The sequence below is a fragment of the Maricaulis salignorans genome, from assembly GCF_900103475.1.
Taxonomy (GTDB): Bacteria; Pseudomonadota; Alphaproteobacteria; order Caulobacterales; family Maricaulaceae; genus Maricaulis; species Maricaulis salignorans.
Map to the genome: position 1 here is coordinate 1 of NZ_FNHG01000018.1, position 57,671 is coordinate 57,671.

The window sequence follows — 57,671 nt, forward strand, 5'->3', positions numbered from 1 at the left end:
TTGTTCGCCCTGCGGGCTTCGGGTGGCAAGCCACCCGCAGCGCGCACCTGGGGCGAAGAGGTGCCCTCCGAAGCCTTGGCGAAGGAGGGCTGCGCCCCGCGTTTCATCAAGCCGTTTGTGACGCCTTGCCGCCAACGGCTGGGCAAGCCACCCGCAGCGCGCCAGGATTCGCGAAGCCGGCCCGTTATCACACTTCATCGCTTGCCTCCCCGGCGCCACGCGCTAGCCTGCCTGCGACACTCATTGTTTCGGGGGAGCCGCTCATGTCCGTTTTCAGATCAATCCTTGCGCTGCTTGTACTTGGCCTGGCCTCGCCGGTGCTGGCAGAGCCGATCGGATTTTTCCAGCTGTCGGACACGCGCTATAATCCTTCCGTGCCGGCGCCGGAGGACCGGTTTGGCTTCGGGGTCGGGGAGCGCCCGGTTCGCCATGACCAGATGGTCAGCTATCTCACCGAGATCGCGCAAGGCTCGGACCGCATCACGGTCGAGACCATCGGATATACCCATGAGCATCGCCCGATCCTGTTCTTCGTCGTCACCTCGCCGGAAAACCAGTCCCGGATCGAGGATATCCGCGCCGCCCATCTGGCCCAGCTCGACCCTGCCGCTGCTGCGGGCAATGGACCGGCGATTGTCTGGCTGAATTACGGCGTCCATGGCGCCGAACCGTCCGGCATGGACGCGGCGATTCCCATGCTCTACCATCTCGCGGCCGCCGAGGGCGCCGAGATCGAGCAGACCTTGCGCGACAGCGTTGTGCTGATCACTGCCGTCTTCAATCCGGACGGTCATAACCGGCGCGCCAGCCTGGTTGAAATGTTTGGTTCCGACATTGCCGTCACCGATCCGGCCCATGCCCAGCACAATTGGCCCAGCGCCCGCACCAATCATTACTGGTTTGACCTCAATCGCCAATGGCTGTTGCAGACCCAGCCGGAATCGCAAGCCTGGCTGACCCAGTGGCATCACTGGAAGCCCCAGGTCTCGGCCGATTTCCACGAGATGGGGACGGATGCGACCTTCTATTTCCACCCTGGTGAACCGCGCCGTCTCAACCCGCTGATACCGGGACGGGCGCGTGAACTGACCCGCAATATCGCCCAGCACCATATCGGTTTTCTCGACCAGGAGGCGCGCCTCTATACGACCGAGGAAGGGTTTGACAATTTCTATGTCGGCAAGGGCTCGACCTATCCCCAGGTCAATGGCTCGCTCGGTATCCTGTTCGAGATTGGCTCGGCCCGCGGTGGTCTGATCGAAAGCAATCATGGCCTTGTCAGCCATGGTGATAATGTCCGCACCCAGTTCCGCACTGGTCTGACAACGATTGCCGGTGCCCTGGCGCAGCGCCGCGAGATTGCGGCCTATCAGCGGCAATTCTTCGCCGATGCGGCCGCCAGTGCCGGGCGTGACCGCACTCGCGGCTATGTCTTTTCGGCCGAGGGGGATCCGGCCCGGCTCAACCTCTTCCTTGATCTGCTCGACCGGCATGATGTCACGGTCCACGCGCTGGCCCGTGACCTGCGCGCCGACGGTCGCACCTATCGCGCTGGCGAGGCCTACATCGTGCCGATGCAACAGCGGCAATATGTGATGATCCGCGCCCTGTTCGACCGGGTCACCAGTTTCGAGGAGAATGTCTTCTATGACGTCTCCGGCTGGACCCTGCCGCTCGCCTATGACCTGGAATACTCGGCCCTGACCGGCAATCTGTCGGCCCAATCGCTCGGTGAGGTGGCTCGTCCTGGCAATATCGCATTCAGCGCACCGCCGGTCTCGAGCTATGGTTATGTGCTGCGCTGGTCCGACTATTACGCCCCGCGGGCGCTCTATCGCCTGCTTGATGCGGATATCCGTGTCCGCATTGCGACCGAGACGGCAATGATCATGACCCATGAGGGCCTGATCGAATTTGGCCCCGGCACGGCTTTCATCCCGCTGGTCGGGCAGGATGTCAGCGCCGCTGACATCCATGATCTCGCCGGCCGGATCGCGGCCGAGGACGGTGTGCCTGTCTACTCGGCCACGACCGGCTCCACCCCGGGCGACACGCCGGATCTGGGTGACCGCAATGGTTTCCGTCCGGTCGAGCGTCCGGAGATTCTGCTTCTGTTCGATGACGGCATCTCGCTCTATGACGCCGGCGAAGTCTGGCACCAGCTCGACCACCGCATGCAGATCCCCGTCACCCTGCGCCGCAAGAGTGAGCTCGCTGGCCTCGACTGGTCGCGCTACACGCATCTGGTCGTTGTCGGCGGCAATAATACCGGTTTCGCCGGCGCCGATCTGGAGCGTATCCGCGACTGGATCCGCGATGATGGCGGCGTGTTGATCGCCTCACGGCAGGCTGCGCAGATGGCTCAGCGGGCCTTTTTCGACCTGGATGAGGATGCGGATGATGCGGCGGCGGAAACCGGTGAGCCGGTACGGCGCGATTATGCCGCCATGCCGGTGGATGATGCCGAGCATGTGATTGGCGGTGCGATCTTTGCCGGCGATCTCGATACCAGCCACCCGATCGGCTTTGGCTATTCGGATCGCTTCATCGCTGTGCACCGCAATACGGAGTTCGTGCTGGACCGGCCTGAAGATGATCCGTTTGCGGTTGTCGTCGAGTATGCCGCTGATCCACTCCTGTCCGGCTATGCCTCGCAGCGCCGCCGCGACGAGATCGCCGGAACGCCGGCGGTGATTGCCCAGCGGCTGGGACGGGGGTCGGTGGTGATGTTCGCCGACAATCCCAATTTCCGCGCCACATTCCGCGGTCCCGAGAAAATGTTCCTCAATGCGGTCTTCTTCGGCGGCCTGATCAATCGGCCACGCGGCGATTACTAGCGCCATGTGCCCGGCCCGGGCGGGCCAGGGCGTATGCCCGGGTCAACGAGCGTCCAGGATATCAATCAGACTGGCCGGATTGGCGGCATCGAAGAGGCGCACATCCGCGCGCGGGGCATGACGCGCAATCGTGTTGGCCGTCTCGGCGGCGCTGACCGGGCCGGGCGACATTTCATTGATGATCACCGTGCAGCGCCCATCGAGCGCTCGCAGGGCTGTCAGCGTGTGAGAGATCGTGCCCAGATAATTGCCGGCCACCAGGACGGGCCGCGCATCGAGTTCGCGGATCAGGTCGAGATTGAGCCCGTCCTCGGCAATCGGTGACATGACGCCACCCGCGCCCTCGACCAGGGTCGGACCGGCCGGGTCGAGATGGTCGAGGCACCAGTTGACCAGCGGTGCCAGCCGGAGATCGCGCTGTTCCAGCCGCGCTGCCATGTCCGGCGAGATCGCAGCCCTGAAGCGCCAGGGCGTCATCGCCTGCACGGCCTGGGCATTGAGCGCCTGGCCATTGGCGCGCAGCAGGCGGATCGTGTCCGTGGCTGACAGGGCATCGGGATCGAAACCGGAAGCGACCGGTTTGAGCACGCGTGCGGGCTGCCCCGCCGCGCGCAGGGCGGACAACAGCGCGCACAGAATATGGGTTTTGCCGATATCGGTGCCGGTTCCGGTGAAGAAATAGGGCCTTCGCATCATTCCACCGCCTCATCTTGCGGCGCCCAGGCTGCGACCAGCCGGGCGAGACGGTCAATATCGGCCTCCTTATGGGCGGCCGAGAAGGTGATCCGCAGGCGCGCCGTGCCGCGCGGGACCGTCGGGGGCCGGATCGCCGTCACGAGAAAGCCTTCGGCTCGCAGCTGCGCCGAGGCGTCGAGGGCGGCGGTGGCGCTGCCCAGGATCACCGGCACGATCGGCGAGGCGGGCTCGGGCAGGCCGGCGGCGGCGCAGAAACGGCGCGCCAGCCCGGTCGGCCGCTCGCACAGCGCCGGTTCGCTCTCGATCAGGTCGAGCGCCTTGAGGGCAGCGGCGATACTGGCCGGAGCCGGAGCCGTCGTGAAGACGAGCGGCCGGGCGCGGGTGCGCAACAACTCGCACACGGCGCGCGAGGCGCACAGATAGCCGCCATAACTGCCGAGCGCTTTCGACAAAGTCCCCATTTGCAGTGGCGCCTGGACCGCCGGGGTGAATGCATGCGCCGAACCGCGGCCGCCAGCGACAACCCCGACACCATGGGCGTCATCAACCAGCAGCCAGGCATTATGGCGGTCAGCCAGGGCCTGCAGGCCGGGCAGGGGCGCCAGATCGCCATCCATCGAGAAAACGCCATCGGTCAGGATCATGGCGCGGCGGGCGTCCGGGCGCAGTTCGGCCAGCTTGGCCGAAAGCCCGGCGAGATCATTATGCGGGAAGGTTTCGACCCGGGCGCGTGATAATTGCGCGCCGGCAAACAGGCAGGCATGGGCCAGTTCATCTATCAGGATCAGATCGCCGGAACTGAGCAGGGCGGGGGCAATCGCCAGATTGGCCAGATAGCCCGAGCCGAACAGGATGCAGTCCTCACTCCCCTTGAAGCGCGCCAGGCGCGCTTCAAGTTCAAACAGGAGCGGATGACCACCGGTCACCAGGCGCGATGCCCCCGAGCCGGTGCCATAGCGGGCCGTTGCGGCCTGGGCGGCGGCAATGACCTCCCGATGGCGGCTGAGGCCGAGATAATCATTGGAGCAGAAATTGAGCAGGGATTGACCGGTCTGCTCGACCCTGACCGCATCGAGACCATCGGTTTCGACAATATGGCGGCGCAGCTGACTGCGCTCCAGGCCGGCCAGCTTGCCGCTGGCATAGGCGTCAAGCGTTGCAGACGCGGGCAGGGCGCTGGATGTTGGCTCGGGGCTGGCTTCGGTCGATCTCATCTCTGCCCTGTCGCACAGAATTCAGGCCTGCTAAAGCCCTGACATGAAAACATCGTCCCCCGATCCGGCCCGCCAGCATCTCTGGCGGCCCTATACCCAGATGAAGACCACCCCGGCCGCCCTGCCGGTCGTTTCGGCCGAGGGGGTTCGCCTTCGCCTTGCCGACGGCCGTGAGCTGATTGATGGCATATCCTCCTGGTGGACGGTCTGTCATGGCTATCGCCACCCCCACATCATCGAAGCCGTGAAGGATCAGCTTGATCGCGTGCCGCATGTCATGCTGGGCGGGCTCACCCATGACCCTGCCGAACGCCTCGCTGCGCGGCTGGCGGCGCTGGCACCGGGCGATCTCAATCACGTCTTCTTCTGCGAGTCCGGATCGGTTTCGGTCGAGATCGCGATGAAAATGGCGATTCAGTACTGGATCAACCAGGGCATTCATGGGCGCACACGCTTCGTCGCCTTTCGGGGCGGCTATCATGGCGACACCATCGCCACCATGTCAGTCTGTGACCCCGATGAAGGCATGCATTCGCTGTTTGCCGGCTCGCTGCCACGCCAGATCATTGCCGATCTCCCGGTCGATGCCGATTCGCGGGCCCGATTCGAGGCGCTGCTGGATGCGCAGGCCGGCGAGATTGCCGGTGTGATGACCGAGCCGCTCGTCCAGGGGGCGGGGGGGATGAAATTCCATACGCCGGAAACGCTGCAGGCCATGCGTGAGGCCTGTGATGCCCGCGGCCTGCCCCTGATCTTCGACGAGATCATGACCGGCTTTGGCCGCCTCGGCACCCTGTTTGCGGCCGAAAAAGCCGGCGTGACGCCCGATATCATGACAGTCTCCAAGGCGCTCACCGGCGGCACCCTGCCGCTGGCCGCGGCCATGGCCTCAAAGACGATATTCAACGCTTTCTGGAGCGATGAGGCCTCGGCCGCGCTGATGCACGGGCCGACCTATATGGGTAACCCGGCCGCCTGTGCTGCGGCCAATGCGTCGCTGGACCTGTTCGAACGTGAGCCACGCCTGCAGCAGGTCGCTGCCATTGAGCGCGCCTTCGCCCGTCTTCTGCCGCCAGCCCGCGATATCCCGGGCGTGGTCGATGTGCGCTGGCAGGGCGCGATCGGTGTGATCGAGATGTCTGGCCTGCCGGCGGTCGAATCGCTCAAGGCTGATTTTGTCGAAGCCGGGATCTGGGTGCGCCCCTTCAACAATATCATTTATCTCATGCCGCCCTTCGTGATCTGCGATAGCGATCTGGAAACGCTGATAAACACCTGTCTGGCTGTGACGCGCCGCTGGGCCGGACAGCATTTTGCGGGCGTCTGAGGGGGCCGCTGCTTTCATGCTGTTCACCCCTGCCCAAAGTCGCTTGACCGGGCGGCAGTGAAACCTTAGACAAACGCCTCTCGCTGAGGCGGGAACACCAAGCGGGTGTAGCTCAGTTGGTTAGAGCGCCGGCCTGTCACGCCGGAGGTCGCGGGTTCGAGTCCCGTCACTCGCGCCATTTTCCTGTCCCGAAGGTTTCGGGAGCGAAAATGGTCCTGGATACGAAGACGGCCGTCCCCCGGGGCGGCCGTTTCGCGTTGCGGCGCGACATTCAGCTTTGTAGGACCGAGCTGGAATGATCCGAAATCAAACAGGAAGCTTTGGTTGTGCGTGAATTTGACGTTGTCGCGATGCCGCTGGTTGCGGCCCTGCCCATCGCCGGCCGACGCGGTCAGTCCCAGTTTTCGCGCTCGGCATCGGCGATATCCGCGAGCTGATCAACACCGGCTGCGGCGATGCGGGCCCGGCGGATGCCCTGCCGGGCGCGGTTGTTCAGCGACGGATCGAGTTCCATCACCCGGTAATAATAATTCTCCGCCGCACTGGTATCGCTGACCAGTTCCGAACAAATGCCCAGATTCAAAAGCAGGCCGGCGCTATTGGGCTCCAGCGCTTCAAGCGCGCCCCATTCCTGGCAGGCTTCATAGACAGAATCATTCTGGGCCAGGTCGGTGGCGTATTCGAAGGCGGGGCGGCTGGTTTCGCTGACAGTGTCGGAATTGGTGAAGAAGGACGCCGTAAACTGCTGATTATGCGGCGCGACGTCGAGCAGGACAGCGCTGGCAATCCCCTGGGCGGCCTGGAATTCGAGCTGGCCATAAGTGCGCGATGCCGTCTGGCCGGGACACCAGCTGTCCTGCGCGCGATTGCGGTAATCCTGGGAATAGACGATGCGGCCGGTGCGGGCGTCGATCAGGTCGATCTGCGCGGCCAGGTCGATATAATAGCGTGTGCAGGTCACTTCGCGATTGACGCGGGTGGCGCAGCGATCATCGCCGGAACGGACGCAGACCGATTGCGTGGTCTGGTAATATTCTTCCTGCCGGCGATCATTGATCATGCGGCCGCCATAATGGCCATCGGCGCGCCGTTGATCGCGGACCACTGTGAAGAAATTCTGTCCGTCCAGCGTGTGACGGCCCAGCGCGGTCTCCAGCGCGTCGCGCACGGCATGGCCGCCGCGGCCCCGCAGGTTGTCGACGTAAATGACACGCAGCAGCGAGGCGTCGGGATAGCGGGCCGGTGCGACGACCGAGACCGGAACCGTGGTCGCGCAGGCGCTCAGCACGAGTGCCAGGGTGAGCGCGCAGGCGCGTTGGATCGCATTGGATGGCATGGTCATTCCCCCGAAAGCTTCAAGCTGGGCTGTCATGGCAAAAAGGTTAACGGGAAATGGTGGCAATGCAACGCCTGATGGGCCGCGATCGCCGCTGTGTCGAGTGCGCCAAGGGTTGCCGGGACAGGCCGTGCGGGCGAGGTGCCGGTCTTGCGAAATGACTTGCTGTCACAGCCCATTCATGGGAGAGGGCAGGCAACACACCGTGCGTAGATGATGTCGATCTCATCGACGGTGTGCGTTGGCGAGATTAACTGCGTATCGATCCCAGCCAAACCAGACGTGCCGCGTGCGGCACACCGACATGGCGGCTGTTCTACGCAAGCTTCCTCGATGCAAAACCGGCATCGCACGCGATGGGCTATGGCTCACGCGGCGGATGCCTATTATGAAAGCGTGCCCCTCCTTGACCAAATTTACCGAACTCGGCCTTGCCGAACCTATTCTTCGCGCCCTGACGTCGGAGGGCTATGAAAGCCCGACCCCGATCCAGGCCGAATTCATCCCCGACATGCTGGCCGGCCGCGACCTCGTCGGTATCGCCCAGACCGGGACCGGCAAGACCGCCGCTTTCCTCCTGCCAATCCTCAACGGGCTGGCCGATGCTGGCGGACCGGTTGAGCCGAAATGCTGCCGTGCCCTGATCCTGACGCCGACGCGCGAGCTGGCGGCGCAGATTGAACAGGCCATCCGCACCTATGGCCGGCATGTGCGCTATTCCGTGGCGCTGGTGGTCGGCGGGGCCAAGCCATTCCCGCAAATCCGCGCCCTGTCGCGCGGGGTCGACATCGTCGTCGCCACGCCGGGCCGGCTCGTCGACCATATGGAATCCGGGGCGATCAAGCTCAACCAGACCCGCACCCTGGTGCTCGACGAGGCCGACCAGATGCTCGATCTCGGCTTTCTGCCGGCGGTGCGCGATATTTCAGCCAAGCTCAATTTCAACCGTCAGACCGTGCTGACCTCGGCGACCATGCCGAAACAGATCCGCGCCCTGATCAAGGACCTGCTGAAAGACCCGAAACACATCTCGGTCGCCGGCCAGTCGCAGCCGATCGAACTGATCGATCAGCGCGTCATCCTGTGCAATCGCGAGTCGAAGCGTTCGCTCCTGCTCGACATCCTGTCGACCCAGGACATGACGCGCGGCATCGTGTTTACCCGCACCAAGCGCGGCGCCGACCGGGTGCATGAGCATCTGATCAAATACGGTCTCAACGCCAAGGCGATCCATGGCGACAAGACCCAGGGCGACCGGACCCGTGCGCTGGACGGTTTCCGCCGCGGCAAGATCAAGATCCTTGTCGCCACCGATGTCGCCGCACGCGGCATTGATGTCGATGACGTCTCCCATGTGGTCAATTACGAGATGCCCAATGTGCCGGAGGCCTATGTCCACCGGATCGGCCGCACCGCGCGGGCCGGCAAGACCGGTATTGCGATCTCGCTCGTCGACAATAGCGAGAAGCATTATCTGCGTGAGATCGAACATCTGATCGGCACCGATATTCCCAAGCGCGGCGCCGGCCATGTTGTCGAGCTTGAGGGTGATGAGGCCGATGCCGCCGTGCCGAGCAAGCCGCGCGCCAAACCGGTCAAGCGCGCCTTCAAGGCGCAAACGGGCGGACGTGACGGCGACGCGCCCAAACGCACTGGCGAACGTGCGGCGCCGCGGGGCAAGCCCGCTGGTGCGCCGCGCACCGGTGATGATTTCAAACGTCGCGAAGGACGCCCGGCGCCGGCGGCCTATGCCGGCCGTGACGGGGCGGCACGCGGCAAGACCTCAACGGGTGCGGCGCGTGATGGCGATGATTTCAAGCGCCGCGATCCGCGCCCGGCCAAGGCCGGTCATCCCGGCCGCGATGGTGAAAAACGCGGCGATGCCCGACCGGCCGCACGCGGCAAACCGGGCAAGGGACCCCGCGATGGCGAGAAGCGCGGCGAGGGCCGCCCGGCCGCCCATGGCAAATCCACCGGGCCCGCACGGGACGGCGGCAAGCCGAAATTCAAGGGCGGGGAACGCTCGAAGGGTACGGCCTCAAAAGGCGGTGAAGGCAAGATCTTCAAACCGCGCCGTCCGGGCAGCCGTCCATCCTGATCGGCCAATCGCCAGATCGACCTCCCGATATCCAAACGGCCGCCTTTCGGGGCGGCCGTTTTTCTTCCTGCCGGAGCCTGGCGCCATGGGCCGGCTAGAAGGGGCGCCCGACGAAGACATAGAGTGACTGGCGGTCGGCATCGGACCGGCCATAGGCCAGATAGACCGGACCCATCACCGTATCGGCGGCGAGAAAGACGCTGCCGGCCAGGGTGATGTCGGAGGCGCTGGCCAGGTCCGGATCGGCCCAGACATTGCCGGCCTCAAGCGAGGCCCCGGCATAGAGCGGGACGCCGAAGGCCTGGCTGTTATCGCGGTTCAGCCGGCGCCGATAGACCAGCCGGCCCAGGGCGTAGGTTTCACCGACCAGCTCTTCTTCCTTATAGCCGGACAGGCTGAACAGGCCGCCGACCCGGTAGAGGGATTCGATCGGCATCGTGCCCGACAGGCTCGAAGCGGCGTCGAGCTGGGCGATCAGGGTATCGGAGCCGCGCGACCAGGCCTGCATGACGTGCGCTTCAAGTGTCTCGAAATCAGCGCTGGCACCGATCGATTCGCGGGCGATTGACCAGCGCGATGACAGGCGTACGCCCCGGGTCGGGAAGAAGGCGCTGTCGAGCGTGTCGAGCCCGGCGGAAAGATTGAACTGGCCGATATCGACCGCAATGGTTTCAGGTGTCGCAAACCCGTCATGCAGACGCGCCTCGCCCGTGCCGCGCTGATAGCCGAAACGGATTTCCGCCGGGATGTCGAACTGCCAGCCGGCATCGAGCTGGATCTCGGCGAAATTGGCGCGGTAGGAGCCGGTGCGGAAACCGTCCTCGCGATAGCGCGGGACATTGCGCATGACGAAATTGGCGCGCGGCGCGACGAAGAGATGTTGTGAGGTGTCGAACAGTTTGAACACTTCCGCGGTCAGGCCGAACCGGTCGCCAAATACGGCATCCACCCGGACCTCCGAGCCGAAACGGTCAATTGGCGGCGAGCGGTATTCCAGCGAAATCAGGTATTCGCCATTACCGTCGAAATCATTCTCCAGCGTCATGCCGGCCCGGATATGGGCGACATCATCGGCGCGCGCGACGGCATCAATCACCAGCGCGGTATTTTCGCCGTTCTCGCGCAATTCATAGGTCACCCATTCGAAGGCACCCAGACCGTAAATCCCGGCGAGATCGTCGGACAGGCTCTCGACATCCAGCGCTTCGCCCGGTGCCTGGTGGACATGGGAGAGCAGGACGGAATCGTCGAGCCGGGACGTGTTTTCGATCAGGACTTCATCAATCCGGGGCAGGGGGCGCGATACCAGGCGGGTGTGGTCGGTTGCGAGGGCCTGTAATTGTGGGAAATAGGCATCGGCGGCGAGCGTGCCGGCTTCGATCAGCTCGACCCCGCGGGAGAAATCGCCGGTCGTCAGCGTGCCCTGGTCGACCTGGATCAGAATGTCCTGCGGTCCGAGCAGGGCCAGCTGGGCGGTCTCGTTGGAGCGTACAAGCAGGGTCATCGACTGGGCCATCAGATCGACCCCGGTGCGCAATTCCTCAGCCGTCAGAAGCCGGCCCTGCATCGCCACGACGATGATGATATCGGCGCCCATCGCCTGGGCGACATCGACCGGGATATTCTTGCTCAGCCCGCCATCGACCAGCAGCCGTCCATCGATCTCCGCCGGCGGCAGCACGCCGGGCACGGCCATGGAGGCACGCATGGCCATCGCCAGGTCGCCATCCTCCAGGCTGACCGGCTCACCGGTGACGATATCGGTGGCGACGGCGCGGAAGGGAATCGGCATGTCGTCGAACGAGCCGCGGCCCGGATTGAGAACCATATTGCGCAGGGAGAGATTGAGGTTCTGGTCATTGATGAAGGCGCGCGGCAGGCGCAGCCCGTCGCGATCGACGCTGAAACTCAGCTCGGCCGGGAAGTTCTCCTCCTCGCGCCGGCGACGGTAGGAGAGCGAGCGGCGCGGCGAATCTGCGCTGAAAATGCGTTGCCAGTCCATCGCGAGCACGGCCTGCTCGAGCTGGTCAGCCGAATAGCCGGTGGCATAGAGGCCGCCGACCACGGCGCCCATGGAGGTGCCGACGATCAGGTCAGGCTGGACGCCAGCCCGCTCGAGCGTGCGTATGGCCCCGATATGGGCAATGCCCAGCGCGCCGCCGCCGGAGAGGACGAGGGCGATGCGTGGATGATTGCACGGCGCCGGCGCGGGATTGCAGCGCGTCCAGCGATCCGGCTCGGTGACCGGCGGTGGCAGCGTCATCAGCCCGTCGGCATAGCCGGTGCCCTGGGCCTGCGGGATCTCGCCGGGCTGAGCCAGGCCAGGCGCCGCGGCGGTCACACCGAGAGCGGCGCAGACCAGCAGCCGGAAACAGTGTCTGAAACGAGATGCCATGCCGATTTCCATATCCTGATACGCGCGGCAGAGCGGCCGCTATCACCTTGGTTGAGGAGCGAGAGGTCAAGGTCAAGGCTTCGATCGCGCAATCGCGTCTTGCCCTTGACCGGTAATCACCGCACTTTCTGGCGAAGTTGTGGCTTGGGGGATGAAATGCGCATTATTCTATCAGCGATTTTGGGCTTGGGACTCGCCGCTTGTGGCCAATCGGGCCAACCGCCCGCGCAGCCCGTATCAGACCCCGCGACCATTCGCGTGCTCGACCAGGGCGAGGTCATTGGATCCCGCACCGCCCGCGGCGCAGAGGCCTGGCGCGGCCTGGCCTTTGCCGCACCGCCGGTCGGGGATTTGCGCTGGCGCGCGCCACGCCCGGTGCTGGCGCATGAGGGTGTGTTTGAGGCGCTGGAATCGCCGGATCGCTGCGCCCAGATCACCAATGGCTTCGACTCCGACCTGGAACCGGATCAACTGATCGGCGGCGAGGATTGCCTTTATCTCGATATCTACGCGCCGCCGGGGGCCAGTGACCGCGATCTTCCGGTCATGGTCTTCATCCATGGTGGCGCCAATACATGGGGCTATGCAGGCCAGTATGATGGCTCGCAGCTGGCGCTTGACCAGGATGTCATTGTGGCGGTCATCCAGTACCGGCTGGGCCCGCTCGGCTGGTTCGCGATCCCGGCTCTGCGCGCCGATGCGCAAATGCCCGAGGACGCGGCGGCGAATTTCGCCTTGCTGGACCAGATCGCGGCCCTGGCCTGGGTGCGCGACAATATCTCGGTCTTTGGCGGTGATCCGCAGCGGGTCACGATTTTCGGCGAGAGCGCCGGCGCCCAGAATGTGTTGGCCCTGATGGCCTCGCCGCTGGCGGATGGCCTCTTCCATCGGGCCATCGCCCAAAGCGGCACCATGCGCAGCGTCTCGCTGGCGCGCGCCGAAGGCACCCAGCCTCTGCCGGCCAGTGCGCTGGACGAGATCGCCGGTCTGGAGGCCGGTGCACGTTTTGCCGGTGCCAATGCGCCGGCCAGCGCCTTGAGGGCGGCCTCGCTCGAGGACATTTTCGCCGCCTATGGCGAGGCTGATATGCCGCGGGTGATCGAAGATGGTGTGACCTTGCCGGTGGGCGGAATGCGCGCCGCCTTCGCAGACCCGCAGCGCCGGTTCGTGCCTCTGATTACCGGCAGTAATCGCGATGAGAGCCGGCTTTATCTCGCCTTCGACCCGGAATTCACCAAGACGACATTCGGAGTGATCCGCAATCGGCGTGATCCTGCGCGCTATGTCGCCAATGGCGATTATGGTGCCCGGCTCTGGCGGCTGGACGGCGTCGATGATGCGGCCGACCGCCTTGTCGCCGCCGGGCATGACCGGGTCTGGGCCTATCGTTTTGACTGGGATGAGGGCGGTTCATTGCTCTTCACCGACACCGGCGCCTTGCTCGGTGCGGCGCACAGCATGGAATTGCCCTTCGTGTTCAACGATTTTTCGATCCTTTACGGCGATATCGGCAAAGTCCTTTTCACCAACGCCAATGCCGAGGGCCGGCAGGCTGTGGCGAACGCGATGGGCGCTTATTGGGGCGCCTTTGCCCGTGCCGGTGATCCCAATGCGGGCGAGGGGGAGTGGCTGAACTGGCCGGTCTGGCAGGCCGGCGGACGCCTGCTGCGGTTCGACACGCCAGCCGACGGTGGTGTGGACGTCCTCACCGGCAATGATGACTGGGCCCGCCTGACCGCCGAGATCATCGCCAATCAGGACGTCACTGCGGCTGATCGCTGCGCGATAGCCGGTATCGCCGCCATGCGCGACGTCGCCGCCGGTGAGGCGATGCATGAGGCGTTCGGCTGTGAGCCCGCCGGCGCCGGTGACGACTAGGGACAAGTGTATGAGGTGTATGCGGCCCGGCGCGGTGGATACGGATTGATCATGGGTGCTCGCAATGCTTGAACGCGGTGGTTCTCCTTGAGGGCCATAGCTGGAAAGCCGCGCATGACTGTGCCTGAATACCGAGACTATCGACTGAGCGATGGCGTGTTGTCGGCCCGGGTCTGGTCCAATCCCGGCGCGCCCGTGCTGGTGTTTGCCCATGCCAATGGGTTTTGCGCCCGCGCCTATGACCAGATGCTGACGCCGCTGGCCGACCGTTTCGAGATTGTCGCGCCGGATCTGCGCGGGCATGGACGTTCGCGCCTGCCAGCCGATCCGGACACTCATCGCAGCTGGGATGTCTATGCCGCTGACTTGCGGCAGCTCTACGACCAATTGCCGCAGGCTCCGGCCATTCTGTCGGGGCATTCAATGGGGGCCGCCAGTAGCTTGCTCGCCGCGGCCCGTTTGCCAACCAGACCGGTGCTGGCGCTGGTCGAACCGGTCATCCTGCCCCTCAGTGTCAATCTGGTGGGGCGCTGGCCCACGCACAACCTGTTCAAGGGCCGTTTCGGCATCGCCAATCAGGCCCGGCGCCGCGCCAATGGCTGGGCCGATCGCGCAGCTGTTGCCCGGCGTTACGGGCGTCACAAGACGTTTTCCAGCTGGGGCCCCGGCGTGCTTGAGGATTATCTCGCCGACGGTCTGGTCGAAGACGAAACCGGTGTGCATCTGGCCTGTGACCCGCATTGGGAAGCGGCCAATTATGAGGCCCAGGGGCATGATTGCATGCGCGCGGCACGGATGGTTGGCGACCGCGCCCATGTGCTCAAGGCCCCCCGCGGTTCGACCGTCGTCAATCAGGCGGGGTTACGGCGTCGCGGCGTCAGCATCGAGCGAATTGACGCGGTCAGCCATCTGGCGCCGATGGAAGCACCGGACCGTGTTGGCGCCTGGATCGCGGGCATTGCGCGACGCGCACTGCGTTGAGCCGCTGCGCCACGAGCCGGTGATTGCGGGCGTTGTCGGATCCGGCTTTCCACACCGATCTTTGCGACCCGCTCGCAACTGCCCTGCCTGACGGGCCCATCCTGCCGCAATCACTGAAATAACGCCGCCTTTTGCCCTTGCCCCAGAGGCCGGTGCGATCTAGCTTCCGCGCCAAATCGGGCAGGGGGCTGTTGCGGTGTTTTGATTCGTCCTGTGGCGTTTCACGACAGGCACCCCGGCGGATACCAGCCCGGTATCGGACGCAATCTGGCGAGGCCCGGCAATGGACGCGTTGCTTCTCGATTACCTGCCTATCTTGATTTTCTTTGGCATCGCGGCAGCTCTGGGTGTCGGCTTCATGGCCGCGGCCTTTGTGATCGCGCCCTCGAATCCTGACCCGGAAAAAGTCTCGACCTACGAATGCGGCTTTGAAGCCTTTGACGATGCGCGGATGAAATTCGACATCCGCTTCTACCTCGTCGCCATCCTGTTCATCATTTTCGACCTTGAAGTGGCCTTTCTCTTCCCGTGGGCGGTAACGCTGCGCGAGAGCCTCGGGGCATTCGAATTCTGGTCGATGATGGTCTTTCTCACCGTGCTCACGATCGGCTTTATCTATGAGCTGAAAAAGGGCGCGCTGGATTGGGAATGAAGCCATGACCTCAGACCTCACACCACCTGCTGGAATGGCCGGCCGCGCTGCGGTTCCCGGATATGATCCGAAGGCGCATGATCCCTTCTTCGACGGCGTCTCCGATGCGCTCGCCGACAAGGGTTTCGTCGTTGCCGCTGCCGATGATCTCGTCACCTGGGCCCGTACCGGCTCCCTGATGTGGATGACATTCGGTCTGGCGTGCTGCGCCGTGGAAATGATGCAGGCTGCGATGCCGCGCTATGATCTGGAGCGGTTCGGCTTTGCCCCGCGCGCCAGCCCGCGCCAGTCTGACGTGATGATCGTTGCCGGCACCTTGACCAACAAGATGGCGCCCGCCTTGCGCAAGGTCTACGACCAGATGCCCGAGCCGCGCTATGTCATCTCGATGGGTAGCTGCGCCAATGGCGGCGGGTATTATCACTACTCATACGCTGTCGTGCGTGGCTGTGACCGCATCGTGCCGGTCGACATCTATGTGCCCGGTTGCCCGCCCACCGCTGAAGCCCTCGTGTACGGAATTCTGCAATTGCAGAAGAAGATCCGCCGCGAAGGCTCGATCGAGCGCTAGGAGAGGACGAGATGAGCGAAGCCCTCACGACGCTAGGCGAGCATATCGCAGCGGCCCAGGATTCAGCCGTCAAGAGCTGGGATATCAGCTTTGGCGATCTGACGATCCACATCCACCGCGACCGCATCACCGATGTGCTGCGCTATCTGCGCGATGATCCGGCCTGCCGTTTCACGACGCTGATCGATCTGTGCGGCGTGGATTATCCGCAGCGCAGCGAGCGCTTCGATGTCGTCTATCACCTGCTCTCCATGCACCAGAACCAGCGCATTCGCGTCAAGCTGGCCACCGATGCCGAGACCTCGGTTGCCAGTGTGGCCGAGCTCTTCCCGGTCGCCGACTGGTATGAGCGTGAAGCCTTTGACATGTATGGCATCTCGTTCTCCGATCACCCGGATCTGCGCCGCATCCTCACCGATTACGGTTTTGAGGGGCATCCGCTGCGCAAGGATTTCCCGCTCTCGGGCTATGTCGAAGTGCGCTGGGATGACGAGCAGAAACGCGTCGTCTACGAGCCGGTCGAACTGGTCCAGGCCTATCGCGATTTCGATTTCATGAGCCCGTGGGAGGGTGCCAAATACATCCTTCCCGGCGACGAGAAGGCGGAGGGCTAGGTCATGGCTGACGACGCAACCAAATCCGCCCCACGCAATTTCACGATCAATTTCGGACCGCAGCATCCGGCCGCGCACGGTGTGTTGCGCCTGGTGCTCGAGCTCGACGGCGAAGTCGTCGAACGGGTCGATCCGCATATCGGTCTTCTGCATCGCGGCACCGAGAAGCTCTTGGAACACAAGACCTATCTCCAGGGCATCGGCTATTTCGACCGGCTCGACTATGTCGCGCCGATGAATCAGGAACACGCCTTCTGCATGGCGGCGGAGAAGCTGGCTGGCATCACCGTGCCCAAGCGCGGCGAGTATGTCCGCGTTCTGTATTGCGAGATCGGCCGCGTTCTCAATCACTTGCTGAATGTCACGACGCAGGCGCTGGATGTCGGCGCGCTGACCCCGCCGCTCTGGGGTTTTGAAGAGCGTGAAAAGCTCATGATCTTCTATGAGCGCGCATCGGGCAGCCGCATGCACGCGCATTACTTCCGTCCTGGCGGCGTGCATCAGGACCTGCCGCCGCAGCTGATCGCTGATATCCGCGCCTGGTGCCATCAATTCCCGGCCAAGCTCGACGATATCGATACGCTGCTGACCGAGAACCGCATTTTCAAACAGCGCAATGTCGATATCGGCGTTGTCACCAAGGAAGACGTGCTCGCCTGGGGTTTCTCCGGCGTGATGGTGCGCGGTTCCGGCCTGGCCTGGGATCTGCGCCGCTCGCAGCCCTATTCGGTCTATGACGAGCTCGATTTCCAGGTGCCGGTTGGCAAGAATGGCGATTGCTATGATCGCTATCTGTGCCGCATGGCCGAAATGCGCGAGAGTGTGAAAATCATGCTCCAGTGCTGCGACTGGCTGGAAAAACCGGAAAACCAGGGCGAAGTCCTGGCAACGGACAGCAAGTTCTCGCCGCCGCGCCGGGCCGAGATGAAGCGTTCGATGGAAGCGCTGATCCAGCACTTCAAGCTCTATACCGAGGGCGTGAAGGTGGAAGCGGGCGAATGCTATGTCGCCGTCGAGGCGCCGAAGGGCGAGTTCGGCGTCTATCTCGTCTCTGATGGCTCCAACAAGCCATACCGCGTCAAGATCCGCGCGCCGGGCTTTGCCCATCTCGCGGCGATGGATTTCATGAATAGGGGCCATATGCTGGCCGATGTCGCGGCGATCATCGGATCGCTCGATGTGGTGTTCGGGGAGATCGACCGATGAGCGTACGCCGTCTCGCCAAACAACAGCCGGACAGCTTCACCTTCAACGCGAAGAGCGAGAAGGAAATTGCGTTCTGGCTTGGGAAATATCCTGAAGCGCGCAAGGCTTCCGCCGTCATTCCCCTGCTCTGGATCGTCCAGAAGCAAGAGGGCTGGGTGTCTGAACCGGCCCTGCGCGTTGTCGCGGAACGGCTGGAAATGCCCTATATCCGCGTCTACGAAGTCGTCACCTTCTACACCATGTTCAACCTGGCTCCGGTCGGCGAACACCTGATCCAGGTCTGCGGCACGACGCCGTGCATGCTGCGTGGCTCGGAAGCGCTGATCAAGGTGTGCAAATCGCGCATTGGCGAAGCCGGCGAGATTTCCGGCGATGGCAAATTCACCTGGGTTGAAGTGGAATGCATGGGCGCCTGCGCCAATGGCCCGATGTTCCAGCTCGCCAACAAGGATGGCGATCATTACGTCGAAGACCTCGACGCGGCCAAGTTCGAGCAGATCCTCGATGATCTCGCCGCCGGCAAAGACATCAAATACGGCCCGCAGTCCGAGCGTAACGCCTCCGAGCCGCACGGCACCAAGGTGCTGACCGATCCGGCGCTGTATGACGGGTCGCGTGCCAAGAAGATCAAATTGCCCAATACCGGAAAAGCGGAGGCCAAATCATGACCCAGCTTCTCCAGGACAAGGATCGCATCTTCACCAATCTGTTCGGGCATCATGATGCCGGTCTCGAGGGTGCCAAACAGCGCGGCTGCTGGAATGGCACCAAGGAGATCCTTGAGCAGGGCCGTGACTGGATCATCGACAATATGAAAGCCTCCGGCCTGCGCGGCCGTGGCGGCGCCGGTTTCCCGACCGGTCTGAAATGGTCCTTCATGCCGAAGGAAGTGGGCGCGCGCCCGCATTATCTCGTCGTCAATGCCGACGAATCCGAGCCGGGCACCTGCAAGGATCGCGAGATCATGCGCCATGATCCGCATCTGCTGATCGAAGGCTGTCTGATCGCCTCCTTCGCGATGCAGGCGCATGCCTGTTACATTTACCTGCGCGGTGAATACGTCACCGAGCGCCTGGCGCTCGAGCGCGCCGTCAAGGAGGCCTATGAGGCCAAGCTGATCGGCGACAAGAATATCCATGGCTGGCCGTTCCACGTCTATATCCATCACGGCGCCGGCGCCTATATCTGCGGCGAAGAGACAGCCCTGCTCGAAAGCCTGGAAGGCAAAAAAGGCCAGCCGCGCATGAAGCCGCCATTCCCGGCCAATGCCGGCCTCTATGGCTGCCCGACCACCGTCAATAATGTCGAATCCATTGCTGTCGCCGGCACAATCCTGCGCCGCGGCGCCGAATGGTTCGCCAGCTTCGGGCGCGAGCGCAATGTCGGCACCAAGATCTTCTCGATCTCCGGCCATGTGAACAAGCCGTGCAATGTCGAAGAAGCGATGTCGATCCCGATGCGGGCCCTGATCGAGACCCATGCCGGCGGCGTGCGTGGCGGTTGGGACAATCTCAAGGCCGTCATCCCGGGCGGCTCCTCGGTCTCATTGCTGCCGAAACATATCTGCGACGACGTGCTGATGGATTTCGATGCCCTGCAGGCCCACAAGTCGGGCCTTGGCACCGCGGCCGTCATCGTGATGGACATGTCGACCGATGTCGTCAAAGCCATCGCGCGGATCTCTTACTTTTACCGCCATGAAAGCTGCGGCCAGTGCACGCCGTGCCGCGAAGGCACCGGCTGGATGTGGCGCGTGCTCGAACGCATGTCGCGCGGCGAATCTGAGATCTCCGAGATCGACATGCTGCTCGACGTCGCCGGCCAGGTCGAAGGTCACACGATCTGCGCCCTGGGTGATGCGGCTGCCTGGCCGGTCCAGGGCCTGATCCGGCATTTCCGTGGCGAGATCGAGTCCCGCATCAATAATTATCGCGCCGGCAAGCCGGTGTTTGTTTCGCAAGTAGCGGCGGAGTAGGGCGGGCGGTGAGAACTTTCCTCACATATGTTCTGGCAGTCCTCGCGATGGTGACATTGATCATCTTGCTGCGCATGGGCACTGCGTATCTGACCCTGGGGGTTGCTGGCGGGTCGGGTGAGGCTTGGCTGGGCGCTGTCAATTCCGCTGTCATGCTGGTGGGGGTTATCTTCAGTGGTGCCTGGTTCGCGTCTGAGGTGCTGGTTAGAAGTGTCGGGTTGCAGGAAACGCCATTCAGCATGATCGCGCGGGCGGTCAGCATCGTCTTGGTCCTGGCCGTCGGGGTGGCGATTGGCCGGGCCGGGGGCTTTGCCCAGGGGCTGTCTGATCTCGCCACCAGTTTTGCTCGCGCGGTACCCTACCTGGTCGGCGCAGCCGCCTGGGGCACAGTTTTTTGGTTACGGGCGCCTAGGCCCCAAACTGCAGGAGTCGCCGCATGAGCGCGATCCTGGCAGAAGGTTTTGTCCTCCTCCATGCATGGGGGAGGTGCCCCGAAGGGGCGGAGGGGGGGCTTGGCGCCCACCTCTCTTGCCCCCTCCGACCGCTACGCGGCCACCTCCCCCATAAATGGGTGAGGAAAGAGGCCATGTCCGTTTTCTCCGGAGAGCACACATCATGAGCGAAGATCTCCGCAAAATCATTATCGACGGCCAGGAAATCGAGGTTCCGACTTCCTACACGCTGTTGCAGGCCGCCGAGACTGCCGGGCGCGAAATTCCGCGTTTCTGCTATCACGAGCGCCTGTCGGTGGCCGGCAATTGCCGCATGTGTCTGGTCGAGCTGGTGGGGGCACCCAAACCGGCGGCCTCTTGCGCCATGCAGGTCAAGGATATGCGCGGCGGGCCGAATGGTGAGCCGCCGGCGATGAATACGCTGTCGCCGATGGTCAAGAAGGCGCGCGAAGGGGTGATGGAGTTTTTGCTCATCAACCACCCGCTCGATTGCCCGATCTGCGACCAGGGCGGCGAATGCGACCTGCAGGACCAGTCGATTGCCTATGGCCGTACCGGTTCGCGCTTCCCTGAAAACAAGCGCGCCGTCGAAGACAAATATATGGGTCCGATCGTCGCCACCGAGATGACGCGCTGCATCCAGTGCACGCGCTGCGTCCGCTTCGTCACCGAGATCGCCGGCGTGCCGGAAATCGGCATGATCGGCCGCGGTGAAGATGCCGAGATCACCACCTATCTGGAAAAGTCCATCACCTCGGAACTCTCCGGCAATGTGATCGATCTTTGCCCGGTCGGCGCGCTGACCTCCAAGCCTTACGCCTTCAACGCCCGCCCGTGGGAGCTGGAAAAGACCGAAACCATCGATGTGATGGATGCGGTCGGCTCGAATATTCGCGTCGATGCGCGCGGACCTGCGGTTTTGCGGATTCTCCCGCGCGTCCATGAGGGCGTGAATGAGGAATGGATTTCCGACAAGACGCGCTACGCCTGGGAAGGCCTCGGCCGCCAGCGTCTCGACAAGCCTTACGTCCGCGAAGCCGGCAAGCTGCGCGCCATCGCCTGGCCTGAAGCGCTGAAGATTGCTGCCGGCAAACTCTCCGGTGATGCCTCGAAAATCGGCGCCATTGCCGGTGATCTGTGCTCGGTCGAGGAAATGAAGGCCGCCAAGGACCTGTTCGATGCGCTTGGCGTCGTCTCCTATGATTGCCGCCAGGATGGCTCCAAGTTGAATTCGGGCAATCGCCAGGATTATCTCTTCAACACCACGATTGCCGGTATCGAAGAAGCCGATGCCATCCTCATCATCGGTGCCAATCCGCGCACCGAAGCAACGATGATCAATGCGCGCATCCGCAAGACCTGGCTCAATAATGACACCCAGGTGGGCCTGATCGGCGCGCCCGTCGATCTGACCTATCCCTATGAGCATGTCGGCACGTCTGCCGCCGATCTGGCGGGCCTGAAGAAGAAGCGCTCCGGCTTCATCAAGACGCTGAAAGACGCCAAGCGTCCGATGATCATTCTCGGTTCGGCCGCCCTGGCCGGCGCCGATGGCGAGCAGGTCCTGCGCGCCGCCGGTGAACTGGCCGCAGCGGTCGGTGCGGTGAGCGCTGACTGGAATGGTTTCAACGTCCTGCACACGGCGGCCAGCCGCGTCGGCGGTCTCGATCTCGGCTTCGTGCCGGGGACAGGCGGGCATGACGTTGCCGGCCTGCAATCGGCGAGCATGGACACCATCGTGCTGATGGGCGCCGACGAGCTCGACATGGCCAGCTTCGGCAAGGCCTTCGTGATCTATATCGGCAGCCATGGTGATGCCGGCGCCCACCGCGCCGATTTGATCCTGCCCGGCGCCGCCTGGACCGAACAGGACGGGATTTTCGTCAATACCGAGGGCCGGGTTCAGCTCGCCTCGCGTGCCGTCTTCCCGAAAGGCGATGCGAAAGAGAACTGGGCGATTTTCCGCGCCCTGTCCGAGCACCTCGGCAAGACCTTGCCGTATGACAATCTGGCGCAATTGCGCCGTCAATTGTTCGCCAGCCACGCCGTTTTCGCCGGGATTGATTATGCCCCGGGTAGCGATGACGCCGCCGAATTCGACGTCGCCAAGATTGGCGCGGCTGGCGATGTCGCCGATAGCGATTTCGGTGTCGCGGTGACGAATTTCTACTTTACCAACCCGATCGTGCGGGCCTCGAAGACGCTGGCGGAATGCTCCGCCATCGCCGCCGGGCCAGCCCAGGCTGCGGCGGAATGAGGATGGGGCTGATGATGAATTCTCGTACCGCTATCCTCGGTTTCCTGGCAGTGGCCGGGCTCGCCTTGACGGCGCCGCTGGCCCACGCCCAGACCCCGCGCGCCACGCTTGATGCCAGCACCGCCGGCACCATCATCGCGGCGTGCGAAGCCTATGCCGATGAGCACGCGCTGAAACTGACCATCGCGGTGTTCGATGAGGGCGCCAATCTGCAAGCCCTGTCGCGCATGGATGGCGCCATTCTCGCCTCGCTGGAGATTGCCCAGTGGAAGGGCCGCACCGCTGCGAATCTGGGCCAACTGACCGGTGGCCTGGGTGCAGCGGCACAGGACCGGCCCGAGATTTATCATGTGCCCGGATTGGCGACGCTGCAGGGCGGCGTCCCGATCCGCACGGCCGCCGGCGAACTGATCGGCGGCGTTGGCGCTTCCGGGGCCAGCTCGGCGGATGACGAAGCATGCGCGATGGCCGGCATTATGGCGGCTGGTTTGACCTATCAGCGGGCCGGGGCGGAGTAGAGGCATGGCAGACTTCATCACTCAATTCGGCATTTGGGGCGGGCTCGGCATGGCCGTGCTGCAGATCCTCGGCTTCACCATTGTCTTGCTGATCGCGCTGGCCTTCCTGCTGCTGATGGACCGCAAGGTCTGGGCCGCGGTGCAGATGCGCAAGGGCCCCAATGTGGTTGGCGCTTTCGGCCTGCTGCAATCCTTCGCGGATTTCTTCAAATTCGTGTTCAAGGAAATCGTCATTCCGGCCGGCGTTGATCGCCCGCTCTATATTCTCGCACCGCTGCTGACCCTGGTTCTGGCCTTTGCCACCTGGGCCGTGGTGCCGGTGGCACCGGGCTGGGTGATCTCGGACCTCAATGTCGGCCTGCTCTACCTGTTCGCGATGTCCTCGCTGGGTGTCTACGGCATCATTATCGGCGGCTGGGCCTCCAACTCGAAATTCCCTTTCCTGGCGGCGCTGCGTTCAGCGGCCCAGATGGTCTCCTATGAAGTCTCGATCGGCTTTGTCATCGTCACCGTGCTGCTGTTTGCCGGTTCGATGAATCTGACCGTCATCGTCGAGGCCCAGTCGGGCGGCTTCTGGAACTGGAATGTGCTCGCCGGCCGCGCCCTGTTTGAAGATGGCTGGCCGATGTTCCTGGTGATGATCCCGATGACGGTGATCTTCTTCATCTCGGCCCTGGCCGAGACCAACCGTCCGCCCTTCGATCTGGCGGAAGCGGAATCGGAACTCGTCGCCGGTTATCAGACCGAATATTCCTCGACGCCCTATCTGCTGTTCATGATCGGCGAATATCTCAACATCGTCCTGATGTGTGCGATGACGACGATCCTGTTCTTTGGTGGCTGGAATTCACCGATCGAGCTGGACACCACTGCCTGGCCATACCTGGCCTCGCATCTGTGGTACTTCTTCTGGTTCGCGATCAAGGTCGTCTTCTTCTTCTTCATGTTCGCCATGGTGAAGGCTCTCGTGCCACGCTATCGCTATGACCAGCTGATGCGTCTGGGCTGGAAGATCTTCCTGCCGACCTCGCTGGCCGCGGTCGCACTGGTCGGCGCCTACATCGTTTTCGGGGCACAGGGATAATCGTCATGGGACGTATTGAACAAACCATTCGCGGTGCCTTGTTGATGGACTTCTGGTCCGCCTTCGGGCTTGGCATGAAGTATTTCTTCGCCAAGAAAGCGACGCTGAACTACCCCTTCGAGAAAGGGCCGCTCAGCCCGCGTTTCCGGGGTCAGCACGCGCTGCGCCGCTACGCCAATGGCGAAGAGCGTTGCATCGCCTGCAAGCTGTGCGAAGCGATCTGCCCGGCCCAGGCCATCACGATCGAAGCCGAACCGCGCGAGGACGGCTCACGCCGCACCACGCGCTATGACATCGACATGACCAAGTGCATCTATTGCGGCTATTGCCAGGAAGCCTGCCCGGTCGACGCCATCGTCGAAGGGCCGAATTTCGAATTTGCCGTCGAGACGCGCGAAGAACTCTATTACGACAAGGCAAAACTGCTCGCGAACGGCGATCGCTGGGAACGGGAAATTGCCAAGAATCTGGAACTCGACGCGCCGTATCGCTGATACGGCCGTTATCTGAGAAGCAAGAGAACGGAAGAGGGCATCATGCTCGCAACACTGGCCTTCTGGGCCTTTTCCGGAGTGCTGATAGCGTCGGCCTTTATGGTCGTCATCGCGCGCAATCCGGTCAGGTCGGTTTTGTTCCTGATCCTCGCCTTCTTCTCGGCGGCGGGCCTGTTTGTCCTGCTTGGCGCGGAATTCCTCGCCATGCTGCTGATCGTTGTCTATGTCGGCGCGGTCGCGGTCTTGTTCCTGTTCGTGGTGATGATGCTCGACGTCAATTTCACCGAGCTGAAACAGGGCTTTTTGAGCTATCTCCCGCTCGGCGCCATCGTCGCGCTGATCCTCGCGGGCGAGCTGGTGATGATCGCGATGACCTGGCAGACCTCGCCGCAAGCCGAGGCGCTGCGCGCCGCGGCGACGCCGGAAGGGATGTCCAATCTCGAGGCGCTCGGTCTCATTCTCTACAATGATTACATATACTTCTTCCAGACTTCCGGTCTGGTTCTGCTGGTTGCCATGATCGGCGCCATCGTGCTGACCCTGCGTCACAAGTCCGGCGTCAAGCGCCAGAGCGTGACGGCCCAGGTCGGCCGCCGGCGCGAGGAAGCCATCGAGATGCTCGACATCAAACCAGGACAGGGGATTGGCGAATGATCGATATCGGTCTGGGACATTATCTCGCCGTTGCGGCGATCCTGTTCACGATTGGCGTGTTCGGGATTTTCGTGAACCGCAAGAACGTCATCATCCTGTTGATGTCGGTCGAGCTGATCCTGCTCTCGGTGAATGTGAACCTGGTGGCATTCTCCAGCTTTCTCGGCGATCTGGCCGGGCAGGTCTTTGCCCTGTTCGTGTTGACCGTCGCCGCCGCCGAGGCCGCCGTCGGTCTCGCCATTCTCGTCGTCTACTTCCGCAACCGGGGTGATATCTCGGTTGAGGGCGCCAATCTGATGAAGGGCTAAGGGGATTATGGCAGTTCTCATCGTCTTCGGTCCGCTGTTTGCCGCTGCCTTCGCAGGCCTGTTCGGCAATTTCATCGGTCACCGCGTCGCCCAGATCGTTACCACCGGCTTTGTCGTGGTGTCGGCCCTGTTGTCGATCGTGAATTTCTTTGACGTCGCCTATGGCGGCAATAGCCAGACCATTCACCTGGCGACCTGGATGTCGGTCGGCACTTTCGATGTCAGCTGGGCGATCAAGCTCGACACATTGTCATCGGTGATGCTGGTCGTGGTCACCAGCGTTGCCTCGCTGGTCCATATCTATTCCTGGGGCTATATGGCGAACGACCCGCACCGGTCGCGCTTCTTCGCCTATCTCTCGCTCTTCACCTTCGCCATGCTGGCGCTGGTGACGGCCGACAATTTCCTCCAGCTCTTCTTCGGCTGGGAAGGCGTTGGTCTGGCCTCCTATCTGCTGATCGGTTTCTGGTACAAGAAGAAGTCCGCCAATGACGCCGCGATCAAGGCCTTCGTGACCAACCGGGTTGGCGATTTCGGCTTTGCCATCGGCATTATGGCGCTCTTCCTGGTGTTCGGCTCGGTCAGCTTCAATGACGTCTTCGCCCAGGTCGGCGATCACACCGCGACGACGCTCGCCTTTGCTGGCATGGATATTCCGGCGATCGAACTGATTGCCATCCTGCTGTTTGTCGGCGCGATGGGTAAATCGGCGCAATTCTTCCTGCATGTCTGGCTGCCTGACGCGATGGAGGGGCCAACGCCGGTCTCCGCCCTGATCCACGCCGCCACCATGGTCACCGCCGGGGTTTTCCTGGTCTGCCGCTGTTTCCCGATTTTCGAACTGGCGCCGAATGCCTCCGCCTTCATCACCGTGATCGGGGCGCTGACGGCTTTCTTCGCGGCGACCGTCGGTCTGGCCCAGAATGATATCAAGCGCGTCATCGCCTATTCGACCTGTTCCCAGCTGGGCTACATGTTCTTCGCCGCCGGTCTCGGCCTCTACGGCGCGGCGATGTTCCACCTGTTCACGCACGCCTTCTTCAAGGCCTTGCTCTTCCTTGGATCCGGTTCGGTTATCCATGGTCTGCATGACGAGCAGGACATGCGAAAAATGGGCGGGCTCTACAAGATGATGCCGGCCACCTGGATCATGATGCTGATCGGTACGATTGCCCTGACCGGCGTCGGCCTGCCCTTCGCGGCGCTCGGCCTCGGTGTCCTGCCGGATCTCGGCTTTGCCGGCTTCTTCTCCAAGGATGCGATCATTGAAGGGGCCTATATGGCCGGCCAGCAGGGCATTGCCTTCGGCAATCTGGCTTTCTGGGTCGGTGTCATCGCGGCGCTTCTGACCAGCTTCTACTCCTGGCGCCTGATCTTCATGACGTTCAACGGCACCTTCCGGGGTGACAAGCACACCTTCGATCACGCCCATGATCCGCCATGGTCGATGATGGGCGCGCTCGTCGTGCTCGCCATCGGTGCGATCTTCGCCGGCGGTCTGATGAAGAATGATTTCATCGGCGGCAATTCGGCGCATTTCTGGAATGAAAGCCTGCCGGGAGCCGTTCACGGACCGGCTGTGGCCGGCGGTGATGCCGACAGTCATGGCGAAGTGGTGGCTCATGGCGAGCCTGCGGCACACGAACAGCCAGACAATGGCCATGCTGCGGCAGACGAGGGCGAGGCTCACGCGACAGGCGAACATCCGCCCGTCTGGGTCATCCTGGCGCCATTCGTCGTCACCCTGATCGGCTTCCTCGCCGCGATCTACGCCTATCTGATCAATGTCGGCATGGGCGCCCGGATTGCCGCGCGCGGCGGTCCGATCCACTCGCTTCTCTACAATAAATGGTATGTCGACGAGATTTACCATTTCATATTCGTGAGGGGCGCCAAGGGGTTGGGCGATGTCTTCTGGAAGTTCTTCGATGTGCGCATCATTGACGGCTTCGGCCCGAACGGGGTGGCTGGCATGACCTTCGCCGCCGCCAAACGCATCGCGAAGGCCCAGTCGGGATATGTCTATCACTATGCATTCGTGATGCTGATCGGCGTTCTGGGGCTGACCCTCTGGATTCTCGCCGGCGCAGGAGGCCAATAGCATGTTTTCCGAGCTCGATGCCTTCCTGTCGATTCTGACCTTCACACCGGCTATTGGCGCTGTAATCATTGCCGTTTTCCGGTTCGCCTCGCGTCCTGAAGACCAGGGCCTGATCGACAAGAATTCGCGCGTGGTGGCCCTCGGGGCGACCCTCGTCACCCTGTTGTTCGCCGGCCTGATGCTGCTCGAATTCGACCCGGCTGTTTCCGGCTTCCAATTCGTGCATGAGGTTGTCTGGCTTGAACAAATCGGCATGGGCTACCGCATGGGCGTCGACGGCATTTCGGTGCTCTTCGTCGTCCTGACCGCCTTCCTGATGCCGATCTGTATCCTGGCATCGGGCGCGATCGAAAAGCGCGTCGCCGATTACATGATCGCTTTCCTGCTGCTGGAAACCCTGATCCTGGGCGTCTTCACCGCACTCGATCTTGTTGTCTTCTATGTGTTTTTCGAAGGCGGCCTGATCCCGATGTTCCTCATCATCGGGGTCTGGGGCGGTCAGAACCGCGTCTATGCCGCGTTCAAATTCTTCCTCTACACCCTGCTGGGCTCCGTGCTCATGCTGGTGGCGATGATCTATATGTTCCTGCAGGCCGGAACGACCGACATCACCGTCCTGCTCGATACCGCCTTCACCCCGCAGGCCCAGACCTGGCTCTGGCTCGCCTTCTTCGCGTCCTTCGCGGTGAAGATGCCGATGTGGCCGGTCCATACCTGGCTACCCGATGCGCACGTCCAGGCACCGACCGCCGGTTCGGTCATTCTGGCCGGTGTGCTTTTGAAGATGGGCGGTTACGGCTTCCTGCGCTTTTCGCTGCCAATGTTCCCGGATGCCAGTGCCTATTTCGCGCCCATGGTTTTCGTGCTGTCGCTGATCGCGATCATCTATACCTCGCTGGTGGCTTTCCGTCAGACCGATATCAAGAAGCTGATTGCCTATTCCTCTGTCGCCCATATGGGTTTTGTGACGCTGGGCCTGTTCTCGATGAATATGCTCGGGGTGCAGGGCGCCATCTTCCAGATGATCTCCCACGGCTTCATCTCCTCGGCGCTCTTCCTGTGCGTCGGTGTCATCTATGACCGCATGCACACCCGCGAAATCGCCTTCTATGGCGGCGTCGTGCACAAGATGCCGGTCTATGCCGCCATTTTCGGCCTGTTCGCCATGGCCAATGTCGGCCTGCCGGGCACGTCCGGATTCATTGGCGAAATCATGACGATGATCGGTGGCTACCAGGTCGCCTGGTGGGTCGGTGCCGGCGCGGCTGTCGGCATTATCCTGTCGGCGGTCTATATGCTGACCGTCTATCGCGATGTTGTGTTCGGCGAGATCACCAATCCAAAACTCAACACGCTGACCGATCTCAACCGCACGGAATGGATCATTTTCGTGCCGCTGATCATCATGACGCTTCTGCTCGGCGTTTCCTCCACCCTGGTGACCGATATCACGGCCGCTTCGGTCGAGGCGCTGATCTCCAATTATGATGCGGCACTCGCCGCACCGGCTCAGTAAGAGGCCTGACATGACCGCGGATATGCTCTCCCACGACCTGTCGCTCCTGACACCGGAACTGATGCTGGCTGGCGGCGCCATGGCGTTGTTGATGCTCGGTGTTTTCCTCAAGGGGGCGGGCACACCGCGCCTGGTCCACCTGCTGACGATCGGGCTTCTGGTCGCGGCCGGTTTTGCCGCGCTCTTCCTGACCGGTGATGATGGCCAGGCCTTTGGCGGCGCCTTCGTGCTCGATGCACTGGCGAAATATTCCAAGGTCGCGATTACCCTGGCCGCTGCCGTCGCCCTGCTTCTGGCACTGCCGTATCTGGAATCGGAAAAACTCTCGAAGATCGAATTCCCGGTTCTCGTCGCGCTCGCCGTCACCGGCATGGTGATGATGGTTTCGGCCAATGATCTGATCTCGATGTATATGGCTGTCGAGCTGCAATCACTGGCGCTCTACGTGCTGGCAGCCTTCAATCGCGACAGCCTGCGCGCTTCGGAAGCGGGCCTGAAATATTTCGTCCTCGGCGCGCTGTCCTCCGGCCTGCTGCTGTACGGCGCCTCGCTGGTCTATGGCTTCAGCGGCTCGACCGGTTTCAACGAGATCGCCATTGCCGTCGCCGGTGAGCCGTCCATCGGCCTCATCTTCGGCCTGGTCTTCGTAATTTGTGGTCTGGCCTTCAAGGTCTCCGCTGCGCCCTTCCACATGTGGACGCCCGACGTTTATGAAGGCGCGCCCACGCCGGTCACGGCGCTGTTTGCCTCAGCCCCGAAAATGGCGGCCATTGTCTTGCTGGCGCGTGTCCTGCTTGAGCCATTCGGCGGCATGATCGACCAGTGGCGCGATGTGATCTGGATCATCGCCGTCCTGTCGATGGGTGTCGGTGCCTTCGGCGCCCTGACACAGCAAAATTTCAAACGCCTGATGGCCTATTCCTCGATCGGCAATATCGGCTATGCGCTGGTGGCCATCGCCGCGGCCAGCCAGACCGGTATCTGGGCGCTGCTGGTCTTCATGTCGCTCTACATGATCTCCGTGGTCGGTACGTTCGGCGCGATGCTGTCGATGCGGACCCGCGAGGGCATGGTCGAACAGATCTCGGATCTGGCCGGTCTGGCGCAGACCAATCCGGGGCTGGGCTGGTCCTTGACCGCGCTGATGTTCTCGATTGGCGGTCTGCCCTTCTTCGTCGGCTTCTTCGGCAAATTCTTTGTCGTCTTCTCGGCGGTCCAGTCCGACCTTCTCATCCTTGCGGTATTGGCGGTGCTCTTCAGTGTCGTTAGCGCGGCCTATTATCTGCGCATCATCAAGGTGATGTGGTTCGATGCGCCGGAAGTGAATTTCGTGCAGCCGGCGATGAGCATTTACTGGGTCACCCGCGTGGCTGGCTGGTCGACCTTGCTGCTGCTGCCAGCGCTCGGCTGGATGGTCTACCGGGCCTTCAGTGTTGGCCTGGACGTGCTCTAGACATTGACCGCGCTTGCGCCCCGGATCGAATGGCTCGAAGAGACCGGGTCGACCAATGCAGATGCGCGCGAGCGCGCCATGGCGGGTGAGCGCGGCCCGGTCTGGATTGCCGCGCAGCGCCAGACAGCCGGCCGTGGCCGGCGCGGCCGCGACTGGCACAGTCTCGACGGTAACCTGTTCACCAGCGGGCTTTATGTGTTCGACCGTCCGCCCGGGCAGGCGGCGCAATTATCCTTCATCGCCGCGCTCGCGGTCGCCGCAGTCTGTGATGCGGCACTGGGCGATGCTGGACGGACGCGGCTGAAATGGCCCAATGATGTGCTGGTCGATGGCCGCAAGGTGGCCGGCATCCTGCTCGAATCCGGCGCGGCGCCAGGCGGCGGGCTCTGGCTCGCCATCGGTATCGGAATCAATCTCGTCGCGGCGCCTGAGGATACGGAACGGCCGGCGATCAGCTTGGGACAGGTCGGAGGACCGCTGGACCGTGACGCCGCCCTGGCCGTGCTCGCCGAGGCTTTCGACCGGGAGTTCCAGTCGTGGATGCGCAACGGTTTCGGGGGCGTGCGCGATCACTGGCTGGCGCGCGCGCACGGGCTCGGTGAACGGTGCCTGGTTCGCCTCGCCAACGAGACCCTTGAGGGGAGTTTCGGCGATCTCGGACTCGATGGCGCGCTGCGGCTCGACTTGGCGTCGGGCCAGCACAGGTATATCTCGGCGGGCGAAGTGTTTTTCCCGGCGGCGGGATAGGAGAGCCAGACATGCTGCTCGCGATCGACTGCGGCAATACCAATATCCTGTTCGGCATCCATGATGGCGTCGACTGGCGCGCCCAGTGGCGCGCCGGGACCGAGAGCACGCGCACGGCGGATGAGCACGCCGTCTGGCTGTCGCAACTTATGTCCCTGCAGGGTTTCAAATTCTCCGACATCAATGCCTGTGTGATCTCGACCGTGGTGCCGCAAGCCCTGTTCAATCTGCGCAATCTGGCGCGCCGCTATTGCGAGTGCGAGCCGGTTATCGTCGGCGAACCCGGCGTCCGGCTGGATATCGAGGTCCGGCTCGACCGGCCGCAGGATGCCGGTGCCGACCGTCTGGTCAATGCGCTGGGCGCGCGCGCCCGCTATTCAGGTGCCCTGATTGTGATCGATAGCGGCACGGCGACGACCTTCGATGTCATCGCGGCTGATGGCGCCTTTGAGGGCGGCATTATTGCGCCGGGCATCAACCTGTCCATGCAGGCCCTGCACGGCGCGGCGGCGAAATTGCCGCGCGTGGCGATCGCCAAGCCGGAGCGCGTCATGGGCAAGGATACGGTCAGCGCCATGCAGTCCGGCGTGTTCTGGGGCTATATCGATCTCATCGACGGGCTTGTCGAACGGCTCAAGGCTGAGTATGGCCAACCCATGACGGTGATCGCAACGGGCGGCGTGGTTTCGCTCTTCGACGGCGCGTCCCGGACGATCGAGCATTACGATCCCGATCTCACCATCCGAGGCCTGCTGGAGGTCTGGAAACTCAATGGCGGTGCCAATTGACCGATAGCATGTATTTTCTGCCACTGGGCGGATCCAACGAAATTGGCATGAACCTGAATCTCTTCGGCTATGGGCCGGAAGAGAATCGCAAATGGATCATCGTTGATTGCGGTGTGACCTTCGGTGATCTCTCGACCCCCGGCGTCGATCTGATCATGCCCGATCCGGAATTCATCGCGGAACGCCGCGGTGATCTCGTTGGCATGGTGCTGACGCATGCCCATGAAGACCATATGGGCGCTGTGGCGCATCTCTGGCGCAAGCTGCGCTGTCCGATCTGGGCAACGCCTTTCACGGCCTGGCTGGTGCGTGACCGCCTGCGCGAGCATGGTCTGCTCGATGCGGTGACCCTGCATGAAGTCGGGCTCGACAGCCGTTTCAATGTCGGCCCGTTCGACTGCCAGATGATCACGCTGACCCATTCCATTCCCGAGCCCAATGGCCTGGCGATCCGTACCCCGGCCGGCCTGGTCCTGCACACGGGTGACTGGAAGATCGATCCCGATCCGCTGATCGGCGAAGCGACCGATATCAAGGCGATTACCGCGCTGGGTGAAGAAGGCGTGCTCGCAATGATTTGCGACAGCACCAATGTCTTCTCCGAGGGCGAATCCGGCTCGGAAGCCGATGTCCGCGACGAGTTGATCAAGGTCGTCGGCGAGCACAAGGGCAGGGTGGCGATTGCCGCCTTCGCTTCCAATGTCGCGCGCCTGCAATCGGCGATCGAGGCGGCGGAGGCCAATGGCCGCCGTGTCTGCCTGGTTGGCCGCTCCATGCACCGCATGACAGCTGCCGCGAAGGCTGTCGGCATGCTCTCGCATGTGCAGGACTTCGTCAGCGAGGAAGAGGCGGTCACCTATCAGAAGAACCGCATTCTCTATCTGTGCACCGGCAGCCAGGGCGAGGAGCGCGCGGCGCTGTCGCGTATCGCGGCGGGCAATCACCGCAATGTCACCCTGACCAAGGGCGATACCGTGATCTTCTCCAGCCGGGTCATTCCGGGCAATGAAGTCGGGATTTTCGAGCTGCAGAACCAGTTGGCCGAAAAAGGCGTCGACATCATCACCGAGCGCGACCGGCCGATCCATGTCTCCGGCCATCCATGCCGCGGCGAGCTGGCGCAAATGTATGCCTGGGCCAAGCCCAGCGTCGCCATCCCGGTGCATGGCGAACGCCGTCACCTGCTCGAGCACGCCGCCTATGCGCGCCAGCTTCAGGTGCCGCACTCCGTCTCCGTGCGCAATGGCGACATGGTCGAGATCCGTTCCGACGGCACGGCCTCAATCATTGATGAAGCCCCGGCCCGGCGTCTGCATCTGGACGGCAAATTCCTCACGCCCTCGGATGCGACATCGATGCGCGAACGGCGCCGCCTGGCGTCCAGCGGTTATATTGTTGTCGCGCTCGCGGTTGACGCCAAGGGCCGCCTGATTTCCGGACCGGATATCAAGCAGGCCGGCCTGGCCGAGAGTGCCGATTTCTCGATTGATGATTTCCTCGATGCGCTCGAGACCTCGGCCGAGGAATGCTTCGAAAAACTGCATCCGCGCGTCAAGAAGGACGAGGACCAGATCGAGGAAGAAATCCGCCGCGCGGTCCGCCGCACGGCCTCGGGCATCTGGGGCAAGAAGCCGATGGTCGATGTGATGGTCTTGGCGGTTTAGGGAGAAGGTGATGCAGGTCGGACGTCTCAATCATGTCGGGGTCGCGGTGCCGGATATCGAGGCCGCCAAGCAGACCTATGCCAATCTCTACGGCGCCACCGAAGCGACCGAGACGCGGGATTTCCCGCATCTTGGTGTTCGCGTCGCCTTCGTGAAACTGGCCAATTCCGAGATTGAATTGCTCGAACCGCTCGGGGCGACAAGCCCGGTGCACAAATTTCTCGAGCGCAATCCCAAGGGCGGCCAGCACCATCTCTGCTTTGAAGTGCCCGACATCATCGCCGCGCGCGACGACATGCGGGCCAAGGGCGCGACAGTGCTCGGCACCGGCGAGCCCTATGTCGGCGCCCATGGCGTGCCGGTCATCTTCATCCACCCCAAGGATAGCTGCGGCCTGTTGATCGAGCTGATGCAGGAGCCGGCGCGATGATGAAATGGCTCGCCCGCGGCGCGGTAGCTCTGGCCGGCCTGCTCTGGCTGTCACGCTTCTTCATCCGCGATGGCGGTGTCGGCATCGTCAATGGCGTTGTGGTCTTCACCCTGATCTGGTGGATCCTGCTCTTCACCATGCTGCCGATCGGCGTCACCAGCCAGCAAGAGGATGGTGATGTCGTGGCCGGCAGCGAGCCGGGCGCACCCAGCCGCCCCAATCTGGCGAAGAAATTGTGGTGGACGACAGCGATCACATCCGGCCTCTGGGTCGGCTATTTCTTCCTGATGCTCAGCGGTGTGCTGGAACAGCTCATTCCGCATGGCGGTCACTGGTAGCCCTATCCCGGACTGCTGTGGCAAGCGGGGACGCAGCTTGTAATCCCTGACAGACCCGCTCTAATGATATTCAAGCCCTCCGACACGGATACCGATTCATGCGCTTGTCCCGATTTTTCCTGCCCGTCCTGAAGGAAACGCCTTCGGACGCGGAGATTATCTCCCATCAGCTGATGCTGCGCGCCGGCATGATCCGCCAGCAGAGCGCCGGGATTTACACCTGGCTGCCGCTGGGCTGGAAAGTCCTGCAGAAGATAGAGCAGATCGTGCGCGAGGAACAGAACCGCGCCGGGGCCGTGGAAATGTTGATGCCGACCCTGCAATCGGCCGATCTGTGGCGCGAAAGCGGGCGCTATGATGATTACGGCCAGGAGATGCTGCGCATCACCGACCGCAAGAAGCGCGACATGCTCTACGGGCCGACCAATGAGGAAATGATCACGGATATTTTCCGCAGTTATTGCCGCTCCTACAAGGACGTGCCCAAGCTGCTCTATCATATCCAGTGGAAATTCCGCGACGAGATCCGGCCGCGTTTCGGCGTCATGCGCGGACGCGAATTCCTGATGAAGGATACTTATTCCTTCGACACGGATGAGGCGGCGGCCCGCAAATCCTATAACCGCATGTTCATCGCCTATCTCAACACCTTCACGCGGCTTGGCCTGAAGGCTGTGCCGATGCGGGCCGATACCGGGCCGATTGGCGGCGATCTCTCGCACGAATTCATCGTTCTGGCCGAAACCGGCGAGAGCGAGGTTTTCTGCCATGCCGATCTGGTCGAGATGGGGGCACCCGGCGCGAGCGTTGATTTCGATGGCGATCTGCAGCCGCTGGTCGATCAGCGCACCGCGCTCTATGCCGCGACCGAGGAAATGCATGACCCGGCCGCCTTCGCGGCTGTGCCCAAGCACCGGCAATTATCGGCCCGCGGTATCGAAGTTGGCCATATCTTCAATTTCGGCACCAAATATTCCGAACCGATGAAGGCCAATCTGACCCATCCCGATGGTCAGGACCGTCCGGTGCATATGGGGTCCTACGGCGTTGGCGTCTCGCGCCTGTTTGGCGCCATCATTGAAGCGCACCACGACGAGAAGGGCTGTATCTGGCCCGACAGCGTGGCGCCATTTGATCTCGGCATCATCAATATGCGGGCCGGCGACGGGGCCTGCGACAGCGCCTGCGACGGTGCCTATGCCAGCCTTGTGGCGGCCGGGCTCGACCCGCTCTATGACGATACCGATAACCGCGCCGGGGCGAAATTCGCCACCGCCGATCTGATCGGCCTGCCTTACCAGCTGGTGGTTGGGCCGCGCGGTCTGAAAGAGGGCAAGGTCGAGGTCAAGATCCGCCGCAGCGGCGAAACCCATGAATTATCCCTCGAGGATGCGGTCGCGCGCCTGGCGGCGAAAGACTTTGCCAATGGCTGAGGCTCCGCCGATCGATCCGGGCGGCGCCATGCCGTTCAGCCCCTATGAGTTCCAGATCGCGACGCGCTATCTGCGTACCAAGCGCAAGAATGGCGGCGTCGCCCTGATCGCGATGATTTCCTTTGCCGGGATCGCACTGGCGGTGACCGGGCTGATCGCCGTGATGTCGATCATGAATGGTTTCCGCAATGAGCTGTTCAGCCAGCTCCTTGGCTTCCAGCCGCATGTTTTTGTTGATACGCGCCTGATCGAGCCGGATGAAATAGACTCTCTGGTCGCCGAGATCGAAGCGATGGCCGGCGTGAAGAGTGCCGACCCCGTCGTGCAGGGCCAGGTCATGGCCTCGACCGATCAATACGAGACCTTCCTGCAAGTCCTCTCGATCAGCCCGGCCGATCTGGCCGCGCTGGATGTGGTGAGCAGCGGCGATGATCCGCGCAGCCAGACTGGCATTACACATGGATCCATCGAGGCGTTTGGCGCCGGCCGCAATGGCGGCGATGTCATCGTGCTGGGAACCGGTGTGGCGCGGCGTCTGAATGTCAATGTCGGCGATTACGTGACCTTCCTGACGGCACGCGGTGCTGCGACCTCCTTCGGTGTCGCGCCGCGGCGCAAATCCTATTATGTCGGGGCCTTGCTGGCGGCCGGCGTTTCGACCATTGATGACGCGATTGCCTTCATGCCTCTCGATCAGGGTCAGCTCTTTTTCGGGCGCGAGACCGCGGTCGACATGATCCAGGTCCGGCTCGACGACCCCCAGCTCGCCGCGAGCTTTGTTGACCCGATTGCGGCGATTATCGGCTCCAATGCCGTCGTTTATGATTACACGCGGCTGGATCCGGCCTTTTACAATGCCCTGCAATTCGAACGCTCGGCGATGCGCCTGGTGATGACCATCGTTATCGCGATTGCGGCGCTGAACATCATTTCCGGCCTCGTCATGCTGGTGAAGAACAAGAGCCGGGATATTGCCATCCTGCGCACGATGGGGGCGACCCAGGCTTCGGTGCTGCGGATATTCCTGATCGTCGGCGCCAGTATTGGCATGCTCGGCACCCTGGCCGGGATCATCCTGGGGATTTTGTTCGTGATCAATGTCGGACCGATCCAGGACTTCATCACCTGGGTCACCGGCGCCCAGGTCTGGGATCCGAGTGTTTATTACCTTTATCGCATTCCAGCCGATCTGGACTGGGGTGAGGTGGCCTTTGTCTCCCTCTTCGGTCTGGCTGTCTCCCTGCTGGTGACGCTGCCGCCAGCCTGGCGCGCGGCCCGGCTCGATCCTGTCGAGGCGCTGCGCTATGAGTGAACCGGTTCTGGAATTGCGCAATATCGAGCGCACCTATGTCACCGAGGCCGACGAGCTGCACGTTCTGCGCGGCGTCAATCTTGTGCTGATGCCCGGCGAGATCGTCGGCCTGGTCGGCCCATCCGGTTCGGGCAAGTCATCCCTGCTGCATGCGGCCGGCTTGCTGGAACGACCCGATAGCGGCGAAGTCTTGATTGGCGGCGTCCCGACGCGCGACATGCCGGACCGTCTGCGCACGGCAGTGCGCCGACGCGATATCGGTTTCGTCTATCAGTTTCACCATTTGCTGCCCGAATTTGACGCGCGCGAGAATATCGTCCTGCCGCAATTGATTGCCGGCGTCTCGCAGCGACGTGCCGTCGAGCGCGCCGACCACCTTCTGGCCATGCTTGGCCTGAGCGAGCGGGCGTGCCATCAACCGGCCCAGCTGTCCGGCGGTGAACAGCAGCGCGTTGCCATTGCGCGGGCACTGGCGAATTCGCCGCGCGTCCTGCTGGCCGATGAGCCGACCGGCAATCTCGATCCGGCGACGTCTTCAACGGTGTTTGAGGCCTTGCGCAATACGGTAAGAGAGCAGGGGGCTGCCGCCCTGGTGGCGACCCATAATCATGACATCGCCGAGCGTATGGACCGTGTTGTGACCTTCGCCGACGGCCAGCTCACCGCCTATACCGGCCCCTGAATTTTCCTGACCGAGACCGAATCTGTTCGCGTTCCGCTTGACGTTCCGTGTTTTTCATGAAAAGAACAAAACATGAACACGCAAACGGAGGGGTTCAATATGCGTCGTATGGTTCAGGATATCTCGGCCGCCACCGCCATTCTCGGTTTCACCTGGATGATCACCATGTGGGGATCGGTTCTCGGCTCGGTCTGATCGCGTTAGAGTTCCGGATTCGCGGCGCGGGGTGCGCGCCGGTTTCTGGATGGTTTGACGGGAGAGGCGGCAATGAGCACGAAACAGCCCTTTGTGCATTTGCGCGTTCGTTCGCCCTATTCCCTGCTCGAAGGCGCAATCCGGATTCCCAAACTGGTCGAGGCCTGCCTGGCCCAGGACATGCCGGCGGTCGCGCTCACCGATACCAATAATCTCTATGGTGCCCTGGAGTTTTCCGAATATGTCGCGGGCGCGGGCATCCAGCCTATCATTGGCTGTACGCTTTCGATCCGTCTCGGGGTTCCGCATCCCGGCGAACGCGCCGCACCGGATGGCACCATCGCGCTTCTGGTCCAGAACGAGGCCGGCTATCAAAATCTGATGGCGCTCTCGAGTGCCGCCTTCCTCGATGTCGACGGGACAGAGGAACCGCATGTGCCGCTGGAGCAGGTTCTGGCCCATGCCGAGGGGCTGATTGCGCTGACCGGCGGACCCGACAGCGCCCTCAACCGGCTGGTGGTTTCGGGCCGAAAACCCGATGCTGCCGCCTTGCTTGACCAGTTCCAGGCCGCTTATGGCGACCGCCTCTATCTTGAGCTCCAGCGTCATGGCCTTGCCGATGAGCTGGAAGCCGAGAACTGGCTTGTCGAACAGGCCTATGCGCGCGACCTGCCGCTGGTCGCCACCAATGAGGCCTATTTCCCGGACGCGTCGATGCACAAGGCGCATGATGCGCTGCTGTGCATTTCCCAAAGCTCCTATGTCTCGGTCACCGACCGGCGTCGGGTGACGCCGCTGCACTATCTCACCAGTCCGGACGAGATGAATGCGCGCTTCGCCGATCTGCCCGAGGCGCTCGCCAATACGATCGAGATCGCCCGCCGCTGTGCCTTCCGCGTTCGCACCCACGCGCCCATCCTGCCCAGCTTCCCGACCGAGGCCGGCCGCGATGAGGGCGAGGAACTCATCGCCCGCGCCCATGAGGGCCTGACCGCGCGCCTCGCTGCCGGTGCGGCGGCTGCACCGGAAGAAGACTATCGCGCGCGGCTCGATTTCGAGCTCAACGTCATCAAGGAAATGGGATTTCCGGGCTATTTCCTGATCGTTTCGGACTTCATCCAGTGGGCGAAACAGCACGATATTCCGGTCGGCCCGGGCCGTGGTTCCGGGGCTGGTTCGCTGGTGGCCTATTCGCTGACCATTACAGACCTGGATCCCTTGCGTTTCGGCCTTCTGTTCGAGCGCTTCCTCAATCCGGAACGGGTCTCCATGCCCGATTTCGATATCGATTTCTGCCAGGAACGCCGCGGCGAGGTGATCCATTATGTCCAGGAGCGCTATGGCGCCGACCGGGTCGCGCAGATCATCACATTCGGTACGCTGCAGGCGCGCGCCGTGGTGCGCGATGTCGGGCGGGTGCTGCAAATGCCGCTCGGCATGGTCGATCGGCTGGCCAAGATGGTGCCTGCAAACCCGGCCAACCCGGTCACGCTGGGCCAGGCGCTCGATCTTGAGCCACGCCTGCGGGAAATGCAGCGCAATGACCCGTCCGTGGCGGCATTGCTGGAGGTGGCGCTGAAGCTGGAGGGCTTCTTCCGCAACGCCTCCACCCACGCCGCCGGTGTCGTGATTGGCGACCGGCCGCTCAATGAGCTGGTGCCGCTTTATCGCGATCCGCGTTCTGATATTCCCGCCACCCAGTTCAACATGAAATGGGTTGAGCCGGCCGGTCTGGTGAAGTTCGACTTCCTCGGCCTGAAAACCCTCACCGTGATCGCTCGCGCGCTGCAATATGTCGAGACCGCCGGCAAGGAGGTACCCGACCTCGAACGGATCGAGTTCGATGACGGCCCCACGTTCGAACTTCTCGCCTCGGGGCATGCGATCGGTGTGTTCCAGCTGGAATCCACCGGCATGCGCGACACGCTGAAGAAGATGAAGCCCGATCTGATCGAGGATCTGATCGCTCTGATCTCGCTCTATCGTCCGGGCCCGATGAAGAATATCGACGTCTATGTCGACCGCAAATTCGGCCGCGCCGAAGTTGATTGTCTCCACCCCGATCTCGAGGGCGTGCTCAAGGAGACCTATGGCGTCATCATCTACCAGGAACAGGTGATGCAGATCGCCCAGATCCTGTCGGGCTATTCGCTCGGCGAGGCCGACCTGCTGCGCCGCGCCATGGGCAAGAAGAAAAAGGAGGAGATGGACAAGCAGAAAGCCCGTTTCCTCGAAGGCGCCGAAGGGCGCGGCGTCAACCGGGCGAAGGCGGGTTATATCTTTGAGCTGGTGGCGGAGTTCGCCGGCTATGGATTCAACAAATCGCACGCCGCTGCCTACGCCCTGATCGCCTATCGGACCGCCTATCTGAAAGCCAATTACCCGGTCGAATTCATGGCCGGCCTGATGTCGCTCGACCGCGCCAATACCGACAAGCTGTCGGCCTTCTTCCAGGAAATCCGCCGCATGAAGATCGAGGTGCGGCCACCGGACGTGAACGCCTCGCATGCCGATTTCACCGTCGAGGAGGGCACGATCCGCTTCGCCCTCGGCGCGATCCGCAATGTCGGCTTTGCGGCGATGGAGCATATTGTCGAGGAGCGGCTGGCCAATGGCCCGTTCAAGGATTTGTATGATTTTGCCGAGCGCATCGATCCGCGCGATGTGAACAAGCGCACATTCGAGAACCTGGCCCGGGCCGGCGCTTTCGACAGTCTTGATCCCGACCGGGCGCGGGTATTCGGCGCCGCGGAAATCCTGGTCTCGATGGCGCAGCACGCGGCCGAGCAGCGCGAGAGCGCCCAGGCCAGCCTGTTTGGTGGCGGCGATACTGACAGCGCCCTCGAACGCCCCGTCATTCCCGAGCGCGAGCCCTGGATTGCGACCCAGCGGCTCGACGGCGAACTGGCGGCGATCGGGTTTTACCTGTCCGGCCATCCGCTCGATGATCTGACCGAACAATTGACCCAGCGCGGGGTGGTCTTCTTCGCCGACGCGCCGGCCCGCGTCGCCGATGGCGCGACGGCGTTGCGGCTCGCCGGTGTCGTGCGCCGGCGCCAGGAACGGGTCTCCAACAAGAATGGCGAGCGCTTCGCCTGGGTGACCCTGTCGGATCCGACCGGTGAGTTCGAGGTGTTTGTCGCCGCCGACCTGCTGCAGGCCTCGCGTGATTTGCTCGATGCGGGCACGGCCATCCTCGTCAATTGCCGCGTCGATGCCCGCGAAGAGCAGATCGGTTTCTTCTCCGACCGGATCGACGCGCTCGACATGCAATTCTCCGCTGACGGTTTGCGGATCCGGCTCGATGACGCCCAGGCCCTGGCCGGTATCCAGGCCCGGATGGAGCGCGCCGACAACCGTCCCGAGGCCAAGCGCCGGGCGGTGGTGCAGCTGCTGGTTCCACTGCGCGATGGTGGCGAGGTGGAGTTGAAACTGGCCGGCCGGCATTGCGCCGACGCGGCCGTGCAGGCGGCTTTGAAAGCCGTTCCCGGCGTCGCCTCGGTCGAAACCGTCTGACCGGTGCGCGCCACTGTGCCGGGGCGCTGTTGCACCGCTTGCTATTGGCCCGCTTCAAACGTATAAGCCGCGCCATCCCGCACACGGAGCTCGGAAGACGTCAAAATCTTTCGCTCCGGTGCCGTTCGACGTCGAACGGCTCCGCTCCGTGGAGGCCAACCGGAAAAAGGACTTTAACGATGGCACTCCCTGATTTCTCCATGCGTCAGCTTCTTGAAGCTGGCTGTCACTTTGGTCACCAGACCCACCGCTGGAACCCGAAGATGAAAGACTTCATCTTTGGCGAACGCTCCAACATTCACATTCTCGATCTGTCGCAAACCGTTCCGCTGCTGCACCAGGCCCTGGTGAAAGTGCGCGATACGGCAGCCAAGGGCGGCCGCGTGCTGTTCGTCGGCACCAAGCGTCAGGCGTCCGAGCCGCTGGCTCTGGCGGCCAAGCGTTGCGCCCAGTATTACGTCAATCACCGCTGGCTCGGCGGTACGCTGACCAATTGGCGCACGATCTCTTTCTCCATCGCTCGCCTGCGTGAGCTGGAAAGCATGTTCGACAGCGAAGGCGGCCTCGGCGGTCTGACCAAGAAAGAACAGCTGATGCTGACCCGCGAGCGCGACAAGCTTGAGCGCGCGCTCGGCGGTATCAAGGACATGGGCGGCGTGCCGGACCTGATGTTCGTGATCGATACCAACAAGGAAGGCATTGCCATCCTGGAAGCCAAGAAGCTTGGCATTCCCGTGATCGCCATCCTCGACAGCAATTGCGACCCGGACCTGATCGACATGCCTATCCCGGGCAATGACGATGCCAGCCGCGCGATTTCACTCTATTGCGACCTGATTGCCGATGCCGTCCTCGACGGCATGACCGACAGCCAGATGGCGATGGGCGTCGATATCGGTGAAGCCGCTGCCCCGGTTGAAGTCCTCGTCGAGGAAACGGCCGCTGAAGCGGTTGCGCCGGAAGCTGCTCCCGAGGCCGCTGCCGAGACTTCGTCCGACTCTGACAAGACCGAAGCGTAAAGCCTCGATCACACCACAAGACTCAGGAGATACCGATGGCTGCGATTACTGCTGCTCTCGTGAAGGAACTGCGCGAGAAGACCGGCGTAGGCATGATGGATTGCAAGAAGGCGCTGACCGAAAACGGTGGCGACCTCGAAGCCTCCATCGATTGGCTGCGCAAGAAGGGCCTGTCCAAGGCCGCCAAGAAGGCTGACCGCATCGCTGCGGAAGGTCTCGTTGCTGTGGCGACCGAGGGTCATACAGGCTCGGTTATCGAGCTCAATTCCGAAACGGACTTCGTTGCGCGCAATGTCGCCTTCCAGAATGCCGCTGGCGAAATTGCCAAGCTGGCCCTGACGGCCGGCGACGAAATCGACGCGATCAAGGCTGCCAAAATGGCGTCCGGCGATAGTGTCGACGACCATCTGACGCACCTGATCGCAACGATCGGCGAAAACATGTCGCTGCGCCGCGCTGCGGTTGTGACGGCCAATCCGGGCGTTGTCGCCAGCTATGTCCACAATGCTGTGGTCGATGGCATGGGCGCGCTCGGCGTGATCGTCGGTCTGAAATCGACCGGTGACGCTGCCGCGTTGAACGATCTCGGCCGCAAGATCGCCATGCACATTGCTGCTGGCGCGCCTGCTGTCGCGCTCTCGGTCGATGTTGATGGCGTCGATGCCGCGATTGTCGACAAGGAACGCGAAGTCTTCGCGGCCCAGGCTCGCCAGTCCGGCAAGCCCGAGAGCATTGTCGAGAAGATGGTCGAAGGCCGGATCCGTAAATTCCTCGAAGAAGTCGTGCTGATGAAGCAGGTCTTCGTGATGGACCCGGATCGCACGATCGAGAAAGTGGTCGCTGACGCGGCTGCCGAACTCGGCACGTCAATCGAAATCACCGGCTTTATCCGCATGGCCCTCGGTGAGGGTGTGGAGAAACGTCCGGAAGAAGATTTCGCTGCCGAAGTCGCTGCCGTATCCGGCAAAGCCTGACAATAGCAGAGCGCCGGCGCTTTCAAGCGCCGGCGCTTTGTATATGCTGCGCCCTGTGACCGATTCATCTGCATCCTCGCCGCAAGGCCCCGCCACCGCGCCGCGTTTTCGCCGCGTGCTCCTGAAAGTGTCCGGTGAAGCCCTGATGGGCGCCCGCACCAACGGAATTGATCTCGAAACCGCCAGCCATATCTCGGGCCAGGTCGCTGATGCGGTCGCGGCCGGCGTCCAGGTCTGTCTCGTGATCGGCGGCGGCAATATCTTCCGCGGCCTCTCCGGCGCCGCCAAGGGTATGGATCGCACCGCCGCCGACTATATGGGCATGCTCGCGACCGTCATGAATGCGCTGGCGATGCAGAGCTCGCTCGAGCGCATCGGCGTTCAGACCCGTGTCCAGTCCGCCATTCCGATGACCACAGTCTGCGAGCCCTATATCCGGCGACGCGCGATGCGGCATATGGAAAAGGGCCGGGTGGTGATTTTCGCCGCCGGTACCGGCAATCCCTATTTTACGACCGATACAGCCGCAGCCCTGCGCGCGGCTGAAATGGGTTGTGACGCCCTGTTCAAGGGCACCCAGGTTGATGGTGTCTACAGCGCCGACCCGAAAACGCATCCCGATGCCGAGCGCTATGACCAGCTTGAATATCTCGATGTGCTGTCACGCGATTTGCGTGTCATGGACGCCTCGGCGGTCTCCCTGATGCGTGAAAACGCAATTCCGATCGTGGTGTTCGATATTCATCAACCCGGTGGGCTGGTGGATGTGTTGCACGGACGCGGTGTCTGCACGATTATTGGCAAGGTGCGCTCCGAAAGCGCCGCAAGCGAATAGCAAAAAAAAAGGGCAGAGCCATGGGCGACGCGACCGATTATGATGAAGACGACCTGAAGCGCCGCATGACCGGCGCGGTTGAGTCCCTGCGCAAGGAATTTGCCGGCTTGCGGACCGGGCGCGCCAGCGCCGGCCTGCTCGAGCCGATCCGCGTCGAGGCTTATGGCTCGCCAACCCCGCTGACCCAGCTGGCGACCGTCTCGGTTCCGGAATCGCGCATGATCACCGTCTCGGTCTGGGACCGCGCGCTGGCGCCGGCCGTCGACAAGGCGATCCGCAATTCACCGCTCGGGCTCAACCCGATCATGGAAGGCCAGATGCTGCGCATCCCGATTCCGCCCCTCAATGAGGAGCGCCGGGCCGAGATCGCCAAACTGGCGGGCAATTATGCTGAAAACGCCCGCGTTGCGGTTCGCAATGTTCGCCGTGACGGCATGGACGGGCTCAAGAAGCTCGAAAAGGACGGCGTTCTCTCCGAGGACGAGCAGAAGTCCTTTGCCGAGGACGTCCAGAAGTTGACGGACGATGCGATCAAGCGCATCGATGAGAGCCTGAAGGCCAAGCAAGAAGAGATCATGCAGGTTTGATCGGCCTGCACTGCGGAGCGAGACCATGAGCGAGGACGTCTCTGCTCTCAGTCCGGCGCCCAGGCATGTCGCCATCATCATGGATGGCAATGGCCGCTGGGCGAAGGCACGGGGCCGCCCGCGGGCATTTGGCCATGCACGCGGCGTGGAAGCCGTGCGGCGTGTGGTCGAGGCCGCCGGCGAAATGGGCGTGCGCCATCTCACCCTGTTCAGTTTCTCAACCGAAAACTGGAACCGTCCCGCCGATGAGGTTGGCGCGCTGTTCGAGCTGATGCGCCGCTATGTCGAAGCCGACCTGGAAACCCTGCGCGGACGCGGTGTGCGGGTCCGCATTATCGGCCGGCGCGACAATCTGAGTGCCGAGCTGAGGGCGATTATCGAGCGCGCCGAAAACGGCACGCGGCATAATCGCGATTTCCATCTGACGATTGCCTTCAATTATGGTGGCCGCGATGAAATCGTTCGCGCCAGCCGGGAGTTGGCTCGGGCGGCGAAGGCCGGCGAGATCGATCCGGACGCGATCGATAGCGACGCCTTCAGCGCCGGGCTGGATACGGCCGATTTGCCCGATGTTGACCTGGTGATCCGGACCAGTGGCGAACAGCGCATTTCCAATTTCCTGCTCTGGCAGGCGGCCTATGCCGAACTGCTTTTCCTCGACGTCCTTTGGCCCGATTTCGAGCCCCGGCATTTGTCGGCTGCAATCGAGACCTTCCAGCAGCGCGACCGTCGCTATGGGGGGCTGGATGCCGGCGCGGCGTGATCCTGCCTTTCGCAGGCGATTATTGTCCGCACTGGTGCTCGGTCCGCTCGCTCTCGGCCTTCTCACCTATGGGGATTTGCCGTTCACGGCCTGGGTCGCCGCCTTTGCCGCGGCGATGGCCTGGGAATGGATCCAGATGTCAGACCGCGACGCACCGCCGGTCGCCTATGCGATCGCGTGCGCGACCGCGTCGGGTGCCGTGCTTCTGGCCGGGCAGGTGGGTATTGGCGATGCGGTGTTCTGGGGCGGCGCCGGGACGCTCGCCAGTGCCATCGAACGCTGGCGCCGCGGCTGGTCGGTCGAAGTCGTCGGCGTGCTGTACGTCTCGCTCGCTGCGGCCTTGCTTGCCGCGATGCGCGCCGACCCGGCGCACGGCCTGCAAGCGGTGATCCTGCTCTTTGCGATCGTCTGGGCCGCCGACAGTTTCGCCTATCTGGTCGGCACCTGGCTCGGGGGCCCCAAGCTTCTGCCACGCGCCAGTCCCAACAAGACGTGGTCGGGCTTTCTGGCTGGCCTCGCTGCCGGCCTCGCCGCAGGGCTGGCAGCGGGCGCGGTTTTCGGTCTGGATCGGCTGCCGACGGCAATATTCGCCATTATCGTTGCGACCGCATCCGTGGCCGGCGATCTGTCGATGTCGACCTTCAAACGCAGTTTTCACGTCAAGGATTCCGGGACGCTGATCCCTGGCCATGGCGGTGTCCTCGACCGGGTTGATGCCCTGATGCTCGCTGTGATCGCCGCGGTGATCACGGAGCGCTTCCTTCCGCTGGGCTGGGCGGCGACATGATCGCGGCGCGGCGCATTTCCGTTCTCGGGGCTACCGGGTCTGTAGGCCTGGCGACGCTGGATCTGATCGAGCGCGCCGAGCCGGGACGTTTCGAAGTCGTGGCGCTGACCGCGAACCGCAATGCGGCGGCGCTTGCAAGCCTGGCGATCCAGCACCGGGCGCGTTTCGTCGCCATCGGCGATCCGGCTGCTGCACAGGATTTGCGCGAGGCGTTGAGCAGTCATCCCGAGATCGAAATCGGGATCGGCGCTGACGCGATCGTCGAGGCGGCGCGCCGTCCGGCGGACTGGACCATGGCTGCCATTGTCGGGGCTGCGGGCCTGAAACCCACCCTGGCTGCGCTGCGCCAGGGCCGGGCTCTCGCCTTCGCCAACAAGGAATGCCTGGTCTGTGCCGGCGCGCTCTTCATGCGCGAGGCTGCGGCTTGCGGCACGCGCCTCCTTCCGGTGGATTCAGAGCATAACGCCGTCTTCCAGGTGTTCGATTTCGAGCGTCCCGAAGCGATTCGCGCCATCACACTGACGGCATCCGGTGGTCCGTTCCGCACCTGGTCGCTCGACCGGATGCGCAGTGCCCGGCGCGAGGATGCGCTGGCGCACCCGACCTGGGAAATGGGTGCCAAGATTACGATCGACAGCGCGACGATGATGAATAAGGGGCTCGAAATCATCGAGGCCTGCTGGCTGTTTGACCTGACGCCGGATCGGGTCGAGGTCGTGGTGCACCCGCAATCCATTGTCCATGGCATGGTGGAATACGAGGATGGCAGTGTTCTGGCCCAATTGGGTTCACCGGACATGCGCACCCCGATCGCCAGTGCACTGGCCTGGCCACAACGCATGCGCGCGCCGGTCGAGCGCTTGCGATTGAGTGATATTGCGCGGCTTGATTTTGAAACCCCCGATGATGTGCGTTTTCCTGCCTTGCGCCTGGCGCGCGCGGTGATCGCTGCAGGCGGTCCGGCGCCGGCCGTTTTCAACGCGGCCAATGAGATCGCCGTCGCGGGTTTCCTGAAGGGGAGGATCGGCTTCCTTGACATCGCAGCCAGCGTTGAAGAGGTTCTGGAACGAAGCCTTGTCGATGCCGGGATGCCGAAAACGGTTGGCTCATTCGACGATGTTTATGCCATCGACGCGCGGTCGCGCGAACTGGCACGCGACTTGATTGACACCAGTGCAACACTAAGAGCGCGGACACCCTGATATGAGCCTGATTGGCAGCGGATTTCTGACAATATTCTCCTTCGTTTTCCTGATCTCCATCGTTGTGGTGATTCATGAGCTCGGACATTACTGGGCTGGCCGTGTCTGCGGTGTGCATGCCGAGGCCTTTTCGATGGGGTTCGGACCGACGCTTGTGTCCTGGCGGGACAAGCAGGGGACAGTCTGGCGGATCGCGGCCTTTCCGCTGGGCGGTTATGTCAAATTTCTTGGCGATGCCGGTGCGGCCAGCGAACCGGATGAGGCCAAGCTCGCCGAGATCCGCGAACGCATGGGGGCGGATGCGGAGAAATGCTATCATTTCAAACCGATCTGGCAGCGCGCCTTCATCACGGCCGCCGGACCAATCGCCAATTTCATTCTCGCGATCACGATTTTCGCCAGCCTCGCGCTCTCACTCGGCGTCAATTATCTCGAACCCGTCGTCGGCGGCTTCACGGAAGACTCGACAGCCGAACAGGCCGGTTTCCAGGTGGGCGACCGCATCACGGCGATCAACGCCCAGCCGGTGGACCGGTTTCGCGATATTACCAGTGAAGTGAGCTGGCGGCCGGGCGAGCGCCTGACCTTCCAGGTCGAGCGCGACGGCGAATCCCTTGTGCTCGAGGCGGCGGCTGCCCTGACGACTGTTGCCGATTCCTATGGCGGCGAGCGCCAGATCGCACGCCTGGGCATTCAGTCCACCGGTGTTGCCCTGCGCCGCACGTTCAATCCGGTTACGGCGATCAGCTACGGGATGGATCAGACCTGGACAGTGGTGTCCATGACCGGCCGCTATGTCAGCTATGTTGTGACGGGCCGTTCCCCGCCGACCATGCTCAATGGTCCGTTGGGCATTGCAACCACGGCCGGGCAGACGGCAATTTCCAGTGTCGAGCACGGTGACGACGCCGCCCAGAGTGTGTTCCTCTTGCTGATAAACCTTGTAAATCTGGCCGGGTTTCTCTCTGTTGGACTGGGTTTAGTGAATCTTTTGCCGATACCGATCCTCGACGGCGGGCATCTGGTGTATTACGCCTATGAGGCGGTCGCTCGGCGCCCTCTGAGTATGAAGGCGCAGGCGATCGGTTTTCGTGTGGGTCTTGCACTTGTGCTCGGGATGATGCTTGTAGCGACCTGGAATGACCTGAATTATCTTCTCGGTCAGATTTTCTGACCGGGCCCAGCAAGCGGCGATTTTCAATGGTAAGTGTTCTGCGCGTGCTCTTTGCGACCCTGATGACTATCGGCCTTCCGGCGATTGCATCGGCGCAACAAACCGGTCCGGAAACGGCGGAACCAGCGGTCGAGGCGCCTGCGCCGCTACCGGTCATCCGGCAAATCCTGGTCGAGGGCAATCAACGCGTCGAAGTCGACACGGTTCTGTCCTATCTGGTGATCCAGCCCGGCCAGGTCGCTGATGAGCGCCTGACCAATCTGTCGATCCACACCTTGTTGGCGACCGGTCTGTTCTCCGATGCCCAGATCGAGCATCGCGGCGAAATCGTCCTTGTCCGCGTGATGGAAAACCCGATCATCAATCGTGTGGTGCTTGAGGGCAATCAGGCCATTGATGACGACAAGATCACCGATGAAATCCAGGCTCAGCCGCGCGCGATCTTCACGCTGGCGCGCGCCCAGTCGGATGTTCAGCGGATCATCGAGGTTTATCGCCGTTCCGGTCGCTTCGCGGCCACCGTGACGCCCAAGATTATCGAACAGCCGCAAAACCGGGTCGATCTGGTTTTCGAAATTTCCGAGGGTCCCGTCACCGGCGTCCGCCGGATCAATTTCATCGGCAATGAATCATTCTCCGACAACCGTTTGCGCCGCGAACTGGTGACGCGCGAATCGCGTTGGTGGCGGTTTTACGGCTCGAACGACAATTACGATCCCGACCGGCTGGAATATGATCGCGAATTGCTGCGTCAATTCTACCAGAATCGCGGCTATGCGAACTTCCGGGTCCTGTCGGCGGTCGCCGAACTGACGCCCGACCAGGATTCCTTCTACATCACGATCACGATTGATGAGGGCGAGGTCTATAATTTCGGCACTGTCACGGTCAGCACCGAGATCCAGGATCTCAACGAGGACTATCTCGTCGCGCTCCTGCCTGTCAGGGAAGGGGATATCTTCCGCGGTGAGCTGATCGAGCAGAGTATCGACTCGCTGACCTTCGCCGCCGGCGTGGCAGGCTATGCCTTCGTCAATGTGCGGCCTGTGACCCAGCGTGATCGCGAAACGCGCACGGTCGAAGTCGAATTCGTGATTGATGAGGGACCGCGGGTCTATATCGAACGGATCGACATTGCCGGGAATACCCGCACGCTCGACCGGATCGTCCGGCGCGAGCTCGATATCGTCGAGGGTGACGCCTTCAACCAGGTCCTGGTTGATCGCTCGCGCAATAATATCCGGCGCCTCGGCTTCTTTGAGGAAGTCGAGCTGGAAGAAACACCGGGTTCGGCCCCTGACCGTGCCCGTGTGCGCGTCCAGGTCACCGAACAACCGACCGGCGAGCTCGCCTTTGGCGCCGGTTTCTCCTCCACCGACTCCTTCCTGGTCGATCTGTCGATCTCGGAGCGCAATCTGCGCGGCCGTGGCCAGTTCCTCCGCTTCCGGGTGTCGGTCAGCGGGACGCGGGAAACGATCGATGTCCGCTTCACCGAGCCCCGCTTCCTGGACCGGAATCTGGCAGCCGGTTTCGACGTGTTCCGGGTCAATTCCGATTTCCTGTCCGAGGCCTCATTCCAGACGGCTTCGACCGGCGGCAGCCTGCGTCTGGGCTTCCCGGTGACGGCACAGGCCAATCTGCAATTGCGCTACACGCTGCGGAACGATGATGTTCAGGTCTATTCGACGGCGTCCCAGGCTCTGCGCGATCAAGCGGGTAGCCGGGTCACGTCGGTGCTGGGCTATACGCTCAACTGGTCACGTCTTGATGACCCGATCGAACCGCATAACGGCTTCCGTTTTCAGTTCAGCCAAGATTTCGCCGGATTTGGGGGCGATGTTCGCTACGTCCAGACGGAGTTCTCCGGCTCCTACTTCAAGGGCCTGTTCGGCGACGTTGTTGCCAGCTTCAATATGAATAGCGGCTTTATCCTGCCGTGGAGCGGTGACTCGGTCCGGATCAATGATCGATTCTTCAAAGGCGGCAGCTCATTCCGCGGCTTTGAAGTCGCTGGTGTCGGGCCGCGTGTTGTGACCCGCGATGACACCACGGGTGAACTGGTCCGCCGGGACGCGCTCGGTGGCAGGCTTTATGCAATCGGTTCATTGGAAGTCAATTTCCCGCTCGGCCTGCCCGAGCAATACGGTGTGCGCGGCAGCGTGTTCACCGAGTTTGGTACTCTGGGTCTGCTGGATGAGGGTGATCAGATCGATGAAGTCACGGGTCAACTCTTCACCGTGGACGATCTGGCGCTTCGTGCATCAGCCGGGGTCAGTATCTTCTGGGATTCACCATTTGGTCCGGTTCGTTTCGACTTTGCTCAAGCCTTCATGCGTGAAGATTACGACAAAGCCGAATTCTTCCGTTTCAGTACTCGTACAGGGTTCTAAATAATGAAATCGTTTAAACTTTTCGTCCTTCTCCCGATCTTCCTTGCGGGCCTCGCAGCCCCGGCCATGGCACAGCAGAATATTGCTGTGATCAATGAGCAGCGCGTTCTGCGTGAAAGCGTCGTCGGGCAGCATATCCGTACCCGTCTTGAAGCGATTGGCGCCGAAGTCCGTGCCGAGCTGACCGCGATTGGTCAGCCGATCCAGCAGCAGACCGAAGCGCTGACCACCGAAACCGCTTCCATGACGCAGCAGGCCATCCAGCAGCGTCCCGACCTGATGCAACGCATTGAAGCGCTGAACCAGCAGGCGCAGCAATTCGAGCTTGAGCGCCGTCGTCGTGAGCAGGAGCTTGCACAAACGGAACGCCAGGCCATGCAGCCGGTTTATGAAGCCCTCAACCCGATCCTCGAGGAAGTGGTGGCCTCGCGCGGCATCGATATCCTCGTTGACCGCGCCAATCTGGTCTTCGCCAGCGCCGACGTTGATATCAGCGATGCCGTCATCGCCTTGCTGAACCAGCGTCTGCCGACCGTGCCGGTCAATCGTGTTCGCCTTCCTGAAGGTGCGCCGGCCGCGGCTCAACAATAGAATAGTCAGGACAAGCCCGTGGCAGACCTGCGGTTCTATCAGGGGCTTGGCCCGATAACGATCACAGAGGTCGCCGCACTTTCGGGTGCGGCGATTTCTGATTCAGCCATGGGCGCGATGACGCTCAGCGATGTTGCACCGCTCGAAGCGGCTGAGGCCGGCAAGCTGAGCTATGCCGAATCGCCCAAGGCGCTGAACGCCCATGCTGCGGGCGCCCTGGACGGGGTTTTCCTCATCGTACCGCCGGATCTGGCCGGGGTCGCTGGCGCGATGGGCGCCCTGATTCTCACCCATCGCGCCCCACGCCAGGCATTTTCCCGTATTGGGTCACATCTGTTTTCGCTGCGCGGGTTTGACGGCACAGAGCGCCGGCATCCCGAGGCCGACTGCCACCCGTCCGCGCGGATTGCGCCGGGCGCCGTGATCGCAGCCGGCGCCTCGATCGGCGAGGGGGTCTCGATAGGTCCCAATGCCGCGATCGGGCCGGGTTGCCGGATTGGGCGTTTCACCTCGATCGGCGCCAATGTCAGTATCAGCTGCGCCGATATCGGTGAGCATTGCAATATTCTTGCGGGTGCCGTGATTGGCGAGGCTGGTTTCGGTGTCGCAGTATCGGGCGGAAGCGTGATCGATGTGCCGCATCTGGGCACAGTGCGGTTAGGGGATAATGTGACCGTCGGAGCCAATTCAGCGATTGATCGCGGCGTCTTTGGCGAAACCCGTATCGGCGACGGCTGCAAGATCGATAATCTTTGCCATATCGCCCATAATGTCAGCCTCGATGCGGCCTGCCTGATGCCCGCCTTTGCCGGCGTCTCGGGCAGCACGCGGATTGGCAGGGGCGTCATGTTTGGTGGCCGGGTCGGTGTGTCCGATCATGTCGTGATCGGCGACGGCGCCCGCATTGGTGCCAATTCAGCCGTGATGGCCGATGTTCCGGCCGGCGAGACCTATGCCGGCGCGCCCGCCCAGCCTATTCGTCAACACATGCGTGAGATAGCCGAGATTCGCCGCATGGTGCGCGCCCGCGCAAAAGCCAGGACCGGGGAGTAATCGCGTGTCTGAACGCATTGAAAATACAGAAATTCTCAAACTTCTGCCGCACCGCTACCCGTTCTTGCTGATCGATGCCGCGGAAGATTATGTCGAAGGGGAATCGATCACCGGAATCAAGGCGGTGACCGCGAACGAACCCTTTTTTCCCGGTCATTTCCCCGGCAATCCGGTCATGCCCGGCGTGCTGATGATCGAGGCGATGGCCCAGACGGGCGCCGTGCTGATGTACAAGACTCTGAAGGCCTCGCCCGATAGTGCCACGGTCTTTTTTGTCGGCGCCGACAAGGTCAAATTCCGCTTTCCGGTCCGCCCGGGCATGATGTTGCGGCTCAATGTCGTCGTGACCGCTGCCCGCCACGGCCTGTTCAAATTCCGCGGTGAAGGTTTCGCCGATGGCAACAAGGCCGTCCAGGCTGAATTTTCCGCGAAGGCAATTGCACACTGATGGACGCAACCAATATCCACCCGACCGCCATCGTCTCCGCCGATGCCAAGATTGGCGAAGGGGTTGAGATCGGCCCTTTCTGCATCGTGGGGCCGCATGTCATCCTGCACGACCGCGTCCGGCTGGTCTCGCACGCCACGGTCGATGGCTATACCGAGATCGGCGATGATTGCGTGCTGTATCCCGGCGTGCATCTGGGCCATCCGCCGCAGGACTTCAAATACCAGGGCGAGGAAACCTGGCTCATCCTGGGACAGCGCAATATCATGCGCGAGGGCGTGACGATGCATCCCGGCACGGCCTTCGACAAGGCGCGTACGATTGTTGGCAATGATTGTTACTTCATGGCCGGCTCGCACATCGCCCATGACTGTATCGTCGGTGACCGGGTCGTTCTGGCCAATGGTGCCCAGATCGCGGGCTCGTCGCAGATCGGCGACCATGTCATCTTTGGCGGCCTGTCGGGCGTGGTCCAGAAGACCCGCGTTGGCCGGCACGCCTTTATCGGCGCGATGACCAAGGTCGCCGCTGATGTGATCCCCTATGGTTCGGTCAATGGCAATGATGCCTATCTGGTCGGTCTGAATGTTGTCGGGCTGAAACGCCGTGGCATGCCGCGCGAGGCACTGCGCGATCTGCGCGCCGCCTACCGCTTGCTGTTTGCGGAGGAGGGCACGTTCCAGGAACGCCTCTCCGATGCCGCCGAACTCTACTCCCACAATGACCATGTGATGGAAATCATCGCCTTTATCCGCGCTTCGTCGAAACGCGCGCTTTGTATGCCCCATGCCTGATCAACCGCACTGGACCCGGCTCGGCCTGGTCGCCGGTGGCGGCGATTTGCCGGTCGAGATCGCGCACGCCATGGCCGGGATGAATCCCTTCATCGTGCGCGTGAAGGGATTCGGCACGGATCCGTTCGAGGGGTTTGAGAGCGTCGAGAAATCGATCGGCCAGATTGGCGGTATCCTCAAGGCGCTGAAGACGGCGGGCTGCGACGCGCTATGCTTCGCCGGCTATGTGACCCGTCCCGACATTAAGGACCTGCAGATGGATGCGCGCGGGCTTGTGCTCGTGCCCAAGGCCCTGGCCGCCGGCCGCAAGGGCGATGACGCGATATTGCGCGTTGTGATCGAGGAATTCGAGCAGGCCGGCCTGACGGTGATTGGTGCCAATGACGTGCTTAAATCCCTGGCCCCGGGCGCTGGCTTGCTGACACGGACCGCACCGTCCCCGGCCGACCAGGCTGATATCGACAAGGCGCTGGCCACCGCGCGCCATATGGGCGAAATGGATATTGGCCAGGCCGCTGTCGTTGCGCGCGGTACGGTCCTGGCCGTCGAGGCCCAGGAGGGCACCAATCCGATGCTCGACCGGCTGGTTGAACTGCCCGCGCATTTGCGCGGCCAGGCCGATGATCGTTTTGGGGTGCTGGCCAAGACCCCCAAGCCGATCCAGGAACGTCGCATCGATCTGCCGACCATCGGTCTGGAAACCGTCGTGCGCTGCGAGCGGGCCGGACTGGCGGGCATTGCGCTCGAGGCCGGCGGCGCGCTGATCGTCAATCGCGAGGCGGTGATCGAAGCGCTCGATGCTGCCGGCATGTTCCTGCTGGTCAGCGAGGCGGGCCAATGACAACGCCGCTGGTCTATATCGTGGCCGCTGAGCGTTCCGGAGAATTGCTCGGCGCCGACCTGATCCGCTCCCTGCGCAAGGTGCGCGGCGACAGCCTCGATTTTGCCGGGGTTGGCGGTGCCGCGATGGCCGCCGAGGGCGTTCCGACCGCGGTCGATATTGACGGGCTGGCAATTATTGGCTGGATTGACGGGCTGCTGGCCTTCAGGCGGGTCAAGGAGCGCGTGGCGCTGACGGTGGCTGACATCCTCGCCCGCAAGCCCGATGTCGTCGTCCTGATCGATTCATGGGGCTTCATGCTGCGCGTTGCCCAGGGCGTCCGCGCCGCCGATCCATCAATCAAGCTGATCAAATATGTCGGCCCGCAAGTCTTCGCGACCCGGCCGGGCCGCGCCAAAACCCTGGCCGCGACCGTCGATCACCTATTGTCGATCGTCAGTTTTGACGCGCCTTTCTATACCGATTTCGGTCTGCCGGTGACCTTCGTCGGCAATCCCACGCTTGAGCGCATGACGGTCGGAGACGGGGCGGCTTTTCGGGCCAGCCATGGTCTGGACCCGGATGCACAGGCCATGCTGGTCCTGTTCGGCAGCCGGCCGGCGGAAATCCGGCGCATGTATGATGTGATGGTGCAGGCGATCGAGCGTATCCTGCGCCGCCAGCCAGCCTTGAAGATCGTTATCGTGGTGGCGGAGCCGGTCGCAGAGGTCGTACAGGCGCGGCTGCAGATTGATACCCGCATGCCCGACGACATCATCATCGTCAGTGAAGCGGAGAAGGCGGACGCGTTCGCGGCCGTCGATCTGGCCCTGGCCTGTTCCGGAACGGTGATTACCGAATTGGCGACGACCGGCGTGCCGACCGTCGCCGCTTACCGGCTGGGCTGGATCACCTGGGCGCTGATCCGCATGCTTAATGTGATGAAATCGCCCTACACCACGCTGGTGAACATGGCATCCGACTCAAACCTTGTGCTCGAGCACGTCCAGACACGCTGCACGGCACCGCGGCTGGCCGCCTCGACCCAAAGCCTGCTGGACTCGCCCGAGCGGCGCCGGCAAATCGGCCAGGCGCTGCGCCAGGCGACCGACGAGATGCGCGGTGAGGGCAAGGCCAGCGACCGCGCAGCCGAGGTCGTGCTGCAATACTTGCCCCGCGCCTGACGCTTTTTCCATTCGCACAACGAAAAAAAAGGCCGCCCCGAAGGGCGGCCTTTTTCATGTCGTGTCGGCGCTGGATCAGCCGCGCTTGCTCAGATCGACATAATCGCGCGGTGTGGCGCCGGTGAAGAGCTGGCGCGGACGGCCGATCTTCTGGGATGGATCCTCGATCATTTCCGACCATTGGGCGATCCAGCCGACCGTGCGCGCGACGGCAAACAGCACGGTGAACATCTCGGTCGGGAAGCCCATCGCGCGCAGCGTGATGCCCGAATAGAAATCGATATTCGGATACAGCTTCTTCTCGACGAAATACGGGTCTTCCAGGGCGATGCGTTCGAGCTCGAGGGCGACCTGGAGCAGGGGGTCATTGCCGTGGCCGGTGATCTCCAGCACTTCATGACAGGTATCGCGCATCACGGTCGCACGGGGATCGTAGTTCTTGTAGACGCGGTGACCGAAGCCCATCAGGCGGAAAGGATCATTCTTGTCCTTGGCCTTGGCGATATATTCCGGGATGCGGTCAACTGTGCCGATTTCCTCGAGCATGTTGAGCGCGGCCTCATTGGCACCGCCATGCGCCGGGCCCCACAGCGAGGCAATGCCCGCGGCGATACAGGCGAAGGGATTGGCGCCCGACGAGCCGGCGAGACGCACGGTCGAGGTCGAGGCGTTCTGCTCATGGTCGGCATGGAGGATGAAGATCCGGTCCATCGCGCGGGCCATGACGGCATTGGCTTCATAATCTTCCGCCGGGACGGCGAAACACATGCGCAGGAAATTGGCCGCATAATCCATGTCATTGCGTGGACTGATAAAGGGCTGGCCGATCGCGTATTTGAACGCGCGGGCCGCAATCGTCGGCATCTTGGCGATCATGCGATGGCTGGCAATCGTGCGCAGCTTGGGGTCGGTGACGTCCGTGCTGTCATTATAGAAGGCTGACAGCGCACCGACGGTCCCGACCATGATGGCCATTGGGTGAGCGTCGCGGCGGAAGCCCCGGAAGAACTGGTCGAACTGGTCGTGCAGCATGGAGTGGCGACGGATCGTCCAGTCGAAATCCTGCAACTGGCCGGGCGTTGGCAGTTCGCCGTGCATCAGCAGATAGCAGACTTCGATAAAGGACGAGCCCTTTGCCAATTGCTCGATCGGATAACCGCGATAGAGCAGGACGCCCTTGTCGCCGTCGATATAGGTGATCTGGCTCTCGCAGCTGCCGGTCGAGGTGAAGCCCGGGTCATAGGTGAACATGCCGGTCTTGCGGTAGAGCGAACGGATGTCGATGACATCAGGCCCGATCTCGCCGCTGAGCACGGGAAACTCAACGC

50 protein-coding genes and 1 tRNA gene (1 of these 51 running past the window's edge) are annotated in these 57,671 nt (G+C 62.6%); 46 read left to right on the top strand and 5 right to left on the bottom strand.

The genetic code is table 11. The features are described from left to right. Positions 1-263: 263 nt before the first annotated feature. Positions 264-2,837 carry a M14 family zinc carboxypeptidase gene (locus BLT42_RS12355; RefSeq protein ID WP_091771246.1) on the top strand — a complete coding sequence of 858 codons (2,574 nt, stop codon included), beginning with the start codon at positions 264-266 and terminating at the stop codon, positions 2,835-2,837. 42 nt (positions 2,838-2,879) lie between these two features. Here the strand turns inward: BLT42_RS12355 and bioD are convergent, their stop codons facing one another. Continuing rightward, positions 2,880-3,533: a dethiobiotin synthase gene (gene bioD / locus BLT42_RS12360; protein WP_091771248.1), complete on the bottom strand. Its 654-nt coding sequence runs from the start codon at positions 3,531-3,533 to the stop codon at positions 2,880-2,882. Beyond that, positions 3,530-4,747: an 8-amino-7-oxononanoate synthase gene (gene bioF / locus BLT42_RS12365; protein WP_091771250.1), complete on the bottom strand. Its 1,218-nt coding sequence runs from the start codon at positions 4,745-4,747 to the stop codon at positions 3,530-3,532. Before bioF ends, bioD begins: the two co-directional genes overlap by 4 nt. A 43-nt stretch (positions 4,748-4,790) precedes the next feature. Here bioF and BLT42_RS12370 point away from each other — a divergent pair, with 43 nt between their 5' ends. Continuing rightward, positions 4,791-6,074 (top strand): adenosylmethionine--8-amino-7-oxononanoate transaminase, encoded by a 1,284-nt coding sequence (locus BLT42_RS12370; RefSeq protein ID WP_091771252.1) that lies wholly within the window; start codon positions 4,791-4,793, stop codon positions 6,072-6,074. A 101-nt stretch (positions 6,075-6,175) separates the two neighbouring features. Next, positions 6,176-6,252 (top strand) — tRNA-Asp (locus BLT42_RS12375). 213 nt (positions 6,253-6,465) lie between these two features. Here BLT42_RS12375 and BLT42_RS12380 read toward each other — a convergent pair. Next, positions 6,466-7,410, bottom strand: coding sequence for a hypothetical protein (locus BLT42_RS12380; RefSeq protein WP_143024140.1), 945 nt, complete (start codon positions 7,408-7,410; stop codon positions 6,466-6,468). A gap of 406 nt (positions 7,411-7,816) precedes the next feature. Between BLT42_RS12380 and BLT42_RS12385 the strand changes: the two genes are divergently transcribed. Then, positions 7,817-9,508, top strand: coding sequence for a DEAD/DEAH box helicase (locus tag BLT42_RS12385; protein ID WP_091771256.1), 1,692 nt, complete (start codon positions 7,817-7,819; stop codon positions 9,506-9,508). Positions 9,509-9,602: 94 nt separating this feature from the next. Here BLT42_RS12385 and BLT42_RS12390 read toward each other — a convergent pair whose 3' ends face one another. Beyond that, positions 9,603-11,903, bottom strand: coding sequence for a patatin-like phospholipase family protein (locus BLT42_RS12390; RefSeq protein WP_176780353.1), 2,301 nt, complete (start codon positions 11,901-11,903; stop codon positions 9,603-9,605). 186 nt (positions 11,904-12,089) lie between these two features. On the opposite strand from BLT42_RS12390, the gene BLT42_RS12395 reads away from it, so the two are divergent. From BLT42_RS12395 to lpxB, 42 genes are all read left to right on the top strand, one after another. Beyond that, positions 12,090-13,781, top strand: coding sequence for a carboxylesterase/lipase family protein (locus BLT42_RS12395; protein WP_176780354.1), 1,692 nt, complete (start codon positions 12,090-12,092; stop codon positions 13,779-13,781). A 114-nt stretch (positions 13,782-13,895) separates the two neighbouring features. Next, positions 13,896-14,762, top strand: a complete 867-nt coding sequence (locus tag BLT42_RS12400) for an alpha/beta fold hydrolase (protein ID WP_091771261.1) — start codon at positions 13,896-13,898, stop codon at positions 14,760-14,762. A 283-nt stretch (positions 14,763-15,045) separates the two neighbouring features. Further along, the gene (locus tag BLT42_RS12405; protein WP_091771263.1) at positions 15,046-15,414 is read left to right on the top strand and encodes an NADH-quinone oxidoreductase subunit A; all 369 of its coding nucleotides are present in this window, start codon (positions 15,046-15,048) and stop codon (positions 15,412-15,414) included. 4 nt (positions 15,415-15,418) lie between these two features. Next, a complete protein-coding gene (locus BLT42_RS12410; protein ID WP_091771265.1) occupies positions 15,419-15,985 on the top strand; it encodes a NuoB/complex I 20 kDa subunit family protein in 567 nt (188 codons plus the stop codon). Positions 15,986-15,996: 11 nt separating this feature from the next. Beyond that, on the top strand, positions 15,997-16,599 hold the full coding sequence (locus BLT42_RS12415) for an NADH-quinone oxidoreductase subunit C (protein WP_091771267.1): 603 nt from the start codon (positions 15,997-15,999) through the stop codon (positions 16,597-16,599). A 3-nt stretch (positions 16,600-16,602) separates the two neighbouring features. Beyond that, positions 16,603-17,805: an NADH-quinone oxidoreductase subunit D gene (locus BLT42_RS12420; RefSeq protein WP_091771269.1), complete on the top strand. Its 1,203-nt coding sequence runs from the start codon at positions 16,603-16,605 to the stop codon at positions 17,803-17,805. Continuing rightward, complete coding sequence (nuoE, locus tag BLT42_RS12425) at positions 17,802-18,473, top strand: NADH-quinone oxidoreductase subunit NuoE (RefSeq protein WP_091771271.1); 672 nt, start codon at positions 17,802-17,804, stop codon at positions 18,471-18,473. Before BLT42_RS12420 ends, nuoE begins: the two co-directional genes overlap by 4 nt. Next, positions 18,470-19,780: an NADH-quinone oxidoreductase subunit NuoF gene (nuoF, locus tag BLT42_RS12430; protein WP_091771273.1), complete on the top strand. Its 1,311-nt coding sequence runs from the start codon at positions 18,470-18,472 to the stop codon at positions 19,778-19,780. The genes nuoE and nuoF overlap by 4 nt, the downstream gene beginning before the upstream one ends. Before the next feature lie 47 nt (positions 19,781-19,827). After that, positions 19,828-20,220, top strand: a complete 393-nt coding sequence (locus BLT42_RS12435; protein ID WP_091771275.1) for a hypothetical protein — start codon at positions 19,828-19,830, stop codon at positions 20,218-20,220. 175 nt (positions 20,221-20,395) lie between these two features. Then, on the top strand, positions 20,396-22,489 hold the full coding sequence (gene nuoG, locus BLT42_RS12440) for an NADH-quinone oxidoreductase subunit NuoG (protein ID WP_091771277.1): 2,094 nt from the start codon (positions 20,396-20,398) through the stop codon (positions 22,487-22,489). An 11-nt stretch (positions 22,490-22,500) separates the two neighbouring features. Further along, a complete protein-coding gene (locus BLT42_RS12445) occupies positions 22,501-23,007 on the top strand; it encodes a GlcG/HbpS family heme-binding protein (RefSeq protein ID WP_176780355.1) in 507 nt (168 codons plus the stop codon). A gap of 4 nt (positions 23,008-23,011) precedes the next feature. Next, positions 23,012-24,091, top strand: coding sequence for an NADH-quinone oxidoreductase subunit NuoH (nuoH, locus tag BLT42_RS12450; RefSeq protein ID WP_091771281.1), 1,080 nt, complete (start codon positions 23,012-23,014; stop codon positions 24,089-24,091). 5 nt (positions 24,092-24,096) lie between these two features. Further along, positions 24,097-24,585, top strand: coding sequence for an NADH-quinone oxidoreductase subunit NuoI (nuoI, locus tag BLT42_RS12455; RefSeq protein ID WP_091771283.1), 489 nt, complete (start codon positions 24,097-24,099; stop codon positions 24,583-24,585). 42 nt (positions 24,586-24,627) lie between these two features. Then, positions 24,628-25,239: an NADH-quinone oxidoreductase subunit J gene (locus BLT42_RS12460; protein ID WP_176780356.1), complete on the top strand. Its 612-nt coding sequence runs from the start codon at positions 24,628-24,630 to the stop codon at positions 25,237-25,239. Further along, positions 25,239-25,547, top strand: a complete 309-nt coding sequence (nuoK, locus tag BLT42_RS12465) for an NADH-quinone oxidoreductase subunit NuoK (protein WP_091771351.1) — start codon at positions 25,239-25,241, stop codon at positions 25,545-25,547. The genes BLT42_RS12460 and nuoK overlap by 1 nt, the downstream gene beginning before the upstream one ends. Before the next feature lie 7 nt (positions 25,548-25,554). Continuing rightward, on the top strand, positions 25,555-27,648 hold the full coding sequence (gene nuoL / locus BLT42_RS12470; RefSeq protein WP_091771287.1) for an NADH-quinone oxidoreductase subunit L: 2,094 nt from the start codon (positions 25,555-25,557) through the stop codon (positions 27,646-27,648). 1 nt (position 27,649) lies between these two features. Continuing rightward, the gene (locus tag BLT42_RS12475; protein ID WP_091771289.1) at positions 27,650-29,164 is read left to right on the top strand and encodes an NADH-quinone oxidoreductase subunit M; all 1,515 of its coding nucleotides are present in this window, start codon (positions 27,650-27,652) and stop codon (positions 29,162-29,164) included. A 10-nt stretch (positions 29,165-29,174) separates the two neighbouring features. Continuing rightward, a complete protein-coding gene (gene nuoN, locus BLT42_RS12480; protein ID WP_091771353.1) occupies positions 29,175-30,617 on the top strand; it encodes an NADH-quinone oxidoreductase subunit NuoN in 1,443 nt (480 codons plus the stop codon). A 3-nt stretch (positions 30,618-30,620) separates the two neighbouring features. Continuing rightward, positions 30,621-31,364, top strand: coding sequence for a biotin--[acetyl-CoA-carboxylase] ligase (locus BLT42_RS12485; protein WP_091771291.1), 744 nt, complete (start codon positions 30,621-30,623; stop codon positions 31,362-31,364). An 11-nt stretch (positions 31,365-31,375) separates the two neighbouring features. After that, a complete protein-coding gene (locus BLT42_RS12490; RefSeq protein WP_091771293.1) occupies positions 31,376-32,152 on the top strand; it encodes a type III pantothenate kinase in 777 nt (258 codons plus the stop codon). A gap of 47 nt (positions 32,153-32,199) precedes the next feature. Further along, the gene (locus BLT42_RS12495; protein WP_091771355.1) at positions 32,200-33,816 is read left to right on the top strand and encodes a ribonuclease J; all 1,617 of its coding nucleotides are present in this window, start codon (positions 32,200-32,202) and stop codon (positions 33,814-33,816) included. Positions 33,817-33,826: 10 nt separating this feature from the next. Beyond that, positions 33,827-34,246, top strand: coding sequence for a methylmalonyl-CoA epimerase (gene mce / locus BLT42_RS12500; protein ID WP_091771295.1), 420 nt, complete (start codon positions 33,827-33,829; stop codon positions 34,244-34,246). Continuing rightward, positions 34,243-34,584 (top strand): DUF1467 family protein, encoded by a 342-nt coding sequence (locus BLT42_RS12505; protein ID WP_233342476.1) that lies wholly within the window; start codon positions 34,243-34,245, stop codon positions 34,582-34,584. Before mce ends, BLT42_RS12505 begins: the two co-directional genes overlap by 4 nt. 98 nt (positions 34,585-34,682) lie before the next feature. Beyond that, on the top strand, positions 34,683-36,017 hold the full coding sequence (gene proS / locus BLT42_RS12510) for a proline--tRNA ligase (protein WP_091771299.1): 1,335 nt from the start codon (positions 34,683-34,685) through the stop codon (positions 36,015-36,017). After that, positions 36,010-37,329, top strand: a complete 1,320-nt coding sequence (locus BLT42_RS12515; protein ID WP_091771301.1) for a lipoprotein-releasing ABC transporter permease subunit — start codon at positions 36,010-36,012, stop codon at positions 37,327-37,329. The genes proS and BLT42_RS12515 overlap by 8 nt, the downstream gene beginning before the upstream one ends. Next, positions 37,322-38,011, top strand: a complete 690-nt coding sequence (locus BLT42_RS12520; protein WP_091771303.1) for an ABC transporter ATP-binding protein — start codon at positions 37,322-37,324, stop codon at positions 38,009-38,011. Before BLT42_RS12515 ends, BLT42_RS12520 begins: the two co-directional genes overlap by 8 nt. Before the next feature lie 267 nt (positions 38,012-38,278). After that, on the top strand, positions 38,279-41,722 hold the full coding sequence (dnaE, locus tag BLT42_RS12525; RefSeq protein WP_091771305.1) for a DNA polymerase III subunit alpha: 3,444 nt from the start codon (positions 38,279-38,281) through the stop codon (positions 41,720-41,722). Between the two features lie 179 nt (positions 41,723-41,901). After that, a complete protein-coding gene (rpsB, locus tag BLT42_RS12530; protein WP_091771307.1) occupies positions 41,902-42,741 on the top strand; it encodes a 30S ribosomal protein S2 in 840 nt (279 codons plus the stop codon). 35 nt (positions 42,742-42,776) lie between these two features. Further along, positions 42,777-43,715, top strand: coding sequence for a translation elongation factor Ts (gene tsf / locus BLT42_RS12535; protein WP_091771309.1), 939 nt, complete (start codon positions 42,777-42,779; stop codon positions 43,713-43,715). Positions 43,716-43,758: 43 nt separating this feature from the next. After that, positions 43,759-44,550, top strand: a complete 792-nt coding sequence (gene pyrH / locus BLT42_RS12540; RefSeq protein ID WP_091771311.1) for a UMP kinase — start codon at positions 43,759-43,761, stop codon at positions 44,548-44,550. 20 nt (positions 44,551-44,570) lie between these two features. Beyond that, positions 44,571-45,137 (top strand): ribosome recycling factor, encoded by a 567-nt coding sequence (gene frr, locus BLT42_RS12545; protein ID WP_091771313.1) that lies wholly within the window; start codon positions 44,571-44,573, stop codon positions 45,135-45,137. Positions 45,138-45,162: 25 nt separating this feature from the next. Beyond that, entirely contained in the window at positions 45,163-45,900 is a 738-nt protein-coding gene (locus BLT42_RS12550) for an isoprenyl transferase (protein WP_091771315.1), read from the top strand. A gap of 22 nt (positions 45,901-45,922) precedes the next feature. Continuing rightward, complete coding sequence (locus BLT42_RS12555; RefSeq protein WP_233342479.1) at positions 45,923-46,687, top strand: phosphatidate cytidylyltransferase; 765 nt, start codon at positions 45,923-45,925, stop codon at positions 46,685-46,687. Then, on the top strand, positions 46,684-47,889 hold the full coding sequence (gene dxr / locus BLT42_RS12560; RefSeq protein ID WP_091771317.1) for a 1-deoxy-D-xylulose-5-phosphate reductoisomerase: 1,206 nt from the start codon (positions 46,684-46,686) through the stop codon (positions 47,887-47,889). The genes BLT42_RS12555 and dxr overlap by 4 nt, the downstream gene beginning before the upstream one ends. A 1-nt stretch (position 47,890) precedes the next feature. Beyond that, complete coding sequence (locus BLT42_RS12565) at positions 47,891-49,063, top strand: M50 family metallopeptidase (protein ID WP_091771319.1); 1,173 nt, start codon at positions 47,891-47,893, stop codon at positions 49,061-49,063. A gap of 26 nt (positions 49,064-49,089) precedes the next feature. Beyond that, positions 49,090-51,453 (top strand): outer membrane protein assembly factor BamA, encoded by a 2,364-nt coding sequence (gene bamA / locus BLT42_RS12570; protein WP_091771321.1) that lies wholly within the window; start codon positions 49,090-49,092, stop codon positions 51,451-51,453. A 3-nt stretch (positions 51,454-51,456) separates the two neighbouring features. Beyond that, the gene (locus BLT42_RS12575; protein ID WP_091771323.1) at positions 51,457-52,044 is read left to right on the top strand and encodes an OmpH/Skp family outer membrane protein; all 588 of its coding nucleotides are present in this window, start codon (positions 51,457-51,459) and stop codon (positions 52,042-52,044) included. Between the two features lie 18 nt (positions 52,045-52,062). Continuing rightward, on the top strand, positions 52,063-53,097 hold the full coding sequence (lpxD, locus tag BLT42_RS12580) for a UDP-3-O-(3-hydroxymyristoyl)glucosamine N-acyltransferase (protein ID WP_091771325.1): 1,035 nt from the start codon (positions 52,063-52,065) through the stop codon (positions 53,095-53,097). Between the two features lie 4 nt (positions 53,098-53,101). Continuing rightward, on the top strand, positions 53,102-53,545 hold the full coding sequence (fabZ, locus tag BLT42_RS12585; RefSeq protein ID WP_091771327.1) for a 3-hydroxyacyl-ACP dehydratase FabZ: 444 nt from the start codon (positions 53,102-53,104) through the stop codon (positions 53,543-53,545). Next, positions 53,545-54,339 carry an acyl-ACP--UDP-N-acetylglucosamine O-acyltransferase gene (gene lpxA, locus BLT42_RS12590; protein WP_091771329.1) on the top strand — a complete coding sequence of 265 codons (795 nt, stop codon included), beginning with the start codon at positions 53,545-53,547 and terminating at the stop codon, positions 54,337-54,339. Before fabZ ends, lpxA begins: the two co-directional genes overlap by 1 nt. Beyond that, the gene (locus BLT42_RS12595) at positions 54,332-55,180 is read left to right on the top strand and encodes an LpxI family protein (RefSeq protein ID WP_091771331.1); all 849 of its coding nucleotides are present in this window, start codon (positions 54,332-54,334) and stop codon (positions 55,178-55,180) included. The genes lpxA and BLT42_RS12595 overlap by 8 nt, the downstream gene beginning before the upstream one ends. Beyond that, positions 55,177-56,343: a lipid-A-disaccharide synthase gene (gene lpxB / locus BLT42_RS12600; protein WP_091771333.1), complete on the top strand. Its 1,167-nt coding sequence runs from the start codon at positions 55,177-55,179 to the stop codon at positions 56,341-56,343. The genes BLT42_RS12595 and lpxB overlap by 4 nt, the downstream gene beginning before the upstream one ends. 75 nt (positions 56,344-56,418) lie before the next feature. On the opposite strand, the gene gltA is transcribed toward lpxB, so the two are convergent. Continuing rightward, positions 56,419-57,671 carry the 3' portion of a citrate synthase gene (gene gltA, locus BLT42_RS12605; RefSeq protein WP_091771359.1) on the bottom strand. It continues 55 nt past the right edge of the window, so only the last 1,253 of its 1,308 coding nucleotides appear in the window; the start codon falls outside the window, past its right edge; its stop codon occupies positions 56,419-56,421.

What these genes read in the sequence shown, in the direction of transcription:
- BLT42_RS12355 (WP_091771246.1), top strand. Translation starts at nt 264, where the DNA reads ATGTCCGTTTTCAGATCAATCCTTGCGCTGCTTGTACTTGGCCTGGCC.
- bioD (WP_091771248.1), bottom strand. Translation starts at nt 3,533, where the DNA reads ATGATGCGAAGGCCCTATTTCTTCACCGGAACCGGCACCGATATCGGC.
- bioF (WP_091771250.1), bottom strand. Translation starts at nt 4,747, where the DNA reads ATGAGATCGACCGAAGCCAGCCCCGAGCCAACATCCAGCGCCCTGCCC.
- BLT42_RS12370 (WP_091771252.1), top strand. Translation starts at nt 4,791, where the DNA reads ATGAAAACATCGTCCCCCGATCCGGCCCGCCAGCATCTCTGGCGGCCC.
- BLT42_RS12380 (WP_143024140.1), bottom strand. Translation starts at nt 7,410, where the DNA reads ATGCCATCCAATGCGATCCAACGCGCCTGCGCGCTCACCCTGGCACTC.
- BLT42_RS12390 (WP_176780353.1), bottom strand. Translation starts at nt 11,903, where the DNA reads ATGGCATCTCGTTTCAGACACTGTTTCCGGCTGCTGGTCTGCGCCGCT.
- BLT42_RS12400 (WP_091771261.1), top strand. Translation starts at nt 13,896, where the DNA reads ATGACTGTGCCTGAATACCGAGACTATCGACTGAGCGATGGCGTGTTG.
- BLT42_RS12405 (WP_091771263.1), top strand. Translation starts at nt 15,046, where the DNA reads ATGGACGCGTTGCTTCTCGATTACCTGCCTATCTTGATTTTCTTTGGC.
- BLT42_RS12410 (WP_091771265.1), top strand. Translation starts at nt 15,419, where the DNA reads ATGACCTCAGACCTCACACCACCTGCTGGAATGGCCGGCCGCGCTGCG.
- BLT42_RS12415 (WP_091771267.1), top strand. Translation starts at nt 15,997, where the DNA reads ATGAGCGAAGCCCTCACGACGCTAGGCGAGCATATCGCAGCGGCCCAG.
- BLT42_RS12420 (WP_091771269.1), top strand. Translation starts at nt 16,603, where the DNA reads ATGGCTGACGACGCAACCAAATCCGCCCCACGCAATTTCACGATCAAT.
- nuoE (WP_091771271.1), top strand. Translation starts at nt 17,802, where the DNA reads ATGAGCGTACGCCGTCTCGCCAAACAACAGCCGGACAGCTTCACCTTC.
- nuoF (WP_091771273.1), top strand. Translation starts at nt 18,470, where the DNA reads ATGACCCAGCTTCTCCAGGACAAGGATCGCATCTTCACCAATCTGTTC.
- BLT42_RS12435 (WP_091771275.1), top strand. Translation starts at nt 19,828, where the DNA reads ATGGTGACATTGATCATCTTGCTGCGCATGGGCACTGCGTATCTGACC.
- nuoG (WP_091771277.1), top strand. Translation starts at nt 20,396, where the DNA reads ATGAGCGAAGATCTCCGCAAAATCATTATCGACGGCCAGGAAATCGAG.
- BLT42_RS12445 (WP_176780355.1), top strand. Translation starts at nt 22,501, where the DNA reads ATGATGAATTCTCGTACCGCTATCCTCGGTTTCCTGGCAGTGGCCGGG.
- nuoH (WP_091771281.1), top strand. Translation starts at nt 23,012, where the DNA reads ATGGCAGACTTCATCACTCAATTCGGCATTTGGGGCGGGCTCGGCATG.
- nuoI (WP_091771283.1), top strand. Translation starts at nt 24,097, where the DNA reads ATGGGACGTATTGAACAAACCATTCGCGGTGCCTTGTTGATGGACTTC.
- BLT42_RS12460 (WP_176780356.1), top strand. Translation starts at nt 24,628, where the DNA reads ATGCTCGCAACACTGGCCTTCTGGGCCTTTTCCGGAGTGCTGATAGCG.
- nuoL (WP_091771287.1), top strand. Translation starts at nt 25,555, where the DNA reads ATGGCAGTTCTCATCGTCTTCGGTCCGCTGTTTGCCGCTGCCTTCGCA.
- BLT42_RS12475 (WP_091771289.1), top strand. Translation starts at nt 27,650, where the DNA reads ATGTTTTCCGAGCTCGATGCCTTCCTGTCGATTCTGACCTTCACACCG.
- nuoN (WP_091771353.1), top strand. Translation starts at nt 29,175, where the DNA reads ATGACCGCGGATATGCTCTCCCACGACCTGTCGCTCCTGACACCGGAA.
- BLT42_RS12490 (WP_091771293.1), top strand. Translation starts at nt 31,376, where the DNA reads ATGCTGCTCGCGATCGACTGCGGCAATACCAATATCCTGTTCGGCATC.
- BLT42_RS12495 (WP_091771355.1), top strand. Translation starts at nt 32,200, where the DNA reads ATGAACCTGAATCTCTTCGGCTATGGGCCGGAAGAGAATCGCAAATGG.
- mce (WP_091771295.1), top strand. Translation starts at nt 33,827, where the DNA reads ATGCAGGTCGGACGTCTCAATCATGTCGGGGTCGCGGTGCCGGATATC.
- BLT42_RS12505 (WP_233342476.1), top strand. Translation starts at nt 34,243, where the DNA reads ATGATGAAATGGCTCGCCCGCGGCGCGGTAGCTCTGGCCGGCCTGCTC.
- proS (WP_091771299.1), top strand. Translation starts at nt 34,683, where the DNA reads ATGCGCTTGTCCCGATTTTTCCTGCCCGTCCTGAAGGAAACGCCTTCG.
- BLT42_RS12515 (WP_091771301.1), top strand. Translation starts at nt 36,010, where the DNA reads ATGGCTGAGGCTCCGCCGATCGATCCGGGCGGCGCCATGCCGTTCAGC.
- BLT42_RS12520 (WP_091771303.1), top strand. Translation starts at nt 37,322, where the DNA reads ATGAGTGAACCGGTTCTGGAATTGCGCAATATCGAGCGCACCTATGTC.
- dnaE (WP_091771305.1), top strand. Translation starts at nt 38,279, where the DNA reads ATGAGCACGAAACAGCCCTTTGTGCATTTGCGCGTTCGTTCGCCCTAT.
- rpsB (WP_091771307.1), top strand. Translation starts at nt 41,902, where the DNA reads ATGGCACTCCCTGATTTCTCCATGCGTCAGCTTCTTGAAGCTGGCTGT.
- tsf (WP_091771309.1), top strand. Translation starts at nt 42,777, where the DNA reads ATGGCTGCGATTACTGCTGCTCTCGTGAAGGAACTGCGCGAGAAGACC.
- pyrH (WP_091771311.1), top strand. Translation starts at nt 43,759, where the DNA reads ATGCTGCGCCCTGTGACCGATTCATCTGCATCCTCGCCGCAAGGCCCC.
- frr (WP_091771313.1), top strand. Translation starts at nt 44,571, where the DNA reads ATGGGCGACGCGACCGATTATGATGAAGACGACCTGAAGCGCCGCATG.
- BLT42_RS12550 (WP_091771315.1), top strand. Translation starts at nt 45,163, where the DNA reads ATGAGCGAGGACGTCTCTGCTCTCAGTCCGGCGCCCAGGCATGTCGCC.
- dxr (WP_091771317.1), top strand. Translation starts at nt 46,684, where the DNA reads ATGATCGCGGCGCGGCGCATTTCCGTTCTCGGGGCTACCGGGTCTGTA.
- BLT42_RS12565 (WP_091771319.1), top strand. Translation starts at nt 47,891, where the DNA reads ATGAGCCTGATTGGCAGCGGATTTCTGACAATATTCTCCTTCGTTTTC.
- bamA (WP_091771321.1), top strand. Translation starts at nt 49,090, where the DNA reads ATGGTAAGTGTTCTGCGCGTGCTCTTTGCGACCCTGATGACTATCGGC.
- BLT42_RS12575 (WP_091771323.1), top strand. Translation starts at nt 51,457, where the DNA reads ATGAAATCGTTTAAACTTTTCGTCCTTCTCCCGATCTTCCTTGCGGGC.
- lpxA (WP_091771329.1), top strand. Translation starts at nt 53,545, where the DNA reads ATGGACGCAACCAATATCCACCCGACCGCCATCGTCTCCGCCGATGCC.
- BLT42_RS12595 (WP_091771331.1), top strand. Translation starts at nt 54,332, where the DNA reads ATGCCTGATCAACCGCACTGGACCCGGCTCGGCCTGGTCGCCGGTGGC.
- lpxB (WP_091771333.1), top strand. Translation starts at nt 55,177, where the DNA reads ATGACAACGCCGCTGGTCTATATCGTGGCCGCTGAGCGTTCCGGAGAA.